Consider the following 50,125-nt stretch of genomic DNA (forward strand, 5'->3'; position numbering starts at 1 on the left):
CAGCGGAAGACCGCGTTAGCGGGCTGAAGCGGCCCCGCCCGACGTAGTTCCCGGAGCGTAGCCCAAGCGCACCACCACTGGAGTTGCCGACCCACCGCCTAGCGGCGGTTTGAAAACAAACCCAAGCGTAAAGTGCACCCTTGCGGGCGCAGACTTACGCTGACGGACAGCGTTAGGCCTTTTCCAGCTTGTCCATGGTGCTGTTGAGGGCGGCGTCGACGCGGTTGTTGTTCTTGTTGTTGGCGTGACCCTTCACCTTGTTCCAGGTGATGCTGTCGAAACGATCAACCTGCGCGAGCAACTGTTGCCAGAGTTCGGCGTTCTTCACTTCTTTACCACCTTTTTTCCAGCCGTTCTGCCGCCACTTCACGTACCACTTGTTCAACATCGTGTTGATGACGTAGGCGGAGTCGGAGTAAACATTCACCGGCAGGTCGGTACGCTTGAGTGCCGTAAGCCCCTGGATGACCGCCATGATTTCCATGTAATTGTTGGTGCGGCCGAGTTCGCCGTCGGATAGCATTTTCTCGTGTTCACCAAAAATCAGCAGTGCCGCCCACGCGCTTGGGTCGCTGGATTTCACGCTGCCGCCTGCGTAGTTCCCGTGATTACGATTGCCGCCGTCTGTGTACACTTCGATGCTTGTCATTGTCGAACCTCTTTCTTTGGTAGAATGGTAAATGGACTGCTTCCCGTCAGGATAGATTTTGCAAAATGCGGCGGGAAATACAAAGTAAGGATGAATATGAATGATTGAAATTGATTTAGTGCGCCACGGCCGCACCGTGTTTAACGAAGAACGGCGCGTGCAGGGTATGGCGGATTCAGAACTGACGTCCAATGGCCGCCAGCAGGCACTCGCCTTGGGCCGTGGCCTGCAATTGGCTGGTAAAACTTATGGCCAGATTTACGCTAGCGATTTACAGCGGGCCAGTGATACGGCCCGTTTAGTTGCCGACGGAATGGGAAGCAAGCTTGACGTACGCACCGATACCGGTCTGCGCGAAGAGGACTATGACCACTACGAGGGCTGGCCCGTTGATGATTTTGCCCGCACGGTGTTAGGTGTGCCCAACTACAAGAATGCCATTGCGACCGGCCGCTACACATTGGAAACTATCGCGGACAAGACGCGCTGGGTGAGTGCGCAAAAGAATGCGGCGACCACCGCGGAAAGTACGGCGATGGTGATTGCCCGCATTGATGACGCACTGCGGCGCATTGCCCTGCGCGCCGAACACACCGGCAGCATGCGTACGCTTGTTGTGAGTCACGGCACCGCGCTTTTGATGTGGCTGGCGTCGGCTGGTAAGGGTGTACCCGGTCTGGAAAGCCTGAAGAACTGTTCCGTGACGACCGTCTATTTCGACGAAGGTGTCTTCAGCATCAAGACGGTTAACGAGCTGACTTACCTGGAGCAGGGAACAGCGGCGTTGCGCAAAGCAGGTAGATAACTGCAATACCCAACGGCACCACGGTGAACAAAATGCCGCGCGCACCAAGGTAGTGGGTACACAGGCCGGATAGTGTGGCACCGACAATCAAGCCGAGGATGCAGGCCGCACCGTCAATGGCCTGATGGTAGGCGGCGTTGCTGCGGTGGATGATGCCATCGTAGAGCCCGGTTGCCGCGTTACGCAGGTTCCCCGTCATCATGACGGACGTGAACGCGCGGCCGCGCAGACTGCGGAATTCTTGCAGTTGGGCGGCGGCAATGATGGCGACCAGTGAGCTGGCCGCGATGTCTGACAGGTAAGGCGCGATGATGGCGATAACCAGCGCCATGGCGATTTCAAAACCGAGGACAATCAGTGCCCGCTTGCGGCGCGTTTCGTTTGCCTGCAGAGAATGCTGCAGGCCGCGCACGACCACGGTGCCGACCGCGAACACGATAATCGGGATGATGTGGCTGATCATGGATGGCCAGTCGCCGTTCCCAAGAGCAAGACCGGTGAGAATCATGTTCCCGGTCTGCAACCCGGCAAATACCCCGCCATGAGCGAGGTAGGTATAAGCATCAATTGAGCCGGCGGTGGCTGCGAGCAGCATGCCCATCGGCAAACGTTCGGTACTGGGAAACTGTGGCGTCATGGTGGCCTCCTGCATGAATGATAGGTATCCATTCTAACATGCTTTGGCAGAGTGCATCAGGCGCCAGGCAAAATGCTGCTGGGAATATCTTGTATGTGCGTTGAACTATGCCCGGAGCATTTCCCAGGTAATAAAGTGGCGCCTAGCCGTGACAAAATGGTAAACTGGGACGGATAACTTTTCGGTAAAAGCCCGCGGTGGCGCACATGCTGCGGCGTGGGACGTATATATGCAACTTTGGTCAATGGAGGCTAGACGTAAGAATGGACAACAAGCGCTTATCGAGGCGGAACCTGTTTTTCATCGGGACCATGCTGTTCGGCATGTTCTTTGGCGCCGGTAACCTGATTTTCCCTGTATTCCTGGGGCAGGCATCTGGTAAGAACATTGTGCCGGCGGTGCTCGGCTTTCTGATTTCTGGGGTCGGTCTGCCGCTGATGGCGGTGGCCGCCATCGGGATGAGTAAGGATGATGGCGTGTTCGGTCTCGCTAGCAAGGTTGGCCGCCGCTTTGCGTTGGCGTTCACGGTCATTTTGTACATGGGGATTGGCCCGTTGTTCGCAACCCCGCGCTTGGCCACCATTTCTTACGAAATTGGTCTCGACCCGTTCATTCCGGACAAGTACCAGCATCTCGCGCTCGCAATTTTCTCCGTGTTGTTCTTCGGGACGGCGTGGCTGCTCGCGCGTAAACCCGGCCGCATCATGGTTTACATTGGCAAAATTCTGACGCCGGCTTTCCTGGTGACGCTGGTTTTGCTGCTACTGTTTGTGGTCATCTTCCCGATGGGCGGCGTGCATGAAGCCGCAACGGCGGCCTACCAACACGGCGCCCTGGCAACTGGATTCACTGAGGGGTACATGACCATGGACGCCTTAGCCGGCTTGGCCTTTGGGGTGGTCGTGGTCAGTGCGATTCGCGACCTCGGCGTTAAGAAACCTGCTGCCATCGCCACGGATACGCTGCGTGCCGGCATTATCGCGGCAGTCCTGATGGCCGTTTTGTACTCAGTTTTGGCCTACATGGGGCTGACCAGTCTCGGCCAGTTCGATCGCGCTAGTAACGGCGGTATCATCATCGCCCAGATTGCCCGTTATTACTTCGGGACGCTCGGCAGCATTCTCACGGCCATCATCGTGATTTTGGCCTGTCTAAAAACTGGTGTGGGTCTCATCACCGCCTTCGGGGATATGTTCAAAGAGCTCTTCCCACAGCTGAACTACCAGCACCTGATCTTGGTTGCCGCGGGCGTGCCGCTGCTGCTGGCAAACGTGGGCTTGGACCACATTCTGCTGATTTCAGAGCCCTTCCTCTACTTCCTGTACCCATTGGCTATTGTGCTGATTGTGCTGACGTTGATTGCCAAAAGTTTCGGGGACGCGCACCTCGTGTACGTGGTCACCGTGAGCGTGACGGCGATTCCCGCACTGTTGGATGGTTTGAACGCCTTGCCCGCAAACCTGCACGTGGGCGTGATTAAGGTGCTCCTGAACTGGGGCGGCTACCTACCTGGATTTGCGCAAGGACTGGGGTGGACCATTCCTGCAGTCTTGGCCTTTGTGATTTCGGTAATCATCAGTCGCATTTTGCCAAAACAGAACGCAGTCATTGAAAAATAAATAATGCGTGACCGGTGCCCGTGTGGCGCCGGTTTTCTTGCCTGCAGGTACCTTTTGCGGCTTACGGGTGCTTGCACATCTGCAAGCTGCGTTCTAAGATTAAGAAGGACATTAGTCGAATTTTGGAGGGAAAAATATGCCAGAGAATAACCTGAGCTTTGATCAGTTGAACGATCAGGCCAAGAATAACGCCGTAACAGACTTCGGGCGCTTCTACGTGAAGCACCTGCGGACCGATGGCCTGGACGTCTTCGCCCAGCTTGACCACTCCGGATACATTGCCGACATTAACGAATATATGATGGAAAACACCGCCCTGCACAGTGACGAATTGCTTTCTAGCGTTATCCGTCAGCGTCGTGGCAACCTTGAGGGCTTGATTCAGCAGATGGGCCTCCAGTTTAACGATGAGGGTAAGGCACAGCCTGAACTCGAACAGTGGTACCTGAACGAGAAGTCAGCTACCGCCGTTCAATAAACCAGAATTGCATGCAGGCTCCGTCCTTTTAGGACGGGGCTTTTTTTGTTGCCGTTGTTTGCCAGCTAGCGAATAGCGAGCACACATTTACTTTACAAAATTAATCTAGACCATTAGCAAAATTTTGGTGTTTTGGCCATCATAAGTCAATATCTATAAAAAATATTATCTTTTTGTGTTGAAAACGCTTGAACCGGCTGGGGGCAATCCGTTAGATTTAAGTTATGGAGAGGATTATCAGGATCTAAAAAGCAGAAAGGAGGCTGCCATCCCGATGTCCAATAGAGTGCGCTAAAGGCGTTTAGCACGCACCGCCTTTAGCAGGAGTAGAAGAGTGAAGCTAGCAAGAATGCACTGCGAAGTGGGAGCGGACGCAGTGCATTCCTGCGGCATTCCGGAAGGAGGAGCACCATGCGCAAGACGTTACGGTGCATAGCCATCCTCGCCGTGTTGCTGATGCAGCTGCAGGGCGTGTTCGCCATCAGCAATGTCGACGTGAAGGCACAGGACGAAACCGTGCTTTTGAACAACGACGCTGCGAAGGTTACAGTGACCCCAGTAGTCACTGCGACTGAAGTTGAGTGGACGATTGACTATGCTAAACACGCACCGACTGATGCCTCGGCGCGCGCGATTCGCTTTAAACTGGCGAGCGCAGCCGACGGCACGGGGACGGTGCAACGCAAAGACGGCGATTTACAAGACAAGGTAGACGGCGACGATTGGTACCGGCAGCCAGCAGCAAGTACCGCTGAAGAAACCGGCAAGTTGGTTGTGAGCACACCGCGCGTGAGCGGCGCTAAACTCTACGTGTGGATCCAGCTTGATAGCACCAACATGGGCCAAACCAGTGAAGTACTGGCGAGTCCTGAAGCCGACTACAAGACGGTTGAAGCACCGGTTGTTGAAGAAACACCGGAAGAAGTGGCACCGGCACCTGAAGTGACAGAAACACCGAAGGAAGAAGTGCAGGTGGTTGCCCCTGAAACTGAACAGGAAGAAGCAACGACCACAGAAACTGCACCAGTTGCGGAGAAGCAGGAAGCAGCGGTGCAGGAAGAAGTTGCGAAGAAGGAAAACAAACGCGCAGTTTCTGCAGCGACTCGTTGGACGGTAGCCGCACCGGGTGCGGTGATTGGCCGTGTACGGGCAGGATCCCAGACAACAACGGACCCGTTTGAATATGTGCGTAACGAAGAAGTGAAGAGCCAGCATCCAAACCACGGAACTGACCAGCACCAGGGAACGGATCAAGAAAAGACTAGTGTTAAGAATTACAACTACGCGGTAGCGGATTCTAAGACTAGTAACCTGGTTGAAACGCCGTTGAATGGTGGCTTGAACTTTGACAATGGGTACACTGCATATCGCGAACCTGAAGAAAATGGCTTGGTTGGATACACCAAGAAGACAGTTAGTCCGCTTGGCGATGGCGACTTCCAAGTGCAGATGGACATGATTGGCCAAGCGATTCACTCACAGCAACTCGTTGATGTTGTGTTCGTTCTGGACACATCAGGATCTCTTAGTATCGGTAATCGCTGGCAGGAACTTCTGGATGCGGTAGATTCCTTTGCGGATACCGCACTTGCATACGATGGTGTTCAAATCGGGTTAGTTAACTTTTCCGGACAAGGTAACGGGAACACTAAAGGTCAGATGACAATGTTCAAGGATAAAGGTAACAAGGAGTACCAGACCTTTACAACTGACAAGAACACTCTGATGTCTAGCTCGTTGCTTTCATCCAGTGGACCCGGTAGTAAGTGGACTGCTAGTTTCTTTGGTCTTGATCTTGGACTGCGTATGTTGATGGGTAGTGATTTGGGAGCTCGTGATAATGCCCAAAAAATTTTAATTAACATTACCACTGGGACTCCGAGTCTAGAAGCTACAGAAAACTACTACAACAAAAATGGCTCGATGGGCACAGTTAATGACGCGATGGAAAATGTGCCGTCAAAAGCAAACAGTGGCCAGGGTTATATTGATTGGGACCTCAACCGGAACAACGGTGATTTGCACACTGAAACTACTAATTCTACAAATACCGTTAAATTCATTAATAATCGTCTTAATCAGGCAGAACAAGCCAATGTTAAGTCGTACTCAATTGGTTACCACAATGATGATGCAGCGAACTCTGTGATTGTTGCGCTTGGTAAAGAAGCCTACTACAACACTCAGAGTAGTTCTGAATTGCAACTAGCGCTTGAACAAATCATCAACAAGTTCACTGCTAGCATCCAGCAAGCGACAGTAACTGTTCCACACAGTCAGTTTGTTGAATACAAGGAAGGCTCACTGGTTAAAGAGTACCTAACTCTCACGGGCGGGAGCCTGACGAGTGGCAGCGTGGATGCGGGCGATGCACCGCAGTACGCACAGAACGCAAAATACTCTGCGACAAGCACTGGCATTAACGTGTCAGACTTGACGCTTGGTGGCAGTAAGACAGCTGCAGATGGCCTGCGACTGACTTACATCGTGCACCTCAAAGATGAATACCAGATTGGTAATTTCTACCCAACATCTGGCACCACTTACCTGACCAACAACGTTTCTGAAGCTCGTCATCTGCATTTTGCAGTGCCATCCGTACAGATGGGCACGCACCTGACAAACGTTCGCGTTAATAAGGATTGGCAGGATGATGGCAACAAGTACCAGACGCGTGATGACGTGACGATGACCTTGTACAGTCGCACTGTTGGTAGTGAAAATGATTGGACTGAAAAAGGCAAGAAGGTATTCACTTCTGGCATGACTAGTTTCGATTTCGAAGGCATGCCGCAATACCAAGATGGTAAAGCCCTTGAATACAAGGTAATCGAAACCGTGGGCGCTAGTGGCACCCACGTACCTGGCTACGCGCTGCCAGAATACAGCGGTAGCGTGTCTGCGATTCCGACTACTGAAGGCGATGTGCCAACCATTACCGTGACCAACACCTTGAACTACACGAACTACGACTTTACCAAGACCGATGCTAATGGCAACAAGCTGAGCGGTGCAGTCTTCGAAGTGAAGCGTAATGGGGTAGTGTTCGAAGGCCTCAGTGGGACCGAAACTGGTAGCTTCAAACTGAACCAGATGCCAATCGGCGAATATGTCTTCACTGAAACCACGGCGCCTGATGGTTATGATGGTGGCGCAAGCTTCACGGTGAAGGTTGAAGACAATGGTAATGGCGGCCTGAAGTTGACGTCAGAAGGTATCAACAACAAGCAAGTGATTAACGAACTGAAGCCGTTTGAACTTGAACTGGTTAAGTACAACCGGGATAGTGAAAAACTTCCAGGAGCAGAATTCAGCATTAAGGGTATGGGCATTGATACTAGCGGTACTACCAATAGCGAAGGTGTCCTGGAATTTGATTCTGACATTCAGCTCAAACCAGGTACCTACACCATCAAGGAAACCGCAGCGCCAGATGGTTACCTGAAGCATGAAGGTGAATTCACCCTTGTCATTCCGAGTGAAGGCAAGGAAGCAACACTTGAATACAGTAAGGATGATCTCGACGACTCTGACTACAGTGTTCAGAAACTGGAATACACGAACAGCGAAGCAAAGTACAACAAAGTGTCTATCAGCATCATGGACATTGAAGAAGCTGACGTGCCACTGCCACTGACTGGTGGCTCCGGACTGGGTGCCTTCATCGTGATTGGTATCCTCCTGATTGGCACCGCGGGGTACCTGAAACTGGTCGATTGGCGTAAGAAACGGGGAGGTGATGGTAATGCTTAAGCGAATTATCATCGCGTTCTGTCTGGCCTTGGGCCTCATCGGTGGCATGACGCTGACGCATCACGCGCAGGCGGCAACTGGTGACACGACCGAAGTGATTTTGCACAAGCGGATCTTCCCGAAACTGCAAAATGACGGCACAACGCACCAAAATGATGGTCAGCTCTTGGGGCAAGACTCCGACTTGTTGACCAAGACGGAAGGGCTGAATGGCGTTATCTACGATGTGTATGACGCGACCAGCCTGATGCAAGACGCGCTCGACGCGGACATGACGACCGCCGAGTTCGTTGCGAACTACACGGACCGTGACCGTGACTCAGCCTTGCAGCTGATTGAAGAACGCGGGTTGACCCACACGACTGAAGCGACGACTGCGTTTGACGCAGCGCTGAATGAAGATGGGGTCGCACGCCTCAATCTGCCTTCCAAGGCAGCAAGCGGCCAAACCGCCGCGTACTACTTGATTGAACGCGAAGTGAACCACGACGACGTGCAGGTGGACATTGCGCAGACCAAGCCAATGATGATTGTGCTCAACGTGAAGGGCGAAGACGGGCAGGTGCTTAACCCGCTCCACATTTACCCGAAGAACGACGTGTACGCACGTGACCCGTACTTCTTCAAGTTCGGTGCGGACGCAGATGGCAACGAACACCGGCTTGCGGGCGCAGAATTCGTCTTCACCAAAATGGGGGCGGAGGGCCAGACCCTCTACCTCGCGGCGAACCAAGAAGACGCTGCGATTCTCAAGTGGGTGGAAAGTAGCACCCCTGCAACTGACGCGAACGTGGCCCGTTTCACCTCAGACAAAAACGGTCTGGTGGCCACACCAGGCATCTGGGTGCCAAGCGGTAACTACGCATTCTACGAAGTGAAAGCACCTGCTGGTTACGTTCTGGATGAAAGTGCCATTCCGGTGGTCGTACCACCAATGGCGCAGGATGAAAACGGCGAACGGCACGTAACCGTGAACGGCGTGGACATCATCGAATCCGACACTGGCATTTTGCCAAACGACGTGATCGAGAAGGCGGAAGCGCGCGTGTACAACTACAAGAAGGCGGCTTTGCCGGAAACTGAAGAGCAGGAAATTCTCCCGCCAACCACTTCCACACCAAGCAAGCCAGCCGGCAGTACCAGCAGTGGCATTATCCCGCAGCTGGGTAACAACAGCAGCACCTGGCTCATTCTCCTGGGACTGGCAGTCATGCTGGGTTCCGTCCTTATCTGGCGCAAGCGCCGGGCGGCAGGCAACTAATGAGATCAGTAAATTCCAAAGAAGAAGGTACAAAACGATTAGTGGACCGTAAACAAACGGGGATTGCGCAGGTGCGCAATCTCACTCATGAGGAGGAAAACAACATGAAAACCAGCAAAAAATTCCGCAGCTTAATGGTCTCCGCAGCAGTGTTGGGGATGATGGGCAGTAGCCTGGTAAGTACGGCGACTGCGGTAATGGCGGCGGGCGAAACGGGCGAAAAGGTCAGTGTGACGATTCACAAGAAGGATGCGCTGAACTACAACACCAGTATTGATAACACTGGTGAAGAATTGGACCATCTTGATGACCTTAAGGATCTTCCTGGCATCAACTTTAGCATCTATGATGTAAGCGATATTTTCTACGACAAATATTTAGATATTAAAGATGATGACGACATGGAACAAAAAGCGAAGGACATCATCGAGGATATTACCAACAATATTCAAACCCATATTGAAGGTAAAGACCCGATTCATACAGAGGATACTGATCCAGATGGGAAAATCAATGCAAGTTTGAACAAATACACTGCTGAAGATCGTCCTGCAGTATACGCAGTTGTTGAAACTGACGAAAACATGGCACCAGCACAGCCTATTGTATTCATGACCAACATTAAGGGCGAAGGCGGTACGGATTTGAAATCGATTCACCTGTACCCAAAGAACTACACGCTAGACAAGGTCATGGTTGGACATGAGGATGAAACTGGAGAAAAGAATGCAGTTGATGTGGCGGTAGGTGACACGTTAACTTACCGTGTTAAATATGCGATTCCGTTTGACATTGAAAACACAGCCTACACTAGCATCAAATTGACAGATACTTTGCAAGGGGCAGATTTTGTTTCTGGATCAATGAAAGTATTCCATGGAGACAAAGAACTGACAGATTCATTGAAACCAGTTGAAAGCGACAATTTGATTTTAGGTGGTACCGCTGGTGAATTGTTTACACTCACCTACGACTTAAGCAACGCTTCTGTGAAGGAGGACCTTGCGAGTTACCCTGGACAGACTTTAACTGTTGAATACAAGGTTAAAGTGACTAATGCAATGTTTGCAGATGAAGAAAAATCCAACAGTGCCACGTTGAACGTGAATGGACCTGGCATTAAATCCGAACAGGAAGATACTTCGATTCCTTTCACAACTGGTGGGTTGCAAGCATTTAAGTATGGTAAAGGCAATCAAGCGAAGGGACTGCCAAAAGCCGAATTTGTTCTCTACAAGGGTACAGGCGCGAATATTTTGTACGCAAAGTTTGATCAGACTAAATTGCCAAATCCGCCTGTAATCAGTTGGGTTAGCGATAAGGAAAACGCAACCCGCTTGGAATCAGACGGTGATGGCCGAGTTGCAATTAGTGGCCTGAAATATGGTACGTACACCTTGGAGGAAACCAAGGCGCCAGATGGATTCGTCCTTCCAGCTGAGGGTAAGAGGGCCGAAACCTTTGAAGTAAAAAAGGGTACCTACGCTCTTTCTGCAAGTCAACCAATTGAAAACGTTCCAGAAGCCGACGGTTCCCTCCCACTCACTGGTGGTATCGGTGTTATCACGCTGATTGTAGTGGGTGGCACGATGATGGCCATCAACACACTCCGCAAGAAGAAGGAAGACTAACAGACAAACAGGGGGATGATGCAGATGAAAGGCTGGCTCAGGAAGACAATTTTTATCATCGGCTTGTGCATCTGCATCTATCCTTTTGCAAGCCGGGCGCTCAACTACTTGCGGATTCAGCATGACTTCCAGACGATTAGAGTCAATAAGGAACGTGAACGGAAGTTGGCCGAAAAGCTGGACAAAAGTACCGGGCAACCGCTCATGACCGAGTTCACCACCAGCAACATCAAGGGCAAACTCGCCGATCAGTTGCTCGGCAGCATCGCGATTCCTAAGCTCCAGGTGGCATTGCCGCTCTTCAGCAACGTTTCCGACGCCGCATTGAATCGCGGTGCGGGGGTGTTGCCGGGATCCGGCGCGCCGACTGGGGGTAAGGGCAAGCACAGCGTCATCTCGGCGCATGCGGGGCTGCCCGGCAAGGAGTTCTTCAGCAATCTGCATAAGCTGAAGGAGGGCGACAAGTTCCTAATCACCGTCGCTGGCAAAACGCGGGCGTACAAAGTCGACGCCGTGAACACCGTGCTGCCAACCGACACGCACCTGCTCAAACGCCAAGAAGGCAAGGACCTGGTTACGCTGCTGACCTGCACACCAGTACCGGCGAACACGCACCGCCTGCTGGTCCGCGGTCACCGCGTGCCGTACACGCCGGCGCTCGCCAAGACGGCAACCGCAGCGGGCAAAAGTGGCACGGCCCGGAGCATGGTCATCCTCGCTGGCATCTTCTGGGGCCTGCTGACACTGATTGGGTACGCAATCGGCCGCCGCAAAGCAAGCGACGCCTAAACGCACCATAATATAGTAGAAAGTGACTCAAAACCGCACTGCGGGGGTGAGTCACTTTCGTGCGTTTCGCGAAGTCCTTACCGGCCACACATATTTTCTGCTAGAATAAATAAATACATAGATGCGTATTCGAAAGGGAGGTCGGCCTGAAGCGATGGAGCCACACCTGATTATTACAGACATCGACGGCACGCTTGCCGTCGATCACCAGCACGTTTCGCCGCGCACAGTTGCGGCGCTGAACCGGGCCATGGATGCGGGCAGCCGCTTCTTCGTGGCGACCGGCCGGATGTACGCGCTGGCCAAAATTATGGCGGATCAGGTTGGTCCTCGCGCGGGGGTCATCGGCTCCAACGGGGCGGTCTACGACTTTGCCGGCAAGCGGGTGCACCACCTGCTCGGGGAAGAAGCGCTGCGGGCTGTTAACGCGGTCACAGAAAGCCACGGGCTGACCGCCTTCTACTTTAGTGACGAAACGGTTTACTACACCAAGACGCCACCGACTTTTGTCGAGGACGCATTGCGGGTGTTTGAACCTAGCGGCCTGACCGTTGAAGTGCAAGCCGTGGGATCGATTGACAACTTGCTGCGGCATGTCGGCGAGATTACCAACGGGATTGTGATTAGCCCGCGCGATGCGTTTGGGCTGAAACGCTCGATGTCCGAACTGGATGCCTCCGGTCTGTTGCACCTGTCAGCTAGCAACTCCGACAACATGGAGCTGATCCCCAAGGGCGTCGACAAGTCGACCGCCATTACGGAGCTCCAGAAACTTAGCGGGATTCCACCGGAGCGCACCATTGTCTTCGGCGATGGCATGAATGACCGGGGGATGCTGCGCAAGGCCGGCATCAGCGTGGCCATGGGCAATGCGGTGCCTGCGGTCAAGGAGATTGCGCGCTACCAGACCGCCAGCAACACTGAAGATGGGATTGCCCTGTTCCTGGAGCGGTACTTTGATTGGAAACAAGACTGAGTAACAGTGAGATAATTTTGAGAATTTGACGGGTTCCGCGGCGGCGGGGCCCGTTTTTGTCTGCTCATGGCTGACAGATGTAAATCGCTTGCAATACGCGCAAACGCTTACAGAAAAATCGCTCACGCTAAGATGAGAAATGTGACGAAATTGGTCAGGCTTTTTGCAAAATTATCCGTCTCACTTCTTTAATTCGGCACAAACGCCGCCAAATTAGCGTTCAGAAAGCATGACAAAGCCAAAATTAAGCCAATAATGGCCGGAAAAGTGCGTTTTTCGGACGAATTTATGAGCAGATGCCCTTTACTTTAATCGCGTTCTAATGTACATTTTTAACTAACAAACTACGAAAGTTTCACGCTAGTCCGAATGCTGATTTTTATCCGTACATAAATGTTCAGCGTTGACCGGCAAACTTTTGTACAGCTTGGCAGAATAATCTGTCTTTGCACTTATTAAGCGAGGGAGAAGCACATGACAAAGTACATCATTAAGCGTATCTGTTATCTGCTCCTGACATTGTTCATCATTGCGTCCATTACGTTCTTCTTGATGAAATTAATGCCAGGGACACCGTTCAACAACCCGAAGATCCCTGCTGAGCAGTTGGCTGCCTTGAAGAAGGCCAACGGGCTCGACAAGCCGGTCTACGTCCAGTACTTCAAGTACTTGGCTGGTGTTGTGCACGGCGATTTCGGGACATCCTACCAGTTCGCTGGTCAGAGTGTTTCCCACCTGATTAGTTCCCGTGTGGCACCTTCTTTGCAGATTGGTGCTCAGGCCATGGTTGTCGGCACACTGCTCGGGATTCTGCTTGGGGCAATCGCCGCAATTCGCGCGAACACGTGGGTTGACTCCGTTGCCACCATCTTCGCCATCCTCGGCCGGTCCATCCCTAACTTCGTGTTTGCGGCTCTGCTCCAGTTCTGGCTCGCGTTCAAGTGGCACATCTTCCCAATCGCATTGTGGGATGGGGCTTCGTCATCCGTTCTGCCAACGATTGCGCTGGCTATGGCGCCACTGGCCCAGACGGCACGATTCATGCGTACCGAAATGGTCGATGTCCTGAACTCCGATTACATTGAACTCGCCCGGTCCAAGGGTGAATCTGAATGGCAAACCGTTGCTAAGCACGCACTGCGTAACTCCATGATTCCAATCGTCACCATCATCGGACCTATGGCCGTTGACCTCATGGTTGGGTCACTGGTTGTTGAAAACATCTTCGCTATCCCTGGTATTGGGGAACAGTTCGTTCGCTCCATCCTGACGAACGACTACCCAACCATCATGGGCCTGACGATGATGTACTCCGTAATGCTGGTTGTCGTGCTGCTGGTCGTCGATATCCTCTATGGCTTCATCGACCCACGTATCCGTCTTGCTGGGGGGTCTAAATAAGTATGGCTGATTACAAAATTAACGCTGATAGCTTTACCAAAGCACATATTGAAAAAGAAGCCTCAGAACACATCTCCACACCTTCACTGACCTTCACGCAGGATGCGTTCCGGCGTCTGAAGCGCAACAAGGTGGCCATGGTGGCCCTGTGGATTCTCATCATCATGATTCTGCTGTCCGTGCTGTCCATTTGGATTTCACCACACAACCCAGATACGCAGCACCTGAAGTGGAACAACTTGCCACCAAAGATTGCCAATTTCAACATTCCTGGTTTTAACGGGCACGGCCTGTACCAGGGGGCTGAAACTGACGTCTACAAGGCTAGTGGTGTGCCAAACAACATTTGGTTCGCCCTGGGGACTGACTCACTCGGCCGTGATATTCTCAGCCGCATCCTCGTTGGGACCCGTGTTTCGCTCTTTGTTGCCTTCATGGCGACCCTGTTTGACCTGACCATCGGGATCCTTTATGGGATTGTCTCTGGTTGGAATGGCGGGATTGTCGATAACATTCTCCAGCGGATTATCGAAATCATCAGTTCCATTCCTAACCTGGTTGTGGTTATCCTGATGCTCCTGGTGTTCAAGCCAGGTCTGACCAGCATCATCGTGGCGATCGCGTTTACTGGCTGGGTGACGATGGCCCGACTGATTCGTGCTCAGACGCTGCAGTTGCGTGACCAAGAATTCGTTTTGGCGGCGAAGACGCTGGGCGAATCACCTTGGAAGATTGCGCTGCACCACCTGATTCCAAACCTGTCTTCAACTATTATCATTCAGACCATGTTTACGATCCCAACGGCGATCTTCTTTGAAGCTTTCCTGTCCTACATCGGGATTGGGATTCCTGCACCAACGGCTTCTCTGGGGACTTTGCTGTCTGACGGGCAAAAGAACTTCCGTTTCCTGCCTTACCAGATGGTTTACCCCGCGATTGTTATTTCGGTTCTGATGCTGGCGTTCAACCTGCTCGCCGATGGTCTGCGTGACGCCTTTGACCCACGCTCTGCACGCTAGGAGGTGTAATTGTGAGCAAAATCCTTGAAGTAAATAACCTGGAGATTGATTTCAACACTTACGCCGGTACTGTGCACGCGATTCGCAACGTGTCCTTCCACCTTGATAAGGGGGAAACACTGGCAATCGTTGGTGAATCTGGTTCTGGTAAGTCTGTTACCCTGCGCACCATCATGGGCTTGCTGGCTAAGAACGGGGAAGTTAAGAACGGGGAAATCCTGTTCAACGGTCAGGACATTCTCAAGAAGTCCGAAAAGGAACTCAACGCGATGCGCGGTAACGACATCTCGATGATTTTCCAAGACCCAATGACTTCTCTTGACCCAACAATGCCAATTGGTAAGCAAGTGGCCGAAGTGCTCCGCATTCACGGCAGCATTTCCAAGAAGAGCGCGCTCGATGAAGCTGCTCGAGTTCTGGAACTCGTTGGGATTAAGGACGCCAAGGCGCGTCTGAAGGACTACCCACATCAGTTCTCAGGTGGTCAGCGGCAACGTATTGTTATCGCGATTGCCATCATCAACAACCCGCAGATCCTCATCGCCGACGAACCAACCACCGCGCTGGACGTGACGATTCAGGCCCAGATTCTGAACCTGCTGAAGGAACTGCAGACGAAGATTGATACTTCAATCATCTTCATCACCCATGACCTGGGGGTTGTGGCCGGGATTGCGGACCGAGTTGCGGTTATGTACGCCGGCAAGATTATTGAGTACGGGACCGTTGATGAAATTTTCTACAATGCCCAGCACCCATACACTTGGGGCCTGCTCGAATCCATGCCAACGCTGGAGACAAACTCCGACCGTCTGCACGCGATTCCTGGTACGCCACCAAGCTTGATTAACCCACCAGTTGGGGACGCCTTTGCAGCCCGTAACGCATACGCCATGAAGATTGACACCGAACAGGAACCACCATTCTTCAAGGTCTCGGACACGCACTACGCCGCAACATGGCTGCTCCACCCAGAAGCACCCGCTGTGGAATTCCCACCAGAAATCGCGCGGCGGCGTGAAGTCTGGAAGAAAATGAACCCGCAGCTTGCAGGCAAGGATCCCGAAGCACAAGCACCTGCACCAGAAGCAAAGGCCGCTGCAAGTAGTACTGAAAAGGAGGCTGACTAAATGGCTGACGAAAAAAAGGAAGTCTTGGTCTCCGTCAAGCACCTGGAACAGTTCTTTAACCCTGGTAAGAAGGATGAAGTTCGCGCGATTCAGGACATCTCCTTTGACATCTACAAGGGTGAAACACTCGGGCTGGTAGGTGAATCCGGTTCTGGTAAGACCACAACTGGTCGGGCCATTATCCGGCTGTACAAGCCAACGAACGGGGAAATCCTGTTCAACGGCACGGACATCGCTAAGCTGCGCAACGGTTCCAAGGACATGCAGGAATTCCGGCGCGAAACCCAGATGATTTTCCAAGATCCATACGCGTCCTTGAACCCCCGGATGAAGGTTAAGGACATCATTGCTGAGGGGATTGATATTCACCACTTGGCAAAAGACAATGCGGACCGTGACGCACAGGTTGCAAACCTGCTCGAACTGGTTGGGCTTAACCCTGACCACGCAACGCGTTACCCGCATGAATTCTCCGGTGGTCAGCGGCAGCGTATCGGGATTGCCCGCGCGCTTGCCGTGCAGCCTCAGTTCATCATTGCCGACGAACCTATCTCCGCGCTGGACGTTTCCATTCAGGCCCAGGTTGTTAACCTGCTGAAGGAAATCCAGGAACAGCGGAACCTGACTTACCTGTTCATCGCGCATGACTTGTCCATGGTTAAGTACATTTCCGACCGCATCGCCGTTATGCACTACGGCCGTCTGGTCGAACTGTCGACAGCGGATGAAGTTTACAACCACCCACTGCACCCATACACGCAGAGCTTGCTTTCTGCCATTCCAATCCCTGACCCTGAAGTTGAACGTCGCCGCCGGCCGGTGGAATACGACGCCAGCATCGAAGAAGACGGCCAGAAGCGGACGATGGTTGAAATCACCCCAGGTCACTTCGTTTTCGCTGCTGAAAGCGAAATTGAAGGCTACAAGGCCAAGGCTGCGAGCTACAAGTAGGTAGAGAGAGCGGATTTCAATGCGTTTAGCCACCGAGCACTAACGTAATCAGCCACCTATTTCCGTACTTTGGGAATAGGTGGCTGATTGGGTTAGGCACAGGGGGCTGCATTGGAAGCCGCGTTTGTAGGCCGGATTCTCACCTTGATTCAGATTGGTCAGAATCCGGCCGAGTGCGGAGCACTCTAGTAGATTTGTGCATAAGTACAGAGCAAGCCCGACACACACCGCACAGGACGGTGTCTTGTCGGGCTTGTTTTTTTACATATTGACGAATTAATGAACGCGGAGGAAACGGATAATGACTGACTTCGATTTTGCAGAACTAGATGCACTGAATCGCAAGCAAAATTTTAGTGGTGCCTACATGGTCTTTGATCGACACGACATTTTGCATAGCGGTGCTGCCGGGGTGGCGGATTACACAACCGGTGCACCGTTTACGCTCGATACGGTCAGTGCGCTGGGGTCAACTTCCAAACAGTTCACCGCGACGTTGGTACTGCGGCTGGTAGCCAGTGGCAAGTTGGCGCTGGATGCACCACTTGCCAAGTACCTACCCGAGTACAGTCACGCGGCAGAGGTGACCATGCGGCAGCTGCTGAACATGGACTCGGGCGTGCCGGACTACACCGACATTCTGGCTGATCAAGTCCAGAAACAGTGGGCGGACGCACTGAACGACGAGAGTCTCGGCGTCGTCATGAACCAAGTGGCAAGTGATGATTACAACTTCGCGGAATTGTTGGCGCTCATTAACGGGCGGCCACTGGACTTTACTCCCGGCAGCAAGTTTGCTTACAGCAACACCAACTACATGTTGCTCAGTTACGTCATTGCGCGCATCGTGGGGCAGCCGTTTGCACAGGTGCTGACTGAAACCTTGCTGCAGCCATTGGGTTTAGACTCGGCACGCGTGGGCACCCAGTACAGCGAGGCCAATGGTTACGTGCTGGCGAGTGGGCAGCCGCATGCACTCGGGCGCGGTCGGCACCTGACTGGCGACGGTGAACTCGTGATGAACGTGCGCGACCTGGCGCGCTGGGGCCAGGCGGTGCTGAATGGGCAGACCTTGCCACCAGAACAGCTGCAGTTGAGCTTTGACCTCGTGCACGGTGCGTACGGCATGGGCTGGATGCACCGTGGTCACATTTATCAGCACGGTGGCCATATTCTGGGTTACTGGGCCGGGATTTATCTGGATATTGAACACAAATGGGGCAGTGTGTGGCTCTTTAATACGGCTCAGAAAAGTCTCACACCGGATGCCACGTGGCATAAACAAGTGTTCAAATGGCATGAACGTGAAGCGGTTAAGAGAAATTAGTGACGAAAAGATTAATATTTAACTGTTAAAAATGAGACGAAAGTGCTATTCTCTAATAGTCACATATCAAGACATTTTGACTAAGGAGAGTTACATAATGGCACAGAAGAATAAAGCAATCTGGCTCAGCGTCATGGCAACGACGCTGGCCCTCACTCTGTCGGCCTGCGGGAGCAAGTCTGCAGATAGCGGCAAGAAGCAGTCTGTCACAATCATGAGCAAGGACGTCATTTCGACGATGGACCCAGCGCTGGCAACGGACACGATTTCCGGGCAGGCAATGGAAAACGTCTACTCCGGTCTTTACCGCTACGACGGTAATAAACTCAAGCCCGACATGGCCAGCAAGATGGCCACGGTTTCTAAGGATCAGAAGACTTACACCTTCACCATTCGCAAGGGTGCAAAGTGGAGCGATGGCAAGGAAGTCACCGCCAAGGACTTTGAATATGCTTGGCAGCGTGCCGTCACCCCAGCCACCAAGTCCGAGTACGCCTACATTTTCAGCGGCATCAAGAACGCAGATGCCATCACCGCCGGCAAGAAGGCCCCATCCACATTGGGCGCTAAGGCTATCGGTAAGTACAAGTTCCAGGTCACCCTGGAAAAGCCAATTCCATACTTCCAGTCCATGATCACACTGCAGACTTTTGACCCCGTTGAGAAGAGTCAGGTTACCAAGTGGGGTAAGAAGTACGGCACCAGCGCCAAGACGCTCACCTTCAACGGTCCTTACGTCATGAAGAAGTGGAACGGCTCCGACAACACCTGGAAGCAGACCAAGAACAGTAAGTACTGGAACGCCAAGAACGTGCACATCACGACCATCAAGAACCAAGTGGTCAAGGACAACAGCACCGCGCTGAACCTGTTCCAGGCTGACAAAATTACTGACGTCGCCGTTTCTGGTGACACCGCCATGCAGATGAAGAACGACAAAGCTTACAACGTGGTCGGCATGAACGCCACCTACTACCTGGAAATGAACCAGCAGCGCATTGCCGGCTTCAAGAACCAGAAGATTCGTGAAGCACTTAGCCTCGCCGTTAACCGGAAGAGCTTCATCAAGAAGGTTCTGGGCGATGGTAGCGAACCAATCGCAACGGTTGTGCCAAGCAAAATGATGTACAACGACAAGACCGGCAAGGACTTCGGCCCCGAAGCCGCTAAGAAGGTGCAGTCCTACGCCAGCTACGACCTGAGCAAGGCTAAGAAGCTGTTCGCTGAAGGGATGAAGGAAGCCGGGCAGAAGAACCTCGAGTTTACCATCACTTCTGACGACACTGACGCTGCTAAGTCCACACTGGAATACCTGCAGAACGCCTTCAGCAAGCTTTCCAGCAGCGATGCCAAGATTACGGTCAAGACCAAGTCCGTACCGTTCAAGACGCGTGTGAGCCTGTCCATGGCCCACAAGACGGACATGGTTGTCACAGCCTGGAGTGCTGACTTCCCAGACGCCATTTCCTTCCTCAGCCTGTTCACGACCGGTGCTTCCTACAATATGGGGAACATCTCCGACAGCCACTACGACAAGCTGATCTCCGCAGCGAACACGACAGATGCTACCAACACCACGAAGCGTTGGAACGACATGCAAGAAGCTGCCCAGTACCTGACCAAGAAGTCCCTGGTCATCCCAATGTATCAAGTTGGGACCGCGCACCTGACCAAGATCACGGTTAAGAACATGCGCTACACGCCAAACTCACTGATTAACTTCGTGGGTGCGACTAACAAGTAAAAAAGAGTGGACCACAACGCGGTCAGCTCCTGAGCACTAGGCCAAAAGGTGTCGATTCCCATGTGAGGGGGAGTTGGCACCTTTTATGTTCTGGTCTAGTTCTCATTTTGCGCCTAATTATGCCCCGAAAAGTGACATGAGACACGGCAAAAGTCCCAAATGTGTCCGTGAGTCAAATTAACATGTTTACAATATGCGGACTATACAGCCGTCTGTGTCTACATTTTGTATATTTGTGACGAAAATAAGAAAAATATGACTAAAGTGAGTTTGCTTTAATCTAAAATTGGGATATTCTAAGAACAATCAAATCTCGAGGGGGATATACCTTTATGAAGAAGAATCGAATGTGGCTTGGTCTTACGGCGACCTCGCTTGTATTACTGTTAGCAGCTTGTGGTAGCAAGACGTCTAGCTCCAGCAAGGGCCAGACTGTTAACCGGATGGAAAAGGATGTTATTGCCACCATGGACCCAGCCATGGCAACTGACGTGATTTCCGGTCAGGCCATGACCAACGCCTATGCTGGTCTTTATCGTTTTGAAGGTAAGAAGCTGAAGCCTGACATGGCAGCCAAGATGGCCACCGTGTCCAAGGACCAGAAGACTTACACCTTCACCATTCGTAAGGGTGCCAAGTGGAGCGACGGCAAGGAAGTCACAGCGGCTGACTTCGAATACGCTTGGAAGCGTGCCGTTGATCCTGCAACCAAGTCCCAGTACGCCTACATCTTTAGTGGTATTCAGAACGCTGATGCTATTACTGCCGGCAAGAAGCCGGCATCCAGCTTGGGTGCCAAGGCCATTGGCAAGTACAAGTTCCAGGTTAAGCTCGACAAGGCAATGCCTTACTTCGAAAAGATGATCTGCCTGCAGACTTTTGACCCAGTCGACAAGAGTCAGGTTAAGAAGTACGGTAGCAAGTACGGTACTAAGTCCAGCACACTGACCTTCAACGGACCTTACGAACTGAAGGGCTGGAACGGTTCTGACAACAAGTGGACTCTCACCAAGAACAAGAACTACTGGAACGCCAAGAACGTTCACATCACCAAGATTAACAACCAGGTTATCAAGGAAAACAGCACGGCTGTTAACCTGTTCCAGGATGGCAAGATTGATGATGTTGCCATTTCTGGTGACTCTGCTTCCCAGATGAAGTCCGACAAGGCCTACAACGTTGTTTACCAGAACGCGACCTACTACCTGGAAATGAACCAGAAGAAGGTTCCTGCATTCAAGAACATCAAGGTGCGCCGCGCGATTTCCATGGCCATCAACCGCAAGGACTTTATCAAGCAAGTGCTTGGTAATGGTTCCCAGGCTATCTCCACCGTTGTGCCTGCCAAGATGATGTACAACGATGCCGGTAAGGACTTCACCACCGAATCCGACAAGAAGGTCGGCAAGTACACGACCTACGACCTCAAGGCAGCCAAGAAGCTCTTCGCTGAAGGGATGAAGGAAGCCGGCCAGACGAACCTGAACTTCACCATTCTGACCGACGATACTGATGGCGCTAAGAGCACCGTTCAGTACCTGCAGTCCGCATTTGAAAAGCTGGCTTCTGGCAACCTGAAGGTGAAGGTCTCCACTCAGACCGTGCCATTCAAGACCCGTCTGTCCCTGTCCACCGCGCACAAGTTTGACATGGTTGTCTCCGCTTGGAGCGCTGACTTCCCAGACGCCATCAGCTTCCTCGACCTGTTCACGACTGGCAACTCTTACAACCGTGGTCAGTGGTCCGATGCTAAGTACGACAAGCTGATCAACGCCTCCAAGACCACCGACGCAACCAACCCAACGGCACGTTGGAACGATCTGGAACAGGCTGCTCAGGAAATGACGACCCAGGCCGGTATCATTCCTGTTTACCAGCTTGGTGAAGCGCACCTGACCAAGACATCTGTTAAGGGTATGGAAATGAGCCCTAACGGGATGTACAACTTCATCGGTGCTACCAACAAGTAATATTAGAAGCAAAAGTCATGCTTAGAAGAAGCGTCATTCGCCCACGTGGGGGATGACGTTTTTTCGTGCGTGCGAACACGTGTCAGACCAATAACAACGGGGATTTAAGGACGTTGGTCGGTGCGACAAAATGACCGCGTTTTGCGGTGGGTGTAGCATAATTAAATACAACTGTTTTTGATATAGATACAAGAAATGCTGATATGACGTGTTATTCTGTGCAGCTTATGGCATAAGATGAGGGCAAGCTTTGCTTAAAATGTCGCAAAAATAAGCTTAAAACGTCACAAATTAGTAGATTTTAAGCGTTAGCAGGAGTATTCTAATTTGGTAAACATCAATTATGGAGGATTTCTTTATGAAGAAGAAGATTCTGATGGGCGTCGCAGCGACGACCCTGACGCTCATTCTCGCGGCTTGTGGCGGCAAGTCCGATTCTGGTAAGAGTGTTAGCTCTGCCCGGATTATGGCGAGCGACATTATCAACACCATGGACCCAGCACTAGCAACCGACGTGATTTCTGGTCAGGCCATGGCCAACACCTACTCTGGTCTCTACCGTTTCCACGGTAAGAAGCTTGAACCAGACATGGCAGCCAAGATGGCCACCGTTTCTAAGGACCAGAAGACCTACACCTTCCACCTGCGCAAGGACGCAAAGTGGAGTGACGGCAAGAAGGTCACAGCGAAGGACTTTGTTTTCGCATGGCAGCGCGCCACGGATCCTAAGACCAAGTCCCAGTACGCCTACATTTTCTCTGGAATTGAGAACGCCGATGCCATTACCGCCGGCAAGAAGCCTGCTTCTAGCCTCGGTGTTAAAGCCCTCGACGACTACACCTTCCAGGTTAAGTTGGAAAAAGCAATGCCATACTTTGAAAAGATGATCACCCTGCAGACTTTTGACCCCGTCGAAAAGAGCCAGGTTGAAAAGTACGGTGATAAGTACGGTACGAAGTCCAGCACCCTCACCTTCAACGGCCCTTACGTGATGAAGAAGTGGAGTGGTTCTGACAATACTTGGACCCAGACCAAGAACCCGAACTACTGGGACAAGAAGAACGTGCACATCGAAAAGTTGACCTACCAGGTTGCTAAGGACCCATCAACCGCCCTTAACCTGTTCCAGGATGGCAAGCTCGATGACGTTGTGGTCTCTGGTAACAGTGCACAGCAGATGAAGAATGATCCTGCCTTCAACAACCGTGCCCAGAACGCTACTTACTACCTCGAACTGAACGCTAAGCGCGTGCCTGCATTCGCCAACGTTAAGGTGCGCCAGGCTATCTCCATGGCCATCAACCGCAAGAACTTCATCAAGCAGGTGCTTGGTAATGGTTCCGTGCCAATCTCCACGGTTGTTGCCACCAAGATGATGTACAACGACCAGGGTGAAGACTTCACAACGGCGCCTGACAAGAAGGTTGGTCAGTACACTGACTACGACCTGGCCAAGGCTAAGAAGCTCTTCGCTGAAGGGATGAAGGAAGTCGGCAGCAAGTCCGTTTCCTACACCCTGACTTCTGACGACACGGCGCTGGCTAAGAGCACCCTGGAATACCTCCAGAACGCCCTTGAAAAGCTCAGCACCAAGGATGCCAAGATGACGGTTAACACCAAGTCCGTACCATTCAAGACCCGTCTGCAGCTGTCTGCTGACCGGAAGTCCGACATGGTTGTGACGGCTTGGAGTGCTGACTTCCCAGATGCCATCAGCTTCCTGGACATGTTCACGACCGGTGGTGCTTACAACGATGGTGAATGGAGCAACGCGACCTACGACAAGTTGATCAACGCTTCCAAGACCACCGATGCAACCAACACGACCAAGCGCTGGAACGATCTGCAGAGTGCCGCTGAACTGCTCACCCAGCAGGCCGGTGTCATTCCGCTGTACCAGCTCGGTGAATCCCACCTGACCAAGACCTCCATCAAGGGGATGGAACTTGGACCTAACGGGATGATGAACTTCGTCGGTGCTACTAACAACAAGTAGTCACTTGCGACTGTGCGTTAACTGAAAAGCGTTTCGCCTTTGAGCGGGACGCTTTTTTGTGTTTATGATTTCAAAATGGTGGTGTCAGGACTGGGGCGGATTGGCGCCGCTCCTGGAGACTGCGCTGGCGGGGACCGCTTCAGCCCGCATACGCGGTCTTCCGCTGGCAGATTTGCCGAAACTCACGTCAAATCTGCGCTCCCGATGCAATTAGCAGTGCATACGGCTGACGCCGCATGCACTGCTAATTGCATTTTCGCCAGCTCCGTCTCCAGTCGCTCTGCCAATCCGCCCCAGTCCTGACGAGCACTCACGTCACAGAGTGTGAACGAGCACACTGTGGGTGCGCGCAATTGCGTGTATGTTCACCGAAGTAATTGAGAGTTCGTTGAGCAGTCACACAAAGAGGACCCCAACTCATTCAGAATTGGGGTCCTCTTTGTTGTGGTGCAGACTCAAGAAGTTAGTCAATCCGCGGCAAATCTGGCCGGTCGTAGTAGTAACCTTGCGCGTAACGGGCGTGCAGGGTTGCTTGCGCGAATTCGGCGTCGCTGGGACTGTTGACGTCGGTGCAGATGATGGTCACGTCTGCCGCGCTGCAGTCTGCGACCAGTTGCCGCAGGACCGCGGCGGATTGCGGTTGACCGAGTGCTTTACGGACCATGCCCATGGATAACTTGATGCTGTCGATGAGGTGCAAGGCGGTCATGGGGATAACGCCGGCGTCGAGATTATCGACGCTGATGACGACTTTAATGTCCTCCGCCGCCATGTTAATCTGCACCTGCCGCAACAGCTCAGTGCTGACGGGTGCCTTGATTTGCACCATCATGCCGTGCAATCCCGCGTGGGACTGCATGAAGTCGTGGAGTTGGCGCACGGTGTAGGGTTCAATGCACTCGTTCTTGCTCAAGCTGATGGCTAAGCACAGTTCGGGCGCCATGTTGACCGCTTTATTCATGAAGGCCAACTGGCTAGTTAGCGGTGTGCCAAAAGGCCAAGTTTGCCAGCGGTCGTACTCGGACAGGTTACGGGCGATGACAACTTCGTGCGCCACAAGCTTGTTCGCATCTTGCAGGTCGACCATGGTTTGCGTGTAGTAGGCCAGAATTTCGCGGGCGCGGTGCACCGTATTGTCGCGCAAGGTATCGCCGTTCATGGTGATGACGTCGCGGCCGCGCTTTTTACTCTGGTACATGTTGTCGTCGACGCGCTTGAAGAGGTCGTCGGCAGAATTGTCCGCGATGGTGCGCTCGGTACCGCCACAGGAGATGGTAACGGCCAGTTCGTTATCGCCGGCGCTGTAACGCGTGCGGCGGACCGTCCGCCAGCAGTCGATGAGGACGGGCATAACTTCCTGCGTCGTTTGGCCAGCGAAAATCAGGCTGAATTCTTCGCCGCCAGTGCGGTAGAGCTGGGGTGCGCCAGGGTGGCGGCGCAACACGTCGCGCAGGGTCGTGGCGACGCCGATTAGAATTTCGTTCCCAGCTAGGTGGCCGTAGTGGTCGTTGACCTGTTTGAAGTGGTCGACGTCGATTTCGACCATGGTCAGTGCTTCAGCGTTCGCGATGGAAGCCGCAAACTGTTGCTCTAGATCGTCTTGGAAAATGGCGTAAGTTTTGGTGTTCGTGAGTGCGTCGTAAGTCGCGCGCCGGGCGTTGGCTTCACTTTGCTTGTCAGACTGGCGCAACTCGAAGAGGTATAGTCCCGTTGAGAAGCTGGAGCAGGCGTACAAAAGTAGCGCTTGGATGCGCAGCGTGGGATTCATGTTGAAGCCGGCCGATACAGAATCAATGGTGAGCCAGTAGAGCGCCGCGAGTGTCATCAAGACCAGACTGTGTTGCAGCAGGTGATAACGAATGTGCTTACCGTTTGCCCGCACGTAAGTTAGCCATACTATTAGAAGCAAAAAGCTAAAGAGACTGTTTGGCCACAGATTCACTGCGCGGTGCGTGAACGCCCAAAAAAATGCGAGCGCGAGACTGCGCAAAATGTATTCCGGCGTGGTGGTGTGCGCGTCCAGAGCAATGTAGCTGACAATGAACAGTGCAATCCCTTGCTGCACCAGACCGCCGACGGGGAGCAAGTGTCCTGATCCCGTCCAAGCGAGTAAGAATGAAACGAGAATGCCGGCTGCTGGAATCGCTAGGCGAATCCACGCCCCGCGGCGCCAATCGCTGGCCTTTTGCCGCGCGGCGTACTGCCAGGCGCGTGAGTAATAACTGACAAAGCCGGTGGCGAAGAAGAGCATCGTCAGCCCCTGCGCCAGCAACATCTGCCAACTAAGTGAAAACGTATGTATAGTCACGGTCAATTCCCCCCAGAACTGATGACTTAATGCTTAGTGGTTCCCCCAATGAGCATCTTACCATTAAAGATAGGCCAAGTGATTGAAATCGCTGACTTTTTGACGTGAGGAGGGAAAGTTTCTGAACATTGTTGGTCAGAATGTATATGACATGCAGAATGACCTGCGATATGCATTTTAACTGGAATTAATTGCAACTGTGGCGAAAGTAAAAGCCACACCATGATGACCGTAAAATGTGAACAAACGGTGCGAAAATGAGCTTTAAGATGTGGCGGAAAGTGAAGCAGTCAGCTTGACGCCCTGCGTTTCATTGACATTTTCAAGACGCAACGGCCGTGATCAAAGGCCGACATGCCGGTTAATTTGTTCAGCCAGCAAAAACAACATTATGCGCATTTCTGAAGAAAAATTATAAAAAGTGGCAAAAATGAGTGTACAAAAGCAAAACAATGAGTTAATCTAATTGAGTAATAAATATGCATGGGGAGAACGAAAATATGAAGAAAAAACCATTATGGACCGGGCTGGCAGCTGTTGCCTTGACCCTGGTACTCGCGGCTTGTGGCGGCAAGAGCGCGGACACAAGTAAGTTGCAGACGATTAACCGGATGGCGAAGGATGTCATCTCGACCATGGACCCACAGAAGGCGGTTGACGCCATTGCCGGGCAGGTCATTGAAGACACCAACGCCGGCTTGCTACGTTATGACGGCAAGAAGTTGGAGCCAGATGAAGCAACGGCTTTGCCTAAGGTTTCTAAGGACCAGAAGACTTACACCTTTACGCTGCGCAAGAACCTGAAGTGGAGTAATGGTGAGCAGGTCACGGCTAAGGACTACGTATACGCTTGGCAGCGTCTGGCGGACCCGAAGACCAAGTCCGAATACGCGTACATCGCCTCGGGTATTTTGAACGCTGACGCCATTACAGCCGGCAAGAAGGATCCCAGCACGCTCGGCGTGAAGGCGGAAGGCAAGTACAAGTTTGTCGTGAAGCTCGACCGGCCAATGCCTTACTTCAAGACGATGATTACACTCTGTGTATTCGACCCTACCCAGAAGTCTGCGGTTGATAAGCACGGCGACAAGTTCGGGACCAGCGCGAACACCCAGACTTACAACGGGCCATACGTGCTGACTAAGTGGAACGGTTCCTCTAACACCTGGGTTGAAAAGAAGAACCCGAACTACTGGAACGCCAAGAACGTCCACGTGAAGACAATCAAGACGCAGGTGGTTAAGGAAACCACGACCGCACTGAACCTGTTCCAGTCCGGTAAGCTCGATGACGCCATCATTTCCGGTGACACCGCCGCCCAGATGCAAAATGATTCCCAGTACAACACCGTTGAACAGGGCCGGACCAGCTACCTGGAACTGAACGCCCAGCGGGTGCCAGAACTGGCCAACGTCAACATTCGCAAGGCGCTGTCCATGGCCATCAACCGGAAGGAATTCATCAAGAAGGTGCTCGGCGATGGCTCCAAGCCAATCAGCCAGGTTGTCCCTTACGGTCTGTTCACCAACGAAGACAACAACAAGGACTTCGCAACGGAGGCTTCCAAGGCCAACGCCGCGGACTCCAAGTACGACGTGAAGAAGGCTGCTGCCCTCTACAAGAAGGGCCTGAAGGAACTCGGCAAGAGCACCATCAGCTTCACGCTGACTGGGGATGACACCGATGTTGCCAAGAAGACGCTCGAATACCTGCAGGGTGCTTGGGCCAAGGCATTGCCTGGTATCAAAGTCACAACCAAGTCCGTACCGTTCAAGACGCGTGTTCAGCTGAGCCTGGACCACCAGTCTGACGCCGTGGTTTCCTCCTGGCAGGCGGACTTCCCAGACGCCATTTCCTTCCTGGATCTGTTCACAACGGGTAACTCTTACAACTCCGGTAACTGGAGTAACGCTAAGTACGACCAGCTGATTAAGGACTCCAAGGATAAGGATGCGGCAAGCATCTCTAAGCGCTGGGCTGACCTGAAGCAGGCCGACGAAATCCTCGCCCAGCAGCAGGGTGTCATTAGCCTCTACCAGACCGGTGAAGCGCACCTGACCAAGAAGACCATCAAGGACATGCCATACAGTCCTGGTAACATGATCAACTTCGTCGGCACCACGAACATCACGAAGTAGGGAAGAGCGGGCCACGATGCGCTTAGCTCTCGAGCATTAACGTAATAAGACCGCTATTCCGGTTTTTGGAATAGTGGTCTTATTGGGTTAAGCGGAGCCAGACGCTCTTAATGTTTTAGCGTTTAGAGCGTCGGACAGCGAAGCGTAGGTGGCGGACTCCTCACCGTAATTCGGATTGGTCAGGAGTCCGCCGGCGTAACAGCGCTGTAGATGAAAAGTTCCGCTACCAATATCGGTAGCGGAACTTTTTGTATATAAGCGCGAAATATGCACCGGTATGCTGAAAAAACGGAACGGATTGACTATTCATTGTGACATAAATGAGCAAGCAACTCATAATGGTGTTTACGCCGCATAAACGGCAATGCGGCGAAATATGAACAAAAATAATGGCGAATCATAACAAGATGCTGATATGACAGCGTTGATAGCGAAATTCAATCTATTGAAACTTGCGTCATCATGGCCATCTGGTTAGAAAAAAGTCACAAAAAATTAGGAAATAAGTATACAAATGACAAAACGTGCGGTATTCTAGTCACATCCTAATTATTTGTGGAGGCACAATTTTATCATGAAGAAGAAACCACTATGGCTGGGCGTCGCAGCGACGTCTCTAGCCCTTTTGCTTGCAGCTTGCGGCGGCAATAGCAGCTCTAGTTCCAAGACGCAGACGATTACCCGCATGTCCAAGGACGTCATTTCGACCATGGACACGCAGATGGCGACCGACGCCATTTCCGGGCAGGTGCTTGACGACACCAACGCCGGACTTCTGCGGTACCACGGCAACAAACTTGAAGCTGACGTCGCCAAGTCACTGCCTAAGGTTTCTAAAGATCAGCTGACTTACACCTTCAGCCTGCGCCACGGCACCAAGTGGAGTGACGGCAAGGAAGTCACCGCCAAGGACTTCGTTTATTCCTGGCAGCGGCTGGTTGACCCGAAGACCAAGTCCGAATACGCTTACATTGCTTCTGGCATCAAGAACACCGACGCCATCACGGCCGGCAAGATGGACAAGAGCAAGCTGGGCGTTAAGGCCATTGGCAAGTACACTTTCCAGGTTAAGCTGGATCGGGCAATGCCATACTTTGAAAAGATGATTACCCTTTGTGTCTTCAACCCAACTGAAAAGTCCGCGGTTGATAAGTGGGGCAAGAAGTTCGCCACGAGCTCCAAGTACCTGACCAACAACGGCCCATACACGCTGAAGAACTGGAATGGTTCCGACAACACCTGGACCGAAGTCAAGAACCCGAAGTACTGGAACGCCAAGAACGTCCACGTGACGAAGATTAAGACGCAGGTTGTTAAGGAAACGACCACTGCACTCAACCTCTTCCAGTCCGGCAAGCTCAACGACGCCATCATCTCTGGTGATAGCGCAAGCCAGATGCAAAATGATTCCCAGTACAACACGGTTCAGCAGGCTCGTACCACTTACCTCGAAATGAACGCTAAGCGGGTACCTGCCCTGGGTAACGCCAACATTCGCAAGGCGCTGTCCATGTCCATCAACCGTAAGGAATTCATCAAGAAGGTCCTCGGTGATGGTTCCAAGCCAATCACCCAGCCAGTACCTTACGGTCTGTTTACCAACGACAAGACCGGTGATGACTTCGCAACTGACGCTTCCAAGAAGTACTCTAGCAACTCCGATTACGATACCAAGAAGGCTGCTGAATACTACAAGAAGGGTCTGAAGGAACTCGGCAAGTCCAGCATCTCCTTCACCCTGCTGTCTGACGATACTGATGTTGCTAAGAAGACTCTCGAATACCTGCAGGGTGCTTGGTCCAAGGCACTTCCTGGTATCAAGGTTTCCACCAAGTCCGTACCATTCAAGACCCGTGTCCAGCTGAGTCTTGACCACCAGGCTGACGTGGTTGTTTCATCCTGGCAGGCTGACTTCCCTGACGCCATCTCCTTCCTCGACATGTGGGTAACTGGTAACAGTTACAACATGGGTAACTGGAGCAACGCGCAGTACGATGCCCTCATCAAGAAGTCCAAGACGACCGATGCAACGGATGTTGCTAAGCGTTGGGACGACCTGAAGCAGGCTGATGAGATCATCGCCCGCGACCAGAGTGTCATCGGTCTCTACCAGACCGGTGAAGCGCACCTGACCAAGAAGTCCATCAAGGGCATGCTTTACAGCCCAGGCAACATGATCGACTTTGTCGGTGTGACGAACAAGTAAAACTGTGGCGGGACTGAGGCGGATTGCTTCCGTTTGAGAAACTCCGCCGGCGGGGACCGTTCGAGCCTCCTGCCGGAGTCTCTCACTGGGGAATTTGCCTCTGTGAGTCAAATTCCCGCTCCCGAAAAAATGAGCGGTGTACTCAGCGCACGAAAACCGTGTGAGCTGAGTACACTGCTCATTTTTTTGTCGCCGGCTCCGTTTCTCAAACTCCACCAATCCGCCTCAGTTCCGTGTGCACTCACGATATATCGTGATGGACAAAAGTACATCTTGAACTCATGGAATGTATCGTTGGACAACACATTGAATAGTCATTGGCATCCGATGACGTTGCGGTGTTTCAAAAGGTTCATGACGTCGAAATTGAAGCTGCTTTGCCGTTTGTCCACGGAGGTGTGGGGTGTTTGGGCGGAGCGATTGGGGATGAAGCGGCGAAAAAAATGTTGTTTGGAGACACGGCGTATTTTGCCGTGGCTGCACACAACATTTTCGGGAGCGCGAATTTGACGCGGGCTTTGCGGCAAATTCGCCAGTGAGAGCCCGTGGGCTCGAACGGTCCCCGCCGCGCAGTCCCCAATCGCGTAGCCCAAACGCCCCACACCGAAGCAGCCAACTCCCACAACAGTAGTAGCCGCTACCTGTATAATTGCGGTATTATTGTAAGGTATGCATTAACTCGAATTTTGAAGATACGCATCACCGAAAAAATGATGCGCATCAGCGTTTCTGGGGGGAAACGTTACTATCCGCAGGGGGGACAAGTAAGATGGACGAGGTGATTGCGTGGACAATCCGCGCATTCGTGGTCAGCGTGTTCAGCGCTGGTTACATTCGCCTGCACCAACGGGTGTGGGACCGCGCTTTTGATCAGGGCAATAAACCACAGCGTCGCCAGGCAAATCGGGTCCTGCTGACGATTCTTTGTGTTGGGCTAGGCTTAGGTTTGGCCGTGGGCAGTAACTATGTCGACGGGATGGGCACGATGACCTATCAGAACGTCGGCCTGTACATCATGACCATCGGCCTGTTTGACCAGCACATCCGCCTGCCGGAATACTGGGCGCGCGCGGCCGTGGTGCTCTTAGTGTGGTACAAAACGCAGACGGAAGTCCTGAGTGCACGTTTTGTGATTGAACTCGTCATTTTGCTGGTCACCTTGTACCTCGTGCGGCGCTTCCATAGTTTCATGCGCGTCAGTTGGCAGATGACGGCCACCGGCATTGTGCTGGCGGCGCTGTACTGGTTTGACTGGGGCGGCGAAACCGGTATGCTCATTCTGGACCGCACCATGCAGGTGCAGGCGTTCAGTCTGTACGTGATGATGATGATTTTTGCCAACCTCTCCTGGACCGCGTCCTACCGCGCTAGTTTGCGCAACCAGGACATGGAGCGGCTCGCGACTTACGATACGCTGACCAATGCCAAGAACTTCACGCTCTACCAGACTGAAGTGACGGAGTTGTTTGAGGACGCCAAGAAGAAGAGCAAGCCGCTGACCATCGTGGCGCTGGACATTGACCACTTTAAGCAGGTTAACGACACTTACGGGCACCTGGCCGGCAATGCGATTTTGATTGGGGTGGCGACGCTGCTGGAACAGATTGCCAATGACGAGACCGGCACCCAGCACGTCTACCGCACCGGTGGCGAAGAGTTCACGCTCGCGTTCTCTGGCTTCACACCGGAACAGGTGCTGCCGGTGGTCAACAAAATTTGTATGACGGTGCGCCACAAGCAGTTCAAATATGGTGATTTCCACATCGCCGTCACGCTGTCAGTAGGGATTACCACCTTGCGCTCGATTGACCGCACGATTGATGATGTCTTTAAGCGCGCCGATGATAGTCTTTACGCCAGCAAGCGGCGCGGTCGTGACGCCATTACTGTTGAAGGGATGCCGATGCAGATGGATGATGATGGGATTCGTGATACGCGTTACGCGTATTTTGCCCAGGGCATTGTGGACGCCAGCACTCAAGATAAGACGCCGTGGGGCAGTGAACTACTCTTGCGCATGTACGACCCGCAAAAGGCGCGCTGGGTGCTGCCGGAAAGCTTCGATATTTCCGTGCGCCGGCAAATTGGCTTGTTGCGGGATGCGCTGCGCAATTCGACTTGCCGCCGCTTCACACTGAACCTGACAACGGAGCAGTTTGCCGACGTCGACGTGGCGCGCGCAATTGCTGATTTCCGGCAGGCGACCCCAGAACTAGAGGAACTCATTGTCGAAATTACGCAGGTGCCGCACCTGCAGTCTGTGCGCCGCGTCGCCACCATCTATCATCAGGCCAACGTGCTGGTGTTCATTGATGATGTCGGCAGTGATAATCGCTATGCCGAGGTGCTGAACGTTCTGCCTTTTGCGGATGGTGTGAAGTTCGCGATGCAGAATCTGCGCGGCAGCGATACCCGCGAGCGCATGTTTGAGCGGATTGGCTTCTGGCAGCAGGTGGCCAGCGACAACAACCTCAGCTTCGTGTTGGAGGGGGTCGAAGATCGCGACGACATGGAAGTGACGCGCGATAAGTTCGGGATTCGCTACATGCAGGGCTACTACTTCGGTAAGCCGAGTTTGCCGGATGCCAGTTAAGTCCAAACAAAAATCCCAGCCGTGATGGCTGGGATTTTTTTATGCTTTGTGGTGTGCGGTGACAAAGCGGGTTCGCTGACCCGCAAACTTGCGGTTGAGCCAGGAATTGTCATCGGCGAGCCAGCGGGTGAGCGGCTGCATCACGATGCCGCGGATGAATTCGACGAGCAGGCAGGCGGCGAAGATGCCGAGGATAATTACGAGCGCGGCGAGCACGAACTTACCGGCGGATAGTTGCCAGAGGCGCTCCACGTGGAGCAGGTTACCCCACAGGTATGGCCGAACGTAGGCGTTATCGTGGATCAGGTAGATGCCAAACATGCAGCCGGAGATGCGGTTAACCCAGGGATATGAGCGCGCCGGCATTTTGGCGGTCGCGGCGACGAGTGCCACTGCTGCGAGGGCAGCAAAAGGCGAGTTGTCGAGGACAAAGTGGGTGGCCCCGCCGACGAGAGCGGCCGAGTCGCGCAGGTTGCCCAGCAGGTCGAGCCCGGTGATGCTCAGCAGCATGATGAGGATGGTGCTCCAGAAGGTAGCGCGCGCGTGTTTTTCCAGGAAGGCGAAGTTGCCGAGGCGCAGGTTGGCACCGAGCAGGTAGAGGACGATGAAGCGCAGGGTGCGGTCATTATCCAGCCGCATTTTGAGGAAGACCGGCAGGATGAAGAAGAAGGTAAACAGCGCCAGCGTCAGCATGACCAGCTTACGGCCGTCGGCCTGCCGGATGAAGGCGTTCAGCACTGGGCTGAGGATCACTAGCAAAATGTAGGCGGACACGAACCAGTACTGTGCATATTGCACGGGAAATAGTGACATCATCGTGCCCCAGAAGCTGAGGCTGTGGGTGTGCAGCGCGTGCAGGACGAAGAAGACCATCGAGTAAGTCCAGGTCGCCAGAATGACGGGCGTGATGCGGCGCAACTTGAACTCGGATTTGCAGAGGAAGTAGCCCGTAATCACGATGAAAATGTCGACGCCCATTTTGCCGCCACTCACCAGAATCTGGGTGAAGAACAGCTGCGCGGTGGCCTGCGAGTAATCGGCCGACAGGAGCACCCCGTGCACAGCGAAGTGGTGTGCCAGAATCAGCAGCATCGCCAGGATGCGGAGCAGTTCGATGTTGGAGTTACGTGCTTTGTGCATAATTGCGCCTAGTTTCTCAGAATATGTAGGGTGAAAAATCAATGATAGCTTTATGATAGCCCCGCGGAATCGGCGCGGCAATAGACACTGGGGCGAAAGGGGTGCAAAGATGCATGTGGGGAGCCGACTAGGAAAACGAATTTTGGTGCTGCATGAATTGCTGTGCGCAAAAAATCAAAATAAGCGGTTGGAAATACCCATTCTTGAGTCTTACTGTCATAAGTACCTGCCATCATTCGCGCAGTGGCTGGAATCAGGATGCGCTACGATGATGTCAGGATGTTACCGCTTTCTATTAAATTCTGGAGGTCATACACATGATTGGTGCAATTGAAGCTGGCGGCACGAAGATGGTGTGCGCGGTTAGTGACGAAGACTTAAATATTAAGGCACGGACGCGAATCAGTACGGAGAATCCGCAAGACACGATGCGGGAGATGCTAGCGTTCTTTGGCGAGTACGAATTAGACGGACTCGGAGTAGGGGCGTTCGGCCCGATTGGCGTGAACCCGCAGCGCAGCGATTACGGTTTTATCGGTCAAACGCCAAAAGAAGGTTGGAGTGGCTTCGACCTACTGGGGGCTCTGCAAAAGGAAATCAAATGTCCAATTTACCTGACCACCGACGTCAACGTGGCAGCCTACGGTGAACTCAAACGGGGGAGCGCGCAAAACCTGCAGAATGCCGTTTACCTCACAGTTGGTACGGGGATTGGCGGTGGCGTCATTCATGACGGCGCAATCTATGTTGGGGATACGCATCCTGAACTTGGCCACATCATGGTCAAGCGTGCACAGAATGAGCTCAATGGTTTTGATGGGGTTTGTCCATACCATGATGGGTGCCTGGAAGGCATGGCATCAGGACCATCAATCGGCGCACGAGCTGGCGTTAAAGCCAATACGCTGGCTGAGGATGATCCACTTTGGGATATCGAGGCGGACTACCTGGCCCAGGCAGCGATGAGTTACACCTTGTCTTTTGCCCCGCAGCGCATTATCTTCGGTGGTGGCGTGTCGAACCAGAGCCAGATTTTTCCGAAGATGCGCAAGCGGTTTGCCGAATACTTGAACAACTATGTGCAGGTGCCAAATCTTGACGAGTACCTGGTGCACGCGGCACTTGGAGATGACGCCGGAATTACTGGGGCATTGTTGCTGGCGGCCGAGGTTGCACGTTAAAACGTAAACACTAATTACAATAGAAGAAAGCGTCACGTAATTTCGTCACAGTGAAGTTACGCGACGCTTTTTGCGTTACAGAACTAAAGTTTTTGGCCTTGTTTTGCTGAAGGAAGGGCAGTTAAAGAAATGAAAATCTTAATAGTGAGACGGGCCCGTATTTACCGAATGATCTCACATAAAGAACGATGTTTGGCTTCAATAACTTTTTTTATTTCATTTATGAATAAGCGGACTGAATTGGTTCAACTGTCTAGAAACTTGATTGCGCTTCCGGAATGAGATCGTTATATTGAAAGCATCGACGCCAAATTACCAAACGAACAGGATCAACATCCTGCCTGTATGTAGACCAATTTGTCAGGTGCACCTGCCAAATGACATGGCAACTGCTCCTGACACTTGTTGGTAAGCGCTATCAAAAATATCATGCATAATAATAAATGTAGTCAGGAAGGTGGTGAGAAAGATGATGAACGAACGAGACCTGAAGACAATTCGTTACATGGTTCAGCAAAATGATTTTCGAACCTCAAACGAAATTGCAGCCTACCTTAACGTGTCACCACGAACGGTGATGCGGATTATCAAGAGCATTAACGAAGCGGATCAGCCCGATCAACTGATTATTTCCGAGAAGGGTCGCGGATACAAACTCGATTACGACGTCTACTTGCGGTTTAGCAATCAGATGAACGATCTGGGTTCCTACTCCCCGACAGAACGCCGCAACGAAGTGCTTTTGAATCTTTTGTTCCGGGCGCCACAGCCAGTTGCCCTGGATGAATTGTTTGGCAGGTTCTTCATTAGTGAGACGGTCGTGAATAAGGACGTGCTCCTGCTCAGTCAACAGATTGAGCGCCACGGTCTGCGACTGGTCAAGCACCACCAGGAGCTGAGTGTCAGCGGTAGCGAACGCGCTGTTCGCCAGCTGATTATCGGCGCGATTGGCAAAATGGGCATCACCGACTACCAGAGCATGAAGAAAGAGTTCACCGACCTGAGCACTTTCGACATGCAGTTCATCATCGGACAGATTGATTTCATTGAAGAGGAGTTGCGATCAACTATACCAGCCCCATACAACATTAATCTGTTCACCCATATCTACATCCTAATCAAACGTTATCGTCAGGGATTGCGCGCAGACACTGGCGACGAGGAATTTGATGAGGATGAAGAACGACAGATTCAAGAAAACCCGGTGCTCTACAGTATCTCGGCCGAAGTCATTGGGCACCTTGGGGCGTATCTCAGTCGCGAAATACCCGCGATTGAAAAATATTACATTCTCCAATACTTGATTTCATCGCGACTGTTATCGACACAAACAACGTCAAGCAAGTACTCACCAAGAATCCAAGCCATTGTTGATGACATCGTAAAGCAGATGAGTCACAAGTTTGGCGAGCGGATCGATAGCGATGAGTTGCGAGTTGATTTATCACAGCACGTTAAGCCACTTCTGAACCGTTTGGAGAACGGTATTCATATCGAGAACACCATGCTCCACGACATTAGTTCCGAGTACCCGCAAGTCTTCGCTGAAACGCGCGAGGCGGTCAACACGGTGCTCCAGAAGTACTTAGGCAAGGAAGTATCGGACGACGAAATCGGGTTTATGGCACTCTACTTTATTAAGTACCTTGAGCAGAACCCGCGTCAAATTAATGCTTTAATTATGTGCGCGAGCGGAATCGGCACATCAGAGTTGTTAAAGGTGAAAGTGCACAAGTACTTTCCACAACTCAACATTGAAGATGTGCTGTCGCTTCGGCAGTACCAAAAGAATCGCGCGCAGTACGACGCGAAAACAGACCTGATTATTACCACTGTACGAACAGATGAAATTGACAGTACGCGTCCGATTATCCTGGTAAACGTGATGTTTACGGCTAGTGATCAGAATCGGGTGGCAGAGAAAATAAAGGAGTTGAGCAGCGATGAGCACGATGCAGACTAATTTTGATATGGGTTCAGTTGTTACAAAAGATTTGATTACTTTGGACCTGCAGGCGACCGACAAGTTGGGCGTGATTGAAGAATTAACCGATTTGCTGGTTGCGCACGGTGATGTCAGTGACCGCCAGGGTTTCATCGACGACGTGATTAAGCGCGAAGGCGAAGGCTTTACCGGTCTGGGCCAGGGCGTCGCAATTCCGCACGGGAAATCTAAGGCAGTTGCGAACACTACCATTGCAATTGGTCTGAGCAAGCATCCCATTCCTTGGGAGACGCTAGACGGTGAACCAATTACCGTCATCATCCTGTTTGCCGTTCGTGATACGGACGCAAATACGCTTCACATCAAGTTGCTGCAGAAGGTCGCAATCCTTCTATCAGACGATGAGTTTATCGGTGCACTCCACGAAATCCAGAGCAAAGACGAGTTAATTGCCCTTTTGCGTAAAGAGCCGGAAGGAGAATAACCATGAAAATTGTCGGAGTTGCCGCGTGCACATCAGGTATCGCGCATACCTACATTGCACGGGAAAAGATCATGAAGGGTGCCCAGAAGTTGGGCTACGAGATCCACATGGAAACTCAGGGCACGATTGGAACGGAAGATGAATTAACGCCGGAACAGATTGCCGAAGCGGACTTTGTATTACTGGCTATCGACATTAAAATCGGCGGACGTGATCGTTTTGAAGGTAAGAAGGTGGTGGAGGTACCAACTAACACCGCCATCAAAGCACCAACGAAGTTAATTGAAACCATCGTCAACCAGCTCGGTTTGAGCTAGGGGGCGCGGACATGTTAAAAAAACTACAGATTAAAAAGCACGCGATGACCGCCATTTCTTACATGTTGCCGCTGGTTGTGGCAGCCGGGTTGCTGATTGCGATTGGTAACTTGATGGGTGGTCAAGTTCTCACTAAGTTTAACGGGAATTACCCGATTGCCTCAGTTTTCACCACCTTGGGTGTGTGGGGCATGGGTCTGCTGGCACCAGTTATCGCCGCAGCGGTTGCATACTCAATCGCTGACCGGCCCGGGATTGCCCCAGGGCTGCTCACCGGGATTATCTCTTATAACATCGGCGCCGGGTTCTTGGGCGGTCTGGTCGGTGGTTACGTTGCTGGTTGGGTTGTTGCCGCATTGGTTCGCTACGTTAAGGTACCGAAGTGGGCTGAAGGCCTGAAGCCAATGATGATTGTGCCACTGCTGTCATCGCTGATTATGGCACTCGTCATGTTCTACGTCATTGGGACACCAATCGTTGCCGCAACGAACGCACTGACAAATTTCCTGAACAGCATGCAAGGATCCGCGCGCTTCGTCTTTGGCGGTATCCTGGGCGGCATGGCAGCCATCGACTTCGGTGGCCCTGTCAACAAAGTTGCCTCGCTGTTTGCCGATGGGATGTTGCTCCAAGGCATTCAGCAACCAGAGGCCGTCAAAATTCTTGCCTCAATGGTGCCACCATTTGGTGTCACAATCTCCTGGGTGCTGGCACGCGTCTTCAAGCGCCGCATCTACAGCAAGTCTGAAGAAGACAACATCAAGATTGCCTTCCCAATGGGGATTGTCATGATCACTGAAGGTGTCATTCCAATCGCCGCCGTAGACTTCATCCGTGTGGCCGTCAGTTCCGCACTAGGTGCCGCTGTTGGTGGTGGGTTGTCCATGACTTGGGGCATCAAGAGCCCAGTACCATCAGGGGGGATGTTCATTGTTCCCGCGATGAACAAACCATTGCTCTTCTGCCTAGCATTGTTGATTGGCTCCTGTGTCACCGGGCTTGTCCTCTTCGCCTGGAAGCGAGTTGTCAAACCAGAAGACGAGCTGGCAAAGGTTGAAGAAGATGAACCAGAAGAAGACATCGATTTAAGTGACCTCAAGATTAGCTAGGAGGACAAACAAATATGTATGTTTCGATGACGGACATGTTGGAGCGGGCGAGTGCTGGACATTATGGCGTCATGGCAATTAACTGCTTCAATCTTGAAAGCGCCTACGCGACGATCCACGCTGCGGAAAAGGCGAACGCCCCAATCATCATTGACCTGCTCATGGAGCACCTGGAGAAACATATTCCCAGGGAGTACGTATTACCACCAGTCATCTTGATGGCTAAGCAGGCGAAAGTTGAAGTGGCCATTAACCTCGACCACGGGAAGTCAGAAGATTACGTCATGGATAGCATTGAGGCCGGATTCTCCAGCGTCATGATTGACGAATCGGAGAAGCCATTCCGCGAGAACGTCCAGATTACCCGCCGGATTGTGGAAGTTGCCCGGCAAAAGGGCATCAGTGTTGAAGCCGAAGTGGGGAATATGGGCGCCGTGAAGGGTGACCACTTCACTCAGGCTGATATGTACACCGATCCCGACGATGCGATTCGCTTTATTAAGCGCACAGGTGTTACCGCCCTGGCCTTATCATTCGGATCGAGTCACGGGGTGATGCCCAAAGATTTCGTACCAGTCTTTGACTTCGACATTGTGCGCAAAGTTAAGGAAGCCACCGGTATTCCGCTCGTTCTGCATGGCGGATCCGGATGTGGCGCTGACAACATTAAGAAGGCGATTGCGGCCGGCATTAGTAAAGTCAACGTCGGGTCTGACGTGATGAAGGCCCAGGCGGACGCGGTTTACGCACAACAGCAGGAAAACCGGGCAATTGAGTACCCAGATCTCATGCACGGTACGCTGCAACCAGCGATGGACATGGTCACCAAGTACATCGAAATTTCCGGCTCAGCGGGGAAGAACCTAGAAACCATGTAGTTGTTTGTCTCAGTAGGGATTTCACTTGGATATTAACCAAAAGGAGAAAATATTATGTTACTCAATATGAACCAGTTGCTTGCAGTTGCTAAGAAGAACCATTTTGCCGTTGGTGCTTACAACGTGTCCAACGCTGAACTGCTGAAGTCCGCAGTTGAACAGTGTGAAGCCGACAATGCACCTGCCATCATCGCTGTCCACCCAACCGAATTGGCCTACGCGAAGGATGACTTCTGGACATATGTTCTGACCCGCATCAAGAACAGTAAGGTACCTTTCGTTCTCCACTTGGACCACGGTGATAACCTGCGTAGCGTTGCCCGCGCTATCCATGATGGTTTCAGCTCCGTCATGATTGACGGTTCCCTGAGCTCATGGGAAGACAACGTCGCCATCACTAAGGCCACCGTTCAGATGTGCCACCTGGCCAACGTCTCCGTTGAAGGCGAACTGGGGACCATCGGCCAGACCGGTAACCAGGTTAAGGAACACTTGAAGAACGGGATTTACACCAAGCCTGAAGACGCCGAGAAGTTCGTTGAAGAAACCGGCGTTGACACACTGGCTGTTGGTATCGGGACCGCGCACGGGATTTACCCTTCCGACGTTACCCCAAAGATCCGTATCGACATTCTCAACCAGATTCTGGATGTTGTCGACGTACCACTGGTTCTCCACGGTGGTTCTTCCAACCCTGACGACCAGATTGCTGAAGCCGTTAAGACTGGTATCTCCAAGGTTAATATCTCCTCTGACTACAAGTACGCCTTCTTCAAGAAGGCTCGCCAGGTTCTCGCTGAAGATGAAGGCTGGGATCCAAACAACCTGTTCCCTGCCTGCATCGACGCTGCCAAGGAAGTTGTTCACCACAAGAACGAACTCTTCGGTTCTGTTGGCAAGGCAACCCTCTACTACGGCATGGACCCATGGCGCGCAAACGAGCTGTAAGCATGCAGCTTAACTCCTAAAAGATGAAACGAAACGCCAGGTTAACGCACAATGCGTCAAGCCTGGCGTTTTGTATCCCGAGCAATTGATGAGCGAGGTGAAGGTGATGCGCTTGAGCAAAACAATGGTGAACGGAGTGTCCTATGTGGTGACGGATCAACCGACAGACGACATCCAACGGGAGGCCATTCCACTGTATGGTTATAGCGAGCCGGCCGAATACGTGATTGGCTACGGTTACCGTGCGGACGACACAACGCGGCGGCGGGTGGCGATTGTTTGGTGGATTGACCATCCAGATGCATCCCGGCTGGCGGATACAGTGATTGACTGGAGTGAGGCGAGTTACGTGCGTCAGTGATTGTGATTGATTCTAAAACAGGCCCGAGGTGTCGGGCCTGTTTTTTGTTACTGGATGAGCAAATTGTCAGCAAGCACATGCTGCATTGGATTGCTCTTGATAGTGATGATGATGTGCTGTGCAACGAGGTCGTCGATAATATCTTTGAACGTGCGCCGCGAAATTTTGTTCGCGCGGTTTACGACTTCGAACAATTTACGATCTTGAATACCATCTTTTTTGCTGTTGGTAAACAACTTCGATTGTAAAAAGAGGTAGATAACATTCTTGTAGTCGTCATCAAACGCGGGATAAAGCGTACGAATGTGATCCATGTTGTCCTTGAGCTCCTGGATACGGCGTGTAATTTGTGCGATGACCTCAAGCTGACCGTCAATGATAATATCAAGCATTCCATCGATAAACAGTGTCAAGTCGGCTTTGTTTTCAATATCGTCTGCTTCTTGAAACAGTCGATAATATTTTTGAATGTGATTATGAATTGAGGTTGAAATTGTCAGCCCGGTAAATGTATCGGTTTTTTTTGCGAGGTAGGTTGCGAGTAAATAGCGACCGGTACGACCATTTCCATCCTTGAAGGGATGTGTATTCTCAAACATGAAGTGAGTGACGAGGGCCTTATCAATCGCCGTAATATCTTCGTTATTCATAAAGTCAATGAGTTGTGAGAGTGCAATATTTATTGCGGCTTCATTATCTGGCGGAAGATGCACTGCCTGCGTGTTTGCACCCTGGCCTTTACCGATGAAAACGAAACTGTTTCTGAAGAGTTTACCGTCGGGTAGATTTTCAGGATCAATCTCTCCCTTTAGCAATTCGTCATAGAGTTGACGAAAATCCTGCAGGCTGTTAATTTGTTTTTGCTCACCTTTTAAGGCAGTCTGATACTGACGAATGGTAGATTCTAGACGTCGGTTAGCGGATTTGGAGTCTGTATCTGAATCCCAAACAATGGTACTGATTTCCTCAAAATTCGTGTGGACGCCTTCAATTTCATTGGTGAAGAAAATCTCGTTGGTCAGTAACGAGGACAGGTAGCTTTCAACCGCAACTTGAGGAATATGCGTTGGACTGGTGATTTCGGAAATGTAAATCGATTGGTTGCGCAACTTGTCAATTTTTTGCAGATGGGTTGGAGTGACCACCCAGAATGCTGGAAACGGGGCGGTAGAAAGACTCTTTCCTGTGCGTAAGCCGATGTCTAGTTCAGATTTAGAATCTAAGCGTGGGTACATGTTGGTTTTAACGGCGGAATAGCTGTTGATGCGATTTTGGTATTCAGATGCCACATCTGCGTCACTTAAGCGGGAGCGGCCGTCTTGGCCGTATTTGAATTTGCTGAGTAATTTATAGTTTGCCACGAGTATCACCTATTTTTTTGAATATTGGTTGTTTAGAATTGATGTAATCAATTTTGCCAAAACAGCTGGTTTGGTTAAATTCGACTCTATAATGACAATTACATTTTACCAAAAATGCCATTTTGGTCAAATTAACGAAGAGATTCACCTCCGCATTTTACCAAAACAGCCGAATTGGTAAAATTGAACTGAAACTTTGCTTGCAATTTTACCAATATGTCGAACTTGGTAAAATTCGCCATGCTGCGAACTATTAACGATAAAGATGGTGAACCTCGTGATTTTTAATGGCTGATTACTGGTGTTAGGCTGTTTATAAAACAAACGAGGTGATGTTAATGACCGCGAAAGCGAAGACAACATCTAAAAACGCGAACAAACAACAGAATACTTCACGAACAATTGATGCCGAGATTCCGCCAATTGACCGTGCCATCACCAATGTTAAACTTGGCAAAATAGCGAAACATGGGTCTCTTGAGAATTATCTAAGAGAAGTGAGTGAATACTAAACCTGCCCGAACCATTACTATGTTTTAAGTCAACATCAACCGCAGCGGCCGTGCTCCCAGCACGGTCGCTGTTTGCGCTATAATGAATAGAGCAATTAACGGCGGCCGGAGCCAGAAACAGATAGCGTGCGGAGCAGATACACAGTCGCGCGCCTAACCGCTTCCGGCTCAGCCTCACGAAAGGAACCCTCTCCTCATGCCCAAAATCAACGTCCTCATGTCCGTCTACAACGAAACGCCCGCGCAGCTGCACGCCGCGATTGATTCCATTCTGGCGCAGACTGAAGCTGACTTTACGATGAACATCGTGCTCGATCAGCCGCAAGCTGACAATCTGCACGCCATCCTCGATGACTACGCGGCCAGCGACCCGCGGGTGCAGGTGCTGGTCAACGCGCAGAATTCTGGTCTGCCCTTTAGCCTTAATCGCAGCATGGCTGCCGGGGATGCGCCGTACCTGGCGCGGATGGACGCCGACGATATTGCCGTGCCGACGCGTTTTGCGCGGCAGCTGGCACTGATGGACGAGCGGCAGCTGGATGTGCTCAGCACTAGCGCCGCCTTCATTGACGAAGAGGGCCAGTCCGCGGGCAGCCACGACTACATTCCCGAGGACCCAGACGCGCTCAAGCAGCTGCTGCCGCTGGGCTCGCCGCTCGTGCACCCCAGCATCATGATGCGCCGCGCGGTCATCGCCAAGGTGGGCGGCTACCGCCTATTGCCAACGGCGGAGGATTACGACCTATGGCTGCGCCTGCTCCAGGCCGGCGCCCGCATCGGTGCGACCAATGAACAACTGCTGCACTACCGCCTGCGCGGCAACTCGATGACCGCCGGCGACCGCTACAAGGTCTTCCTGGTGTCCGAATACCTGCAGCGCACCTATGCATCGGGCCAGTTCCCAGATGCGGACGGCGAAGTGGCGGAACTGACGGCTTACCTGAAGCAAAATGGTCAGGATGACGCCAACCGCCGGGCGCAATTTACGCAGCGCGTGCTCAACCTGTCCGCGGGTAAGAAGGCGCTCAAGGGCGGCAACCCGTTCAAGGCGGCCGCACTCGTGTTGCCCGCCCTAATGGATGGTGCGGTGCGCCGCTACGCCAAGCAGTCGCGCGCATACGGCGCCGTGTACGCCCAGCTCACCAGCAAGTAGGAGGTTCCACTCATGATTCTGATGTTATCCAACATGTACCCATCCGCTAAGTACCCGAACTACGGTGTCTTCGTGCGCAACCTCTATAACGCGCTGGATAAGCAGCTGCCGATGCGTAAGGTCGTGCTCTACAAACACGTAGGTAAGGCGCGCAAAATTGCGGCCTACCTGAGTTATTTTACCCGCTCATTCTTCGCGGTGATGAGTCCCAAGACGCAGGTAGTCTTCATCAGCTACGCCAGTTATAATGCCTTCCCGACGCTTGTCGCGCGGGCATTGGGACGCCGGCCGCTGATTATCACAAACCTGCACGGCTCCGACGTGACGACCGAGAGTAGTTTTGCCCAGAAGATGAACTTCCTCACGGCCAAAATCATCAAGCATTCCGACCTGGTCATCGTGCCGTCGCAGTCCTTCAAGGAGATGTCCGAACGCAAATACGGCTACAGTGGTGCAGTGATTTCACCATCCGGTGGGGTCGACACGACTTACTTCAAGCCGCAAAATGTGCAGAAAGACCCCAGCAAGCTCGAAATCGGCTACATCAGCCGCATCGACGCCAACAAGGGCTGGGACGTCACTTTGCAGGCGGTTGCTAAGCTTGCGCCGCAGATGCCGAATCTGCATGTGACCATGGTTGGTGGTGGCGTGTCCGAAGCCGATTGCGCACAGATGATTAAGAATCTGCACCTTGAGCAGGTGGTCACGCGCATCAAGATGTTGCCGCAAAAGGACCTGCTCGGGCAGTACAGCAAGCTCGATCTACTGGTGTTCCCTGGTGCGGGCACGGCGACCGGGGAAAGCCTCGGCCTGGTCGGCCTGGAAGCCATGGCTTGCGGGGTGCCGGTGCTCGGCGCCAACCTCGGGGGCATCGCCACTTACGTGAAGGAAGGCGTCAACGGCATGCTGTTTGACCGTCACAGTGCTGATTCACTCGCAGATGGTGTGAGGCGCTTTGCCGCGCTCAGCGATGAAGAGCGGGCAAAGCTGGCCGCGGGGGCGTTGGCAACTGCGCAGGATTACGATGCGGCGAAGGTGAATGCGAAGCTGACCGCGTTTTTGGAAGAGAAGTATGGGGCGCTGGTACGAAAATAAATTGTGGGTTAGCAAAGACTAACTGAACTGTTTCCACGGCTCACCAGTTAGGGTGAGCCTTTTTTTAATGGAATTGAGTATTAGTGCGGGTGACGTCATTTTTGTTCTCAAAAGGGAAATTCTCTTCATTTACCGGAATTAAGAATGTGACGTATTTTTGAAATTTCGTACCACATGTTGTACAATGCTGATAAAAGGGACGGTGATTAGCATGGATGCAGTTTCGTACAGCGGATTTCGTCAGAATTTGAAATCTTTTATGAAGCAAGTCAATCAGGATGCCAGTACGTTGATGGTGACGTCAAAAAATCCAGAAGACACTGTAGTTGTGATGAGCAAACGGGATTACGACTCAATGCAGGAAACAATGCTAATTTTAAGTAACACTGAGTTGATGAATAAGATTCGTAAAGGTGATGCACAAATTGCTGCCGGTACGACTCAACAGCACGAATTGCTAACCGACTACGATGATGAATAAGAATTGGACTGATGCCGCATGGGCTGATTACATGTATTGGCATGATCAAAATGATAAACGGATAATCAAGCAGATTAACAGACTTCTGCGGGATATTGAACGTCATCCGTTTGAGGGCATTGGTAAACCCGAACCGTTACGTCACGAACTTCAGGGGAAATGGTCACGCCGAATCACTCAGGAACATCGTATTATTTATGAAGTTGCGGGCGATACCTTGTACATCATATCGTGTCGCAACCATTATTAGTCAAAACCGTCTCGCCACCCCGCGAGGCGGTTTTTATGTTTCCAGCCAACCACATATGCCGCCACTGCGCCTTAACCAAATATTTATCGTTTATCGATAAACAATCTGCTATACTCAAGTCATCAAATCGAAACGAGGTGTGCGCTATGCGTATCCGGACGTTGTTTCTGTATCTTTGCTTAATCGGTGGCCTGGTATTCGATGCCCTGTGTGCAACTTTGATTTTTGTGCCGCTCACTCGCGACTTCATCAAGTATTATCACAACCCGTGGACCGCGACGCTCATGGGTGCGGGGATGTTCCTCGGGGCAATCGCGTTTGCCTATGGCTGCGTGCAGGCATGGGTAATGCTGCGCACGATTGATAAGGGACAGGCGTTCAGCCAACGCGCGGTCGACTTATTGCGGCGCTTGAAGTGGTCGGTCGGCTTCGTTGCTATTGGTGTTGCCGTTTGCTGGCCGCAGTATTTTGTGATGGCAGCCATGGATGACATTCCGCCACTGTTTTACCTGATGATCATGCTGATGATGGTGCTCCTGGTCATTGCGGTGTTCCTGGCGATTCTGCAACGACTATGGCAGGCGGCGCTGGATTACAAGCAAGATAGTGACTTGACGGTCTAGGGGGCGGGCAATGATTAAGGTTAACTTGGACAGTCTGCTGAAGGCGCGGCAGATGACTCTGACGCAACTCGCCGAACAAGTGGGGCTCACGCTCGCCAACTTATCGATTCTTAAGACCGGGAAGGCGCGGGCAATTCGCTTCTCCACCTTAGCGCAGATTTGCGCGGCGCTTGATTGTCAGCCTGGCGACATTTTGGTGTACGTCAACACGGATGAAGACTAGCAAAACGTAGCACGCAGAATCATCAAAGAAAAACCGCCACATAAACTATGCGTGGCGGTTTCTTCTTTATCACGGAGTCGGATAACTAATTAGCGGTCAAACAGGTGCGCCCGCCGCAACAGGCGGTAGGCGATGTAGCCCAGAATGGCCGTGATGCCGATGGAAATCTGCCAGCCCCAAGTGCTGTTCTGGAAGGGAACGCCGGTGTTCTGGCCGAAGAAGCCGGACACAATCGACGGCATGGTGAGGATGACCGAGTAAGCCGTCAGCAGTTTCATCGTGTTGTTCAGGTTGCTGTCGAGGCGGTTGGCGTAGCTGCTGGAGACGCGTTCGGCGATGTCGGACGCCATCTGCGCCATCTCCAGTCCTTGTTTGGATTCAATCAAAATATCATCCAGGTGCTCCTTTTGCGCATCGTTCAGCGGCACAACGGGCAGGCGCTGCAGTTCTTGCAGCATCGCAGTGTTGGCGCGCAGGGAACTCAGGTAGTAAACCAGGCGCGTTTCTAGATCCATCAGTTCGTCCACGGCGCTGTGTTGCGGGTTGGCCTTGAGCGAGCGCTGGACCTTGATGCGCTTCTGGTCAATCTGGTTGATGCGGTCCAGGTAGGCGGAGGTTGCGCGGTACATCAGGCTGATGGCGGCGTCCATGGGTTGTAGGTCACTCTTGGCCGGCATGCGCAGTGCGGAGCTCGGGGCCAGCACGTATTCGCCCAGGTAGTTCGTCTCCGGTGCGAAGAAGGTCAACAGGTGGTTGTCCTTAATGAGTAGGCCAATAGGCGCGGTGGCAGAATCGACACTGTCGTCGGTGAGCGCGTTGAACACAATCAGTCCGGTGTTGGCCTCCATGTCGCGTTCGACGCGCGCCCGTTCAGCGGGGTCGGTAGCGTAACGGTACATTTCGTCGGTAATGGCGTAGGTTGTCGTGAGTTCAGCCTGGTTGGCCTGTTCGTCTTTACGGACTGTGAGCCAGTCAAACTGCGGGTTAATCGTTGTTACATTTTCCATAGTAGGCCTCGAATATGTCTTTTGTAGGGGGATTAAATAAATCCTATTATAACAAAAACAAGGCCCGCCAAAATTAATTGACGGGCCCGTGTTGTTTTAGCTGACCAGCTTCCGCACGAGTGGAATCCAGTTCAGCACTTGCGAAATGACCATGGCGCTGAAGAAGACAACGAGGTCAATGCCGAACTGAATCAGCAACAGCGACCAATCATCTTTTATGGCAAGTGCGTTGGCGAAAAAGGGAAGTTGCTGAACAGGTTCCATCAGTGCGTAGTGAATGAGGTAGATGCCAAAGGTGAGTTTGCTGATGTGGACGAGTACTTGAGAATGGTTATTCTTAAACAGATCCAATAGCAGTGCATAAGCCCCAACTGCGGCAATGATGCTGGGGATGAGCATGACGTTGTCTAAGCCGATGAAGACCTGTCCGCTCCGAACGCTATAGAGGACGGTAACCGCAACGTCAAAGGCAATGCCGGTAAGCAATAGCAGGGCTGCCCAACGTTTTTTCAATGGGTAGCGCTGCAGATATTGACCGCAGGCAAAATAGCCCAAGAAGCCAGCGAACAATTCAAGATGTGTCCACCCCGATAGTGTCGGGCCATTCAAATTCCGGATGGTGAGTGGCAGTGCCCCCAACACCAGCCACCCAGCCATGAACCACTGATAGTCACGTTTTTGGAAGTTCTCCAGCATCCGGCTGAAGAAGGGCAGCATGAAGTAGAATGCGACCAGCATGTAGAGATACCACAGATGGACGGCTTGCGGGCGCTGGTAAGCAGCAAGAAGGAATTGATCCAGACGCCACCAGGTGGGCTGAGGTGTCTTGAGAAGCCAGTAGAAGTAACTCCACAGCAGCAGTAGTATTCCGAATTTGGCAGCGTGCCCCCAGCTGTAGCGATAATTACGAGTGTGCGTTAGAACCAGAGTACCCGTGGCAAGGATAAAAAGGGGTACGCCAATCTTGACTGCAAAGAATACGAGAATTGAAGCTACCCAGGGGGCATTAACTTTGCCGTCAAAACGCGTCATGACAACGGTACTATGATTCATTACTACCAAAAGACAGCCGACTATCTTGGCAACGTCGATGGCGTAGTTGCGTTCGTGCATATGGTAATCGTCCTAACTATGTTTGAATTGTCTGCAGGTTTAGACTTCCTTAATATTTAGTTTACAACTGTTACGAGAAATAGAGGTTGCGAGAGTGTTCCAAGGACGTTACAAACGGTGAAGGAAGATACGGATTCTGAGAAATGCACGCAAAAACATCCCCGCGCTTCCACCTGCGGGGGTGTTTCTTTTACCACCGGGTTGAGGGCCGCGGCAGCATATTCAGGAAATTATAAAAGTACGTAAGTGACGAACAATAAAGCCTACAACTCGTTCACGAAGATGTCTTCGGATTCGGTGTCGACGGCGCGGGCAGCGACGGGCAGCGCATACTGCTTCACCTGCTTGTCGTTGTAGAACTGGTCGGCGTCGACAAGTGCCTGCATGAAACGCTTGGCAGCTTCCTGGGTCAGGTCGCCTTCGTAGGCGGTCAGGCGCAAGGTCTTGGACTTGTTATCGCCAGTTTTAAAACTGAAGTTAATTGAACCTGGATTATTCATAGAATTTCAAAAAAGCAGCGCAATCCCATGATTCACACGGGACTGCGCTGCTTTGGTGTTTCA

General features: G+C 52.1%; 42 protein-coding genes. 34 read left to right on the plus strand and 8 right to left on the minus strand.

Features of this window, described 5'->3' with window-relative positions; all coding sequences use genetic code 11:
- Window positions 1-172: 172 nt before the first annotated feature.
- Window positions 173-649 (minus strand): ribonuclease H family protein, encoded by a 477-nt coding sequence (locus EKM97_RS04825; protein ID WP_125571153.1) that lies wholly within the window; start codon window positions 647-649, stop codon window positions 173-175.
- A gap of 100 nt (window positions 650-749) precedes the next feature.
- Between EKM97_RS04825 and EKM97_RS04830 the strand changes: the two genes are divergently transcribed.
- Window positions 750-1,454, plus strand: coding sequence for a histidine phosphatase family protein (locus tag EKM97_RS04830; protein ID WP_125571154.1), 705 nt, complete (start codon window positions 750-752; stop codon window positions 1,452-1,454).
- On the opposite strand, the gene EKM97_RS04835 is transcribed toward EKM97_RS04830, so the two are convergent.
- Window positions 1,396-2,091, minus strand: coding sequence for a YoaK family protein (locus EKM97_RS04835; RefSeq protein ID WP_164507433.1), 696 nt, complete (start codon window positions 2,089-2,091; stop codon window positions 1,396-1,398). The two genes, EKM97_RS04830 and EKM97_RS04835, sit on opposite strands and share 59 nt — an antisense overlap.
- Window positions 2,092-2,354: 263 nt before the next feature.
- Between EKM97_RS04835 and brnQ the strand changes: the two genes are divergently transcribed.
- The 15 genes from brnQ (at window position 2,355) to EKM97_RS04910 (ending at window position 24,136) form a co-directional block, all read left to right on the plus strand.
- A complete protein-coding gene (brnQ, locus tag EKM97_RS04840) occupies window positions 2,355-3,710 on the plus strand; it encodes a branched-chain amino acid transport system II carrier protein (RefSeq protein ID WP_125571156.1) in 1,356 nt (451 codons plus the stop codon).
- Window positions 3,711-3,846: 136 nt separating this feature from the next.
- Window positions 3,847-4,188 carry a hypothetical protein gene (locus EKM97_RS04845; protein WP_125571157.1) on the plus strand — a complete coding sequence of 114 codons (342 nt, stop codon included), beginning with the start codon at window positions 3,847-3,849 and terminating at the stop codon, window positions 4,186-4,188.
- A gap of 411 nt (window positions 4,189-4,599) precedes the next feature.
- Complete coding sequence (locus tag EKM97_RS04850; protein ID WP_125571158.1) at window positions 4,600-7,941, plus strand: SpaA isopeptide-forming pilin-related protein; 3,342 nt, start codon at window positions 4,600-4,602, stop codon at window positions 7,939-7,941.
- Window positions 7,934-9,202: a pilin N-terminal domain-containing protein gene (locus EKM97_RS04855; protein ID WP_164507434.1), complete on the plus strand. Its 1,269-nt coding sequence runs from the start codon at window positions 7,934-7,936 to the stop codon at window positions 9,200-9,202. The genes EKM97_RS04850 and EKM97_RS04855 overlap by 8 nt, the downstream gene beginning before the upstream one ends.
- A gap of 104 nt (window positions 9,203-9,306) precedes the next feature.
- The gene (locus EKM97_RS04860) at window positions 9,307-10,833 is read left to right on the plus strand and encodes a SpaH/EbpB family LPXTG-anchored major pilin (RefSeq protein ID WP_164507435.1); all 1,527 of its coding nucleotides are present in this window, start codon (window positions 9,307-9,309) and stop codon (window positions 10,831-10,833) included.
- Between the two features lie 15 nt (window positions 10,834-10,848).
- Window positions 10,849-11,622 (plus strand): class C sortase, encoded by a 774-nt coding sequence (locus EKM97_RS04865; protein ID WP_125571161.1) that lies wholly within the window; start codon window positions 10,849-10,851, stop codon window positions 11,620-11,622.
- A 154-nt stretch (window positions 11,623-11,776) separates the two neighbouring features.
- A complete protein-coding gene (locus EKM97_RS04870; protein WP_125571162.1) occupies window positions 11,777-12,598 on the plus strand; it encodes a Cof-type HAD-IIB family hydrolase in 822 nt (273 codons plus the stop codon).
- Between the two features lie 474 nt (window positions 12,599-13,072).
- A complete protein-coding gene (gene opp3b / locus EKM97_RS04875) occupies window positions 13,073-13,999 on the plus strand; it encodes an oligopeptide ABC transporter permease (RefSeq protein ID WP_125571163.1) in 927 nt (308 codons plus the stop codon).
- A gap of 2 nt (window positions 14,000-14,001) precedes the next feature.
- Window positions 14,002-15,018: an ABC transporter permease gene (locus EKM97_RS04880; protein ID WP_125571164.1), complete on the plus strand. Its 1,017-nt coding sequence runs from the start codon at window positions 14,002-14,004 to the stop codon at window positions 15,016-15,018.
- A gap of 11 nt (window positions 15,019-15,029) precedes the next feature.
- A complete protein-coding gene (locus tag EKM97_RS04885; protein WP_125571165.1) occupies window positions 15,030-16,148 on the plus strand; it encodes an ABC transporter ATP-binding protein in 1,119 nt (372 codons plus the stop codon).
- Window positions 16,149-17,099 (plus strand): ABC transporter ATP-binding protein, encoded by a 951-nt coding sequence (locus EKM97_RS04890; RefSeq protein ID WP_125571166.1) that lies wholly within the window; start codon window positions 16,149-16,151, stop codon window positions 17,097-17,099.
- Window positions 17,100-17,400: 301 nt separating this feature from the next.
- Entirely contained in the window at window positions 17,401-18,426 is a 1,026-nt protein-coding gene (locus tag EKM97_RS04895) for a serine hydrolase domain-containing protein (protein ID WP_125571167.1), read from the plus strand.
- A gap of 97 nt (window positions 18,427-18,523) precedes the next feature.
- Entirely contained in the window at window positions 18,524-20,170 is a 1,647-nt protein-coding gene (locus EKM97_RS04900; RefSeq protein ID WP_225419213.1) for a peptide ABC transporter substrate-binding protein, read from the plus strand.
- Window positions 20,171-20,502: 332 nt separating this feature from the next.
- Entirely contained in the window at window positions 20,503-22,140 is a 1,638-nt protein-coding gene (locus EKM97_RS04905; protein WP_125571168.1) for a peptide ABC transporter substrate-binding protein, read from the plus strand.
- A gap of 358 nt (window positions 22,141-22,498) precedes the next feature.
- The gene (locus EKM97_RS04910; protein WP_125571169.1) at window positions 22,499-24,136 is read left to right on the plus strand and encodes a peptide ABC transporter substrate-binding protein; all 1,638 of its coding nucleotides are present in this window, start codon (window positions 22,499-22,501) and stop codon (window positions 24,134-24,136) included.
- Window positions 24,137-24,599: 463 nt separating this feature from the next.
- Here the strand turns inward: EKM97_RS04910 and EKM97_RS04915 are convergent, their stop codons facing one another.
- Window positions 24,600-26,444: a sensor domain-containing diguanylate cyclase gene (locus tag EKM97_RS04915; protein ID WP_125571170.1), complete on the minus strand. Its 1,845-nt coding sequence runs from the start codon at window positions 26,442-26,444 to the stop codon at window positions 24,600-24,602.
- Between the two features lie 500 nt (window positions 26,445-26,944).
- On the opposite strand from EKM97_RS04915, the gene EKM97_RS04920 reads away from it, so the two are divergent.
- From EKM97_RS04920 to EKM97_RS04930, 3 genes are all read left to right on the plus strand, one after another.
- Complete coding sequence (locus EKM97_RS04920; protein WP_125571171.1) at window positions 26,945-28,582, plus strand: peptide ABC transporter substrate-binding protein; 1,638 nt, start codon at window positions 26,945-26,947, stop codon at window positions 28,580-28,582.
- Window positions 28,583-29,156: 574 nt separating this feature from the next.
- On the plus strand, window positions 29,157-30,788 hold the full coding sequence (locus tag EKM97_RS04925; protein ID WP_125571172.1) for a peptide ABC transporter substrate-binding protein: 1,632 nt from the start codon (window positions 29,157-29,159) through the stop codon (window positions 30,786-30,788).
- 769 nt (window positions 30,789-31,557) lie between these two features.
- Window positions 31,558-33,381, plus strand: a complete 1,824-nt coding sequence (locus EKM97_RS04930) for a sensor domain-containing diguanylate cyclase (protein WP_125571173.1) — start codon at window positions 31,558-31,560, stop codon at window positions 33,379-33,381.
- 39 nt (window positions 33,382-33,420) lie between these two features.
- Here EKM97_RS04930 and EKM97_RS04935 read toward each other — a convergent pair whose 3' ends face one another.
- Window positions 33,421-34,521, minus strand: coding sequence for an acyltransferase family protein (locus EKM97_RS04935; protein ID WP_125571174.1), 1,101 nt, complete (start codon window positions 34,519-34,521; stop codon window positions 33,421-33,423).
- A gap of 317 nt (window positions 34,522-34,838) precedes the next feature.
- On the opposite strand from EKM97_RS04935, the gene EKM97_RS04940 reads away from it, so the two are divergent.
- The 8 genes from EKM97_RS04940 (at window position 34,839) to EKM97_RS04975 (ending at window position 41,744) form a co-directional block, all read left to right on the plus strand.
- Window positions 34,839-35,702 (plus strand): ROK family protein, encoded by an 864-nt coding sequence (locus EKM97_RS04940; RefSeq protein WP_125571175.1) that lies wholly within the window; start codon window positions 34,839-34,841, stop codon window positions 35,700-35,702.
- Window positions 35,703-36,171: 469 nt separating this feature from the next.
- Complete coding sequence (locus EKM97_RS04945) at window positions 36,172-37,665, plus strand: BglG family transcription antiterminator (protein ID WP_125571176.1); 1,494 nt, start codon at window positions 36,172-36,174, stop codon at window positions 37,663-37,665.
- Window positions 37,646-38,131: a PTS sugar transporter subunit IIA gene (locus EKM97_RS04950; RefSeq protein ID WP_125571177.1), complete on the plus strand. Its 486-nt coding sequence runs from the start codon at window positions 37,646-37,648 to the stop codon at window positions 38,129-38,131. Before EKM97_RS04945 ends, EKM97_RS04950 begins: the two co-directional genes overlap by 20 nt.
- A gap of 2 nt (window positions 38,132-38,133) precedes the next feature.
- Window positions 38,134-38,448 (plus strand): PTS fructose transporter subunit IIB, encoded by a 315-nt coding sequence (locus EKM97_RS04955; protein WP_125571178.1) that lies wholly within the window; start codon window positions 38,134-38,136, stop codon window positions 38,446-38,448.
- Window positions 38,449-38,459: 11 nt separating this feature from the next.
- A complete protein-coding gene (locus EKM97_RS04960; protein WP_125571179.1) occupies window positions 38,460-39,557 on the plus strand; it encodes a PTS fructose transporter subunit IIC in 1,098 nt (365 codons plus the stop codon).
- Between the two features lie 14 nt (window positions 39,558-39,571).
- Window positions 39,572-40,435: a class II fructose-bisphosphate aldolase gene (locus EKM97_RS04965; RefSeq protein WP_125571180.1), complete on the plus strand. Its 864-nt coding sequence runs from the start codon at window positions 39,572-39,574 to the stop codon at window positions 40,433-40,435.
- Window positions 40,436-40,489: 54 nt separating this feature from the next.
- Window positions 40,490-41,383: a ketose-bisphosphate aldolase gene (locus EKM97_RS04970; protein ID WP_125571181.1), complete on the plus strand. Its 894-nt coding sequence runs from the start codon at window positions 40,490-40,492 to the stop codon at window positions 41,381-41,383.
- Window positions 41,384-41,495: 112 nt separating this feature from the next.
- A complete protein-coding gene (locus EKM97_RS04975) occupies window positions 41,496-41,744 on the plus strand; it encodes a hypothetical protein (RefSeq protein ID WP_125571182.1) in 249 nt (82 codons plus the stop codon).
- Between the two features lie 47 nt (window positions 41,745-41,791).
- On the opposite strand, the gene EKM97_RS04980 is transcribed toward EKM97_RS04975, so the two are convergent.
- On the minus strand, window positions 41,792-43,105 hold the full coding sequence (locus tag EKM97_RS04980) for a Fic family protein (RefSeq protein ID WP_125571183.1): 1,314 nt from the start codon (window positions 43,103-43,105) through the stop codon (window positions 41,792-41,794).
- 338 nt (window positions 43,106-43,443) lie between these two features.
- Between EKM97_RS04980 and EKM97_RS11925 the strand changes: the two genes are divergently transcribed.
- The 7 genes from EKM97_RS11925 to EKM97_RS05010 all read left to right on the plus strand — a co-directional run bounded on the left by EKM97_RS11925 (window position 43,444) and on the right by EKM97_RS05010 (window position 47,442).
- Entirely contained in the window at window positions 43,444-43,617 is a 174-nt protein-coding gene (locus EKM97_RS11925; protein ID WP_164507436.1) for a hypothetical protein, read from the plus strand.
- Between the two features lie 196 nt (window positions 43,618-43,813).
- The gene (locus EKM97_RS04985) at window positions 43,814-44,770 is read left to right on the plus strand and encodes a glycosyltransferase (protein ID WP_125571184.1); all 957 of its coding nucleotides are present in this window, start codon (window positions 43,814-43,816) and stop codon (window positions 44,768-44,770) included.
- Between the two features lie 12 nt (window positions 44,771-44,782).
- Complete coding sequence (locus EKM97_RS04990) at window positions 44,783-45,865, plus strand: glycosyltransferase family 4 protein (protein ID WP_125571185.1); 1,083 nt, start codon at window positions 44,783-44,785, stop codon at window positions 45,863-45,865.
- Window positions 45,866-46,076: 211 nt separating this feature from the next.
- Window positions 46,077-46,346 carry a type II toxin-antitoxin system Phd/YefM family antitoxin gene (locus EKM97_RS04995; RefSeq protein ID WP_125571186.1) on the plus strand — a complete coding sequence of 90 codons (270 nt, stop codon included), beginning with the start codon at window positions 46,077-46,079 and terminating at the stop codon, window positions 46,344-46,346.
- Window positions 46,339-46,596, plus strand: coding sequence for a Txe/YoeB family addiction module toxin (locus EKM97_RS05000; protein ID WP_125571193.1), 258 nt, complete (start codon window positions 46,339-46,341; stop codon window positions 46,594-46,596). Before EKM97_RS04995 ends, EKM97_RS05000 begins: the two co-directional genes overlap by 8 nt.
- A gap of 146 nt (window positions 46,597-46,742) precedes the next feature.
- On the plus strand, window positions 46,743-47,219 hold the full coding sequence (locus tag EKM97_RS05005) for a DUF2975 domain-containing protein (protein WP_164507437.1): 477 nt from the start codon (window positions 46,743-46,745) through the stop codon (window positions 47,217-47,219).
- A 10-nt stretch (window positions 47,220-47,229) separates the two neighbouring features.
- Window positions 47,230-47,442: a helix-turn-helix domain-containing protein gene (locus EKM97_RS05010; RefSeq protein ID WP_125571188.1), complete on the plus strand. Its 213-nt coding sequence runs from the start codon at window positions 47,230-47,232 to the stop codon at window positions 47,440-47,442.
- Between the two features lie 89 nt (window positions 47,443-47,531).
- Here the strand turns inward: EKM97_RS05010 and EKM97_RS05015 are convergent, their stop codons facing one another.
- The 3 genes from EKM97_RS05015 to EKM97_RS05025 all read right to left on the minus strand — a co-directional run bounded on the left by EKM97_RS05015 (window position 47,532) and on the right by EKM97_RS05025 (window position 50,062).
- Window positions 47,532-48,449: a magnesium transporter CorA family protein gene (locus EKM97_RS05015; protein ID WP_125571189.1), complete on the minus strand. Its 918-nt coding sequence runs from the start codon at window positions 48,447-48,449 to the stop codon at window positions 47,532-47,534.
- Window positions 48,450-48,545: 96 nt separating this feature from the next.
- Window positions 48,546-49,562 (minus strand): acyltransferase, encoded by a 1,017-nt coding sequence (locus EKM97_RS05020; protein ID WP_125571190.1) that lies wholly within the window; start codon window positions 49,560-49,562, stop codon window positions 48,546-48,548.
- A gap of 263 nt (window positions 49,563-49,825) precedes the next feature.
- Entirely contained in the window at window positions 49,826-50,062 is a 237-nt protein-coding gene (locus EKM97_RS05025) for a DUF2922 domain-containing protein (protein ID WP_125571191.1), read from the minus strand.
- Window positions 50,063-50,125 lie beyond the last annotated feature (63 nt).

The sequence above is a fragment of the Lacticaseibacillus songhuajiangensis genome, from assembly GCF_003946025.1.
Lineage (GTDB): Bacteria > Bacillota > Bacilli > Lactobacillales > Lactobacillaceae > Lacticaseibacillus > Lacticaseibacillus songhuajiangensis.

What these genes read in the sequence shown, in the direction of transcription:
- EKM97_RS04825 (WP_125571153.1), bottom strand. Translation starts at nt 649, where the DNA reads ATGACAAGCATCGAAGTGTACACAGACGGCGGCAATCGTAATCACGGG.
- EKM97_RS04905 (WP_125571168.1), top strand. Translation starts at nt 20,503, where the DNA reads ATGAAGAAGAATCGAATGTGGCTTGGTCTTACGGCGACCTCGCTTGTA.
- EKM97_RS05015 (WP_125571189.1), bottom strand. Translation starts at nt 48,449, where the DNA reads ATGGAAAATGTAACAACGATTAACCCGCAGTTTGACTGGCTCACAGTC.
- EKM97_RS05020 (WP_125571190.1), bottom strand. Translation starts at nt 49,562, where the DNA reads ATGCACGAACGCAACTACGCCATCGACGTTGCCAAGATAGTCGGCTGT.
- EKM97_RS04830 (WP_125571154.1), top strand. Translation starts at nt 750, where the DNA reads ATGATTGAAATTGATTTAGTGCGCCACGGCCGCACCGTGTTTAACGAA.
- EKM97_RS11925 (WP_164507436.1), top strand. Translation starts at nt 43,444, where the DNA reads ATGACCGCGAAAGCGAAGACAACATCTAAAAACGCGAACAAACAACAG.
- EKM97_RS04850 (WP_125571158.1), top strand. Translation starts at nt 4,600, where the DNA reads ATGCGCAAGACGTTACGGTGCATAGCCATCCTCGCCGTGTTGCTGATG.
- EKM97_RS04970 (WP_125571181.1), top strand. Translation starts at nt 40,490, where the DNA reads ATGTTACTCAATATGAACCAGTTGCTTGCAGTTGCTAAGAAGAACCAT.
- EKM97_RS04845 (WP_125571157.1), top strand. Translation starts at nt 3,847, where the DNA reads ATGCCAGAGAATAACCTGAGCTTTGATCAGTTGAACGATCAGGCCAAG.
- EKM97_RS04985 (WP_125571184.1), top strand. Translation starts at nt 43,814, where the DNA reads ATGCCCAAAATCAACGTCCTCATGTCCGTCTACAACGAAACGCCCGCG.
- EKM97_RS04865 (WP_125571161.1), top strand. Translation starts at nt 10,849, where the DNA reads ATGATGCAGATGAAAGGCTGGCTCAGGAAGACAATTTTTATCATCGGC.
- EKM97_RS05005 (WP_164507437.1), top strand. Translation starts at nt 46,743, where the DNA reads ATGCGTATCCGGACGTTGTTTCTGTATCTTTGCTTAATCGGTGGCCTG.
- EKM97_RS04910 (WP_125571169.1), top strand. Translation starts at nt 22,499, where the DNA reads ATGAAGAAGAAGATTCTGATGGGCGTCGCAGCGACGACCCTGACGCTC.
- EKM97_RS04925 (WP_125571172.1), top strand. Translation starts at nt 29,157, where the DNA reads ATGAAGAAGAAACCACTATGGCTGGGCGTCGCAGCGACGTCTCTAGCC.
- EKM97_RS05025 (WP_125571191.1), bottom strand. Translation starts at nt 50,062, where the DNA reads ATGAATAATCCAGGTTCAATTAACTTCAGTTTTAAAACTGGCGATAAC.
- EKM97_RS04855 (WP_164507434.1), top strand. Translation starts at nt 7,934, where the DNA reads ATGCTTAAGCGAATTATCATCGCGTTCTGTCTGGCCTTGGGCCTCATC.
- EKM97_RS04890 (WP_125571166.1), top strand. Translation starts at nt 16,149, where the DNA reads ATGGCTGACGAAAAAAAGGAAGTCTTGGTCTCCGTCAAGCACCTGGAA.
- EKM97_RS04895 (WP_125571167.1), top strand. Translation starts at nt 17,401, where the DNA reads ATGACTGACTTCGATTTTGCAGAACTAGATGCACTGAATCGCAAGCAA.
- EKM97_RS04990 (WP_125571185.1), top strand. Translation starts at nt 44,783, where the DNA reads ATGATTCTGATGTTATCCAACATGTACCCATCCGCTAAGTACCCGAAC.
- EKM97_RS04880 (WP_125571164.1), top strand. Translation starts at nt 14,002, where the DNA reads ATGGCTGATTACAAAATTAACGCTGATAGCTTTACCAAAGCACATATT.
- EKM97_RS04835 (WP_164507433.1), bottom strand. Translation starts at nt 2,091, where the DNA reads ATGACGCCACAGTTTCCCAGTACCGAACGTTTGCCGATGGGCATGCTG.
- EKM97_RS04960 (WP_125571179.1), top strand. Translation starts at nt 38,460, where the DNA reads ATGTTAAAAAAACTACAGATTAAAAAGCACGCGATGACCGCCATTTCT.
- brnQ (WP_125571156.1), top strand. Translation starts at nt 2,355, where the DNA reads ATGGACAACAAGCGCTTATCGAGGCGGAACCTGTTTTTCATCGGGACC.
- EKM97_RS05010 (WP_125571188.1), top strand. Translation starts at nt 47,230, where the DNA reads ATGATTAAGGTTAACTTGGACAGTCTGCTGAAGGCGCGGCAGATGACT.
- EKM97_RS04930 (WP_125571173.1), top strand. Translation starts at nt 31,558, where the DNA reads ATGGACGAGGTGATTGCGTGGACAATCCGCGCATTCGTGGTCAGCGTG.
- opp3b (WP_125571163.1), top strand. Translation starts at nt 13,073, where the DNA reads ATGACAAAGTACATCATTAAGCGTATCTGTTATCTGCTCCTGACATTG.
- EKM97_RS04935 (WP_125571174.1), bottom strand. Translation starts at nt 34,521, where the DNA reads ATGCACAAAGCACGTAACTCCAACATCGAACTGCTCCGCATCCTGGCG.
- EKM97_RS04995 (WP_125571186.1), top strand. Translation starts at nt 46,077, where the DNA reads ATGGATGCAGTTTCGTACAGCGGATTTCGTCAGAATTTGAAATCTTTT.
- EKM97_RS04945 (WP_125571176.1), top strand. Translation starts at nt 36,172, where the DNA reads ATGATGAACGAACGAGACCTGAAGACAATTCGTTACATGGTTCAGCAA.
- EKM97_RS04955 (WP_125571178.1), top strand. Translation starts at nt 38,134, where the DNA reads ATGAAAATTGTCGGAGTTGCCGCGTGCACATCAGGTATCGCGCATACC.
- EKM97_RS05000 (WP_125571193.1), top strand. Translation starts at nt 46,339, where the DNA reads ATGAATAAGAATTGGACTGATGCCGCATGGGCTGATTACATGTATTGG.
- EKM97_RS04950 (WP_125571177.1), top strand. Translation starts at nt 37,646, where the DNA reads ATGAGCACGATGCAGACTAATTTTGATATGGGTTCAGTTGTTACAAAA.
- EKM97_RS04860 (WP_164507435.1), top strand. Translation starts at nt 9,307, where the DNA reads ATGAAAACCAGCAAAAAATTCCGCAGCTTAATGGTCTCCGCAGCAGTG.
- EKM97_RS04940 (WP_125571175.1), top strand. Translation starts at nt 34,839, where the DNA reads ATGATTGGTGCAATTGAAGCTGGCGGCACGAAGATGGTGTGCGCGGTT.
- EKM97_RS04920 (WP_125571171.1), top strand. Translation starts at nt 26,945, where the DNA reads ATGAAGAAAAAACCATTATGGACCGGGCTGGCAGCTGTTGCCTTGACC.
- EKM97_RS04870 (WP_125571162.1), top strand. Translation starts at nt 11,777, where the DNA reads ATGGAGCCACACCTGATTATTACAGACATCGACGGCACGCTTGCCGTC.
- EKM97_RS04900 (WP_225419213.1), top strand. Translation starts at nt 18,524, where the DNA reads ATGGCACAGAAGAATAAAGCAATCTGGCTCAGCGTCATGGCAACGACG.
- EKM97_RS04965 (WP_125571180.1), top strand. Translation starts at nt 39,572, where the DNA reads ATGTATGTTTCGATGACGGACATGTTGGAGCGGGCGAGTGCTGGACAT.